At 67.8% G+C, this 54,997-nt stretch carries 58 protein-coding genes and 1 pseudogene (2 of these 59 cut by a window edge); 38 read left to right on the forward strand and 21 right to left on the reverse strand.

From position 1 onward, the window contains the following. From trmB to ACCD06_RS16570, 21 genes and pseudogenes are all read left to right on the forward strand, one after another. Positions 1-285, forward strand: the end of a protein-coding gene (gene trmB / locus ACCD06_RS16470; RefSeq protein ID WP_136704810.1) for a tRNA (guanine(46)-N(7))-methyltransferase TrmB. The gene continues 438 nt to the left of window position 1, outside the view; 285 of the gene's 723 nt are visible here — the last part of the coding sequence; its start codon lies off the left edge, out of view; its stop codon occupies positions 283-285. Between the two features lie 263 nt (positions 286-548). Further along, a complete protein-coding gene (gene rimP, locus ACCD06_RS16475; protein ID WP_085090529.1) occupies positions 549-1,049 on the forward strand; it encodes a ribosome maturation factor RimP in 501 nt (166 codons plus the stop codon). 125 nt (positions 1,050-1,174) lie between these two features. Next, positions 1,175-2,734 carry a transcription termination factor NusA gene (nusA, locus tag ACCD06_RS16480; protein ID WP_109074895.1) on the forward strand — a complete coding sequence of 520 codons (1,560 nt, stop codon included), beginning with the start codon at positions 1,175-1,177 and terminating at the stop codon, positions 2,732-2,734. Between the two features lie 74 nt (positions 2,735-2,808). After that, the gene (locus tag ACCD06_RS16485; RefSeq protein ID WP_413341868.1) at positions 2,809-3,609 is read left to right on the forward strand and encodes an RNA-binding protein; all 801 of its coding nucleotides are present in this window, start codon (positions 2,809-2,811) and stop codon (positions 3,607-3,609) included. Between the two features lie 21 nt (positions 3,610-3,630). Next, positions 3,631-6,486 carry a translation initiation factor IF-2 gene (gene infB / locus ACCD06_RS16490; RefSeq protein ID WP_109074897.1) on the forward strand — a complete coding sequence of 952 codons (2,856 nt, stop codon included), beginning with the start codon at positions 3,631-3,633 and terminating at the stop codon, positions 6,484-6,486. A gap of 238 nt (positions 6,487-6,724) precedes the next feature. Beyond that, positions 6,725-7,234 (forward strand): annotated as a pseudogene (rbfA, locus tag ACCD06_RS16495) (30S ribosome-binding factor RbfA); the annotation flags it as partial. A 103-nt stretch (positions 7,235-7,337) separates the two neighbouring features. Further along, on the forward strand, positions 7,338-8,279 hold the full coding sequence (truB, locus tag ACCD06_RS16500) for a tRNA pseudouridine(55) synthase TruB (RefSeq protein WP_109074899.1): 942 nt from the start codon (positions 7,338-7,340) through the stop codon (positions 8,277-8,279). Positions 8,280-8,293: 14 nt separating this feature from the next. Beyond that, on the forward strand, positions 8,294-8,563 hold the full coding sequence (rpsO, locus tag ACCD06_RS16505) for a 30S ribosomal protein S15 (protein ID WP_063635662.1): 270 nt from the start codon (positions 8,294-8,296) through the stop codon (positions 8,561-8,563). Between the two features lie 350 nt (positions 8,564-8,913). Next, complete coding sequence (gene pnp / locus ACCD06_RS16510; RefSeq protein WP_413341871.1) at positions 8,914-11,025, forward strand: polyribonucleotide nucleotidyltransferase; 2,112 nt, start codon at positions 8,914-8,916, stop codon at positions 11,023-11,025. Positions 11,026-11,148: 123 nt separating this feature from the next. After that, positions 11,149-11,835, forward strand: coding sequence for a helix-turn-helix transcriptional regulator (locus tag ACCD06_RS16515; RefSeq protein WP_413341873.1), 687 nt, complete (start codon positions 11,149-11,151; stop codon positions 11,833-11,835). Positions 11,836-11,976: 141 nt separating this feature from the next. Next, positions 11,977-12,423, forward strand: a complete 447-nt coding sequence (locus ACCD06_RS16520) for a VOC family protein (RefSeq protein ID WP_413341875.1) — start codon at positions 11,977-11,979, stop codon at positions 12,421-12,423. Continuing rightward, a complete protein-coding gene (locus ACCD06_RS16525; protein WP_413341877.1) occupies positions 12,420-12,878 on the forward strand; it encodes an EVE domain-containing protein in 459 nt (152 codons plus the stop codon). The genes ACCD06_RS16520 and ACCD06_RS16525 overlap by 4 nt, the downstream gene beginning before the upstream one ends. Before the next feature lie 233 nt (positions 12,879-13,111). Beyond that, complete coding sequence (locus ACCD06_RS16530; RefSeq protein ID WP_109074906.1) at positions 13,112-13,858, forward strand: heme ABC transporter permease; 747 nt, start codon at positions 13,112-13,114, stop codon at positions 13,856-13,858. A gap of 2 nt (positions 13,859-13,860) precedes the next feature. Next, the gene (gene ccmD / locus ACCD06_RS16535; RefSeq protein WP_246457618.1) at positions 13,861-14,097 is read left to right on the forward strand and encodes a heme exporter protein CcmD; all 237 of its coding nucleotides are present in this window, start codon (positions 13,861-13,863) and stop codon (positions 14,095-14,097) included. Further along, on the forward strand, positions 14,094-14,558 hold the full coding sequence (ccmE, locus tag ACCD06_RS16540) for a cytochrome c maturation protein CcmE (RefSeq protein WP_413341879.1): 465 nt from the start codon (positions 14,094-14,096) through the stop codon (positions 14,556-14,558). Before ccmD ends, ccmE begins: the two co-directional genes overlap by 4 nt. 7 nt (positions 14,559-14,565) lie before the next feature. After that, the gene (locus ACCD06_RS16545; RefSeq protein WP_413341881.1) at positions 14,566-16,560 is read left to right on the forward strand and encodes a heme lyase CcmF/NrfE family subunit; all 1,995 of its coding nucleotides are present in this window, start codon (positions 14,566-14,568) and stop codon (positions 16,558-16,560) included. 13 nt (positions 16,561-16,573) lie between these two features. Continuing rightward, complete coding sequence (locus ACCD06_RS16550; protein WP_136704815.1) at positions 16,574-17,128, forward strand: DsbE family thiol:disulfide interchange protein; 555 nt, start codon at positions 16,574-16,576, stop codon at positions 17,126-17,128. Next, positions 17,128-17,610: a cytochrome c-type biogenesis protein gene (locus tag ACCD06_RS16555; protein WP_109074910.1), complete on the forward strand. Its 483-nt coding sequence runs from the start codon at positions 17,128-17,130 to the stop codon at positions 17,608-17,610. Before ACCD06_RS16550 ends, ACCD06_RS16555 begins: the two co-directional genes overlap by 1 nt. After that, the gene (gene ccmI / locus ACCD06_RS16560) at positions 17,610-19,031 is read left to right on the forward strand and encodes a c-type cytochrome biogenesis protein CcmI (RefSeq protein WP_413341884.1); all 1,422 of its coding nucleotides are present in this window, start codon (positions 17,610-17,612) and stop codon (positions 19,029-19,031) included. Before ACCD06_RS16555 ends, ccmI begins: the two co-directional genes overlap by 1 nt. A 134-nt stretch (positions 19,032-19,165) precedes the next feature. After that, positions 19,166-19,741, forward strand: a complete 576-nt coding sequence (locus ACCD06_RS16565; RefSeq protein WP_413341886.1) for a Smr/MutS family protein — start codon at positions 19,166-19,168, stop codon at positions 19,739-19,741. A gap of 24 nt (positions 19,742-19,765) precedes the next feature. Further along, entirely contained in the window at positions 19,766-20,164 is a 399-nt protein-coding gene (locus ACCD06_RS16570) for a helix-turn-helix domain-containing protein (protein WP_136704818.1), read from the forward strand. Between the two features lie 212 nt (positions 20,165-20,376). On the opposite strand, the gene ACCD06_RS16575 is transcribed toward ACCD06_RS16570, so the two are convergent. From ACCD06_RS16575 to hisB, 7 genes are read right to left on the reverse strand one after another with little or no spacing between them, the layout of a single operon-like run. Continuing rightward, the gene (locus ACCD06_RS16575; RefSeq protein WP_413341888.1) at positions 20,377-20,745 is read right to left on the reverse strand and encodes a histidine triad nucleotide-binding protein; all 369 of its coding nucleotides are present in this window, start codon (positions 20,743-20,745) and stop codon (positions 20,377-20,379) included. 41 nt (positions 20,746-20,786) lie between these two features. Further along, the gene (locus ACCD06_RS16580) at positions 20,787-21,140 is read right to left on the reverse strand and encodes a phosphoribosyl-ATP diphosphatase (protein ID WP_413342511.1); all 354 of its coding nucleotides are present in this window, start codon (positions 21,138-21,140) and stop codon (positions 20,787-20,789) included. Positions 21,141-21,162: 22 nt separating this feature from the next. Further along, positions 21,163-21,963: an imidazole glycerol phosphate synthase subunit HisF gene (hisF, locus tag ACCD06_RS16585; protein WP_252138353.1), complete on the reverse strand. Its 801-nt coding sequence runs from the start codon at positions 21,961-21,963 to the stop codon at positions 21,163-21,165. Beyond that, on the reverse strand, positions 21,963-22,709 hold the full coding sequence (hisA, locus tag ACCD06_RS16590; protein WP_109074916.1) for a 1-(5-phosphoribosyl)-5-[(5-phosphoribosylamino)methylideneamino]imidazole-4-carboxamide isomerase: 747 nt from the start codon (positions 22,707-22,709) through the stop codon (positions 21,963-21,965). The genes hisF and hisA overlap by 1 nt, the downstream gene beginning before the upstream one ends. A 41-nt stretch (positions 22,710-22,750) precedes the next feature. Beyond that, positions 22,751-23,293: a GNAT family N-acetyltransferase gene (locus tag ACCD06_RS16595; RefSeq protein WP_109074917.1), complete on the reverse strand. Its 543-nt coding sequence runs from the start codon at positions 23,291-23,293 to the stop codon at positions 22,751-22,753. 4 nt (positions 23,294-23,297) lie between these two features. Further along, entirely contained in the window at positions 23,298-23,942 is a 645-nt protein-coding gene (hisH, locus tag ACCD06_RS16600; protein WP_136704820.1) for an imidazole glycerol phosphate synthase subunit HisH, read from the reverse strand. A gap of 54 nt (positions 23,943-23,996) precedes the next feature. Then, entirely contained in the window at positions 23,997-24,620 is a 624-nt protein-coding gene (gene hisB, locus ACCD06_RS16605; RefSeq protein WP_109075005.1) for an imidazoleglycerol-phosphate dehydratase HisB, read from the reverse strand. 210 nt (positions 24,621-24,830) lie between these two features. Here hisB and ACCD06_RS16610 point away from each other — a divergent pair, with 210 nt between their 5' ends. The 3 genes from ACCD06_RS16610 to hslU all read left to right on the forward strand — a co-directional run bounded on the left by ACCD06_RS16610 (position 24,831) and on the right by hslU (position 28,286). Then, on the forward strand, positions 24,831-26,270 hold the full coding sequence (locus tag ACCD06_RS16610; protein ID WP_413341892.1) for a serine protease: 1,440 nt from the start codon (positions 24,831-24,833) through the stop codon (positions 26,268-26,270). A gap of 103 nt (positions 26,271-26,373) precedes the next feature. Then, positions 26,374-26,937, forward strand: a complete 564-nt coding sequence (gene hslV / locus ACCD06_RS16615; RefSeq protein ID WP_413341893.1) for an ATP-dependent protease subunit HslV — start codon at positions 26,374-26,376, stop codon at positions 26,935-26,937. A 5-nt stretch (positions 26,938-26,942) separates the two neighbouring features. Beyond that, the gene (gene hslU / locus ACCD06_RS16620) at positions 26,943-28,286 is read left to right on the forward strand and encodes an ATP-dependent protease ATPase subunit HslU (RefSeq protein WP_109074920.1); all 1,344 of its coding nucleotides are present in this window, start codon (positions 26,943-26,945) and stop codon (positions 28,284-28,286) included. Between the two features lie 53 nt (positions 28,287-28,339). On the opposite strand, the gene ACCD06_RS16625 is transcribed toward hslU, so the two are convergent. Together ACCD06_RS16625 and ACCD06_RS16630 are read right to left on the reverse strand one after the other, a co-directional pair. Then, positions 28,340-29,542 carry a murein transglycosylase A gene (locus ACCD06_RS16625; protein ID WP_413341895.1) on the reverse strand — a complete coding sequence of 401 codons (1,203 nt, stop codon included), beginning with the start codon at positions 29,540-29,542 and terminating at the stop codon, positions 28,340-28,342. A gap of 16 nt (positions 29,543-29,558) precedes the next feature. Beyond that, positions 29,559-30,254, reverse strand: coding sequence for a Tim44/TimA family putative adaptor protein (locus ACCD06_RS16630; protein WP_136705812.1), 696 nt, complete (start codon positions 30,252-30,254; stop codon positions 29,559-29,561). Between the two features lie 209 nt (positions 30,255-30,463). On the opposite strand from ACCD06_RS16630, the gene ACCD06_RS16635 reads away from it, so the two are divergent. Together ACCD06_RS16635 and secB are read left to right on the forward strand one after the other, a co-directional pair. Further along, a complete protein-coding gene (locus tag ACCD06_RS16635) occupies positions 30,464-31,099 on the forward strand; it encodes an FxsA family protein (RefSeq protein WP_413341897.1) in 636 nt (211 codons plus the stop codon). A gap of 184 nt (positions 31,100-31,283) precedes the next feature. Beyond that, the gene (secB, locus tag ACCD06_RS16640) at positions 31,284-31,772 is read left to right on the forward strand and encodes a protein-export chaperone SecB (protein ID WP_109074923.1); all 489 of its coding nucleotides are present in this window, start codon (positions 31,284-31,286) and stop codon (positions 31,770-31,772) included. A 240-nt stretch (positions 31,773-32,012) separates the two neighbouring features. On the opposite strand, the gene rho is transcribed toward secB, so the two are convergent. The 4 genes from rho to hemE all read right to left on the reverse strand — a co-directional run bounded on the left by rho (position 32,013) and on the right by hemE (position 36,339). Further along, positions 32,013-33,269 (reverse strand): transcription termination factor Rho, encoded by a 1,257-nt coding sequence (gene rho, locus ACCD06_RS16645; protein ID WP_085086916.1) that lies wholly within the window; start codon positions 33,267-33,269, stop codon positions 32,013-32,015. Positions 33,270-33,648: 379 nt separating this feature from the next. After that, complete coding sequence (gene hemJ, locus ACCD06_RS16650; protein WP_136704824.1) at positions 33,649-34,077, reverse strand: protoporphyrinogen oxidase HemJ; 429 nt, start codon at positions 34,075-34,077, stop codon at positions 33,649-33,651. A 27-nt stretch (positions 34,078-34,104) separates the two neighbouring features. Then, positions 34,105-35,223, reverse strand: coding sequence for a ferrochelatase (gene hemH / locus ACCD06_RS16655; protein ID WP_413341900.1), 1,119 nt, complete (start codon positions 35,221-35,223; stop codon positions 34,105-34,107). Between the two features lie 90 nt (positions 35,224-35,313). Next, complete coding sequence (hemE, locus tag ACCD06_RS16660; RefSeq protein ID WP_413342513.1) at positions 35,314-36,339, reverse strand: uroporphyrinogen decarboxylase; 1,026 nt, start codon at positions 36,337-36,339, stop codon at positions 35,314-35,316. Between the two features lie 525 nt (positions 36,340-36,864). Between hemE and ACCD06_RS16665 the strand changes: the two genes are divergently transcribed. From ACCD06_RS16665 to dnaQ, 5 genes are read left to right on the forward strand one after another with little or no spacing between them, the layout of a single operon-like run. Beyond that, a complete protein-coding gene (locus tag ACCD06_RS16665) occupies positions 36,865-37,704 on the forward strand; it encodes a pyruvate, water dikinase regulatory protein (RefSeq protein WP_085086922.1) in 840 nt (279 codons plus the stop codon). After that, positions 37,701-38,306, forward strand: a complete 606-nt coding sequence (locus ACCD06_RS16670) for a Maf family protein (protein WP_109074926.1) — start codon at positions 37,701-37,703, stop codon at positions 38,304-38,306. Before ACCD06_RS16665 ends, ACCD06_RS16670 begins: the two co-directional genes overlap by 4 nt. Beyond that, positions 38,303-39,169 (forward strand): shikimate dehydrogenase, encoded by an 867-nt coding sequence (locus tag ACCD06_RS16675; RefSeq protein WP_413341902.1) that lies wholly within the window; start codon positions 38,303-38,305, stop codon positions 39,167-39,169. The genes ACCD06_RS16670 and ACCD06_RS16675 overlap by 4 nt, the downstream gene beginning before the upstream one ends. 10 nt (positions 39,170-39,179) lie before the next feature. Then, the gene (gene coaE, locus ACCD06_RS16680; protein ID WP_413341904.1) at positions 39,180-39,824 is read left to right on the forward strand and encodes a dephospho-CoA kinase; all 645 of its coding nucleotides are present in this window, start codon (positions 39,180-39,182) and stop codon (positions 39,822-39,824) included. Next, complete coding sequence (dnaQ, locus tag ACCD06_RS16685) at positions 39,817-40,500, forward strand: DNA polymerase III subunit epsilon (protein WP_413341906.1); 684 nt, start codon at positions 39,817-39,819, stop codon at positions 40,498-40,500. Before coaE ends, dnaQ begins: the two co-directional genes overlap by 8 nt. 143 nt (positions 40,501-40,643) lie before the next feature. Here the strand turns inward: dnaQ and ACCD06_RS16690 are convergent, their stop codons facing one another. From ACCD06_RS16690 to ACCD06_RS16700, 3 genes are read right to left on the reverse strand one after another with little or no spacing between them, the layout of a single operon-like run. Beyond that, positions 40,644-41,618 (reverse strand): quinone oxidoreductase family protein, encoded by a 975-nt coding sequence (locus ACCD06_RS16690; RefSeq protein ID WP_109074930.1) that lies wholly within the window; start codon positions 41,616-41,618, stop codon positions 40,644-40,646. 40 nt (positions 41,619-41,658) lie between these two features. Then, complete coding sequence (locus ACCD06_RS16695; protein ID WP_413341908.1) at positions 41,659-42,156, reverse strand: methylated-DNA--[protein]-cysteine S-methyltransferase; 498 nt, start codon at positions 42,154-42,156, stop codon at positions 41,659-41,661. A 17-nt stretch (positions 42,157-42,173) separates the two neighbouring features. Next, a complete protein-coding gene (locus tag ACCD06_RS16700; RefSeq protein WP_413341910.1) occupies positions 42,174-44,225 on the reverse strand; it encodes a thioredoxin domain-containing protein in 2,052 nt (683 codons plus the stop codon). A gap of 183 nt (positions 44,226-44,408) precedes the next feature. Between ACCD06_RS16700 and ACCD06_RS16705 the strand changes: the two genes are divergently transcribed. The 7 genes from ACCD06_RS16705 to ACCD06_RS16735 all read left to right on the forward strand — a co-directional run bounded on the left by ACCD06_RS16705 (position 44,409) and on the right by ACCD06_RS16735 (position 50,734). After that, the gene (locus ACCD06_RS16705; protein WP_063635627.1) at positions 44,409-44,660 is read left to right on the forward strand and encodes a DUF6489 family protein; all 252 of its coding nucleotides are present in this window, start codon (positions 44,409-44,411) and stop codon (positions 44,658-44,660) included. Beyond that, entirely contained in the window at positions 44,657-45,031 is a 375-nt protein-coding gene (locus ACCD06_RS16710; RefSeq protein ID WP_413341912.1) for a (2Fe-2S) ferredoxin domain-containing protein, read from the forward strand. Before ACCD06_RS16705 ends, ACCD06_RS16710 begins: the two co-directional genes overlap by 4 nt. 9 nt (positions 45,032-45,040) lie before the next feature. Next, positions 45,041-46,369 (forward strand): tRNA uridine-5-carboxymethylaminomethyl(34) synthesis GTPase MnmE, encoded by a 1,329-nt coding sequence (gene mnmE, locus ACCD06_RS16715; protein ID WP_413341914.1) that lies wholly within the window; start codon positions 45,041-45,043, stop codon positions 46,367-46,369. A 105-nt stretch (positions 46,370-46,474) separates the two neighbouring features. Next, entirely contained in the window at positions 46,475-48,355 is a 1,881-nt protein-coding gene (gene mnmG, locus ACCD06_RS16720; RefSeq protein ID WP_413341916.1) for a tRNA uridine-5-carboxymethylaminomethyl(34) synthesis enzyme MnmG, read from the forward strand. Further along, positions 48,352-48,966: a 16S rRNA (guanine(527)-N(7))-methyltransferase RsmG gene (gene rsmG, locus ACCD06_RS16725; RefSeq protein ID WP_413341918.1), complete on the forward strand. Its 615-nt coding sequence runs from the start codon at positions 48,352-48,354 to the stop codon at positions 48,964-48,966. Before mnmG ends, rsmG begins: the two co-directional genes overlap by 4 nt. Before the next feature lie 62 nt (positions 48,967-49,028). Beyond that, positions 49,029-49,826, forward strand: a complete 798-nt coding sequence (locus ACCD06_RS16730; protein ID WP_109074936.1) for a ParA family protein — start codon at positions 49,029-49,031, stop codon at positions 49,824-49,826. Further along, positions 49,823-50,734 (forward strand): ParB/RepB/Spo0J family partition protein, encoded by a 912-nt coding sequence (locus ACCD06_RS16735; RefSeq protein WP_109074937.1) that lies wholly within the window; start codon positions 49,823-49,825, stop codon positions 50,732-50,734. Before ACCD06_RS16730 ends, ACCD06_RS16735 begins: the two co-directional genes overlap by 4 nt. Positions 50,735-50,759: 25 nt before the next feature. Here the strand turns inward: ACCD06_RS16735 and ACCD06_RS16740 are convergent, their stop codons facing one another. The 5 genes in view from ACCD06_RS16740 to ACCD06_RS16760 are tightly spaced (at most 42 nt apart) and all read right to left on the reverse strand, a layout consistent with a single transcriptional unit that may run on beyond the window. Further along, the gene (locus ACCD06_RS16740; RefSeq protein ID WP_413341921.1) at positions 50,760-51,254 is read right to left on the reverse strand and encodes a dihydrofolate reductase; all 495 of its coding nucleotides are present in this window, start codon (positions 51,252-51,254) and stop codon (positions 50,760-50,762) included. A gap of 33 nt (positions 51,255-51,287) precedes the next feature. Then, complete coding sequence (gene hemW / locus ACCD06_RS16745) at positions 51,288-52,457, reverse strand: radical SAM family heme chaperone HemW (protein WP_413341923.1); 1,170 nt, start codon at positions 52,455-52,457, stop codon at positions 51,288-51,290. Continuing rightward, the gene (gene rdgB, locus ACCD06_RS16750) at positions 52,445-53,044 is read right to left on the reverse strand and encodes an RdgB/HAM1 family non-canonical purine NTP pyrophosphatase (protein ID WP_413341925.1); all 600 of its coding nucleotides are present in this window, start codon (positions 53,042-53,044) and stop codon (positions 52,445-52,447) included. Before rdgB ends, hemW begins: the two co-directional genes overlap by 13 nt. A gap of 42 nt (positions 53,045-53,086) precedes the next feature. Continuing rightward, positions 53,087-53,806, reverse strand: coding sequence for a ribonuclease PH (rph, locus tag ACCD06_RS16755; protein ID WP_109074941.1), 720 nt, complete (start codon positions 53,804-53,806; stop codon positions 53,087-53,089). Between the two features lie 39 nt (positions 53,807-53,845). Beyond that, positions 53,846-54,997 carry the 3' portion of an MFS transporter gene (locus ACCD06_RS16760; RefSeq protein WP_413341927.1) on the reverse strand. It continues 132 nt past the right edge of the window, so 1,152 of the gene's 1,284 nt are visible here — the last part of the coding sequence; its start codon lies off the right edge, out of view; its stop codon occupies positions 53,846-53,848.

Here is a 54,997-nt window from a genome sequence, read left to right on the forward strand (position 1 = left end):
AAGCGCCATGCCGACCGCCGCTTCATCGGGCCGGAGAACCTGCCGCGGCTCGCCCGCGTGCTGAAGGACGGCGCAGAGCTGCGTCTGGCCAGCGACGACATGGGTCTGGTGCGCTGGATGCTTGAACACACGGTCAATCATCCCGATTTCGAGTGGACGGCGCGCCGCCCGTCGGACTGGCGCATCCGCCCCGACGACTGGCCCGCCACCCGCTATGAGGAGAAGGCCATCGCCGCCGGCCGCAAGCCGGTCTTCATGCGGTTCGTCCGCCGCCCGCGGGGCTGACGCATACCCGTTCCGCTTGAGATTCCGGCCGAGCACGGCGATCGGACCGGAAAAGGCTTGCGGCATCGGACGGAATGACTATATTCACCGCTGAGAACCCATACGGATCGGCGGCCCGGGCAACCCGGCCGGCGAGACGCTTTGCGGGTGGGCTTTTGCCCACTTATTTTTTTATGAGCGTGTGGAAGCACGCGCTTGTTGAACCTTCTGTTGTGGAAACCTCGTCCGGTTCGATCCCGGCCGCAGGCTTTGGGTTGGGTGGAATGGACGCTACAGGTCGCATCGAACAGATCATCACGCCGTCGGTCGAAGCCATGGGCTATGAGGTCGTGCGCGTACAGATCTCCGGCGGCCAGCGGGCGATCCTCCAGATCATGGCGGAGCGCGCCGACGGCGCGCCCATGACCGTCGAGGATTGTGCCGACATCAGCCGTTCCGTTTCGGCCCTGCTGGACGTGGAAGACCCGATCCGCGAGGCTTACACGCTGGAAGTCAGCTCGCCCGGCATCGACCGGCCGCTGACCCGGCTCAAGGATTTCGAGCGCTTCGCCGGCTTCGAAGCCCGGCTGGAAAGCCGCATGGCCATCGACGGCCGCAAGCGCTTCAAAGGCATGCTGAAGGGCGTCGAGGACGGCCTCGTGTGCATCGACACCGAACAGGGAGCCGCCCGGCTGGAGTTCGACAATATCCTGCGCGCCAAGCTGGTGCTGACGGACGAGCTGATCCGCGCCAGCCAGGAGCAGCAGGAGGGCCTGCAGAACTGACGGACCCGTCCATCAGGACGCGCCATCGGACTGCCTAGCCTGGATTGCCTGCCCCCACCCCGCCGACCCGACCGGACATCACGCAAGACCGGCATCACACAAGACCGACTCAGGAAGTGTAACGGATGGAACTGCTGCAAGTCGCTGACGCGGTCGCCCGCGAAAAGAACATCGACCGGGACGAAGTCCTGGAGGCGATGGAGCAGGCGATTCAGAAGGCCGGCCGCTCCAAGTACGGCCACGAGCACGACATCCGCGCCCGCATCGATCGCAAGACCGGCGACATCCATCTGACCCGTCACCTGGAGGTGGTCGAGGCGGTGGAGAACGAGGCGACGCAGGTCACCCTGCCCTACGCCCAGCGCCGCAAGCCCGGCGCCAAGATCGGCGACTTCCTGGTCGACCCGCTGCCGCCGATCGATTTCGGCCGCATCGCCGCCCAGACCGCCAAGCAGGTGATCGTGCAGAAGGTGCGCGACGCCGAGCGCAAGCGCCAGTTCAACGAGTACAAGGACCGCAACGGCGAGATCGTCAACGGTCTGGTCAAGCGCGTCGAATACGGCAACGTCACCGTCGACCTGGGCCGCGCCGAAGCGATCCTGCGCCGCGACGAACTGCTGCCGCGCGAGCATTTCAAGAACGGCGACCGCGTCCGCGCCTATATCTTCGACGTCCGCGAGGAACCGCGCGGGCCGCAGATCTTCCTGTCGCGCACGCATCCCATGTTCATGGCGAAGCTGTTCGCCCAGGAAGTGCCGGAGATCTACGACGGCATCATCGAGATCCGGGCGGTCGCCCGTGATCCGGGGTCGCGCGCCAAGATCGCCGTGCACAGCAACGACAGCTCCATCGACCCGGTCGGCGCCTGCGTCGGCATGCGCGGCAGCCGCGTCCAGGCGGTCGTCGGCGAGTTGCAGGGCGAGAAGATCGACATCATCCCGTGGTCGGGCGAGGCGGCGACCTTCGTCGTCAACGCGCTCGCCCCGGCCGAGGTCGCCAAGGTCGTGCTCGACGACGACAACCGCCGCATCGAGGTGGTGGTGCCCGACGATCAGCTGTCGCTGGCCATCGGTCGCCGCGGCCAGAATGTGCGCCTCGCCTCGATGCTGACCGGCTGGGACATCGACATCCTGACCGAACAGGAAGAGTCGGAGCGCCGGTCGGAAGAAATCCACAACCGCTCCGCCCTGTTCATGCAGGCCCTGGACGTCGACGACGTGATTGCCCACCTTCTGGTCGCCGAAGGCTTCACCTCCGTCGAGGAGATCGCCTTCGTCGAGACCGAGGAACTGGCCGAGATCGAAGGCTTCGACGAGTCGGTCGCCGACGAGCTGAAGCAGCGCGCCCTCGCCTTCCTGGAAGTGCAGGACGAGCAGGCCAACGAGCGTCGCCTGGAACTGGGCGTCGAGGACATCGTCGCCGAGCTGACCGGCTTCACCGCCACGCAGCTGGTGAAGCTGGGCGAGAACGGCGTGAAGACGCTGGACGACCTGGCCGATCTGGCCGGCGACGAGCTGGTCGAGATCCTGAGCAAGGACGGCGCCAAGGACGCTCCCACCGAAGAGGAAGCGAACGCGATCATCATGGCCGCGCGCGCCCACTGGTTCGAGGGTGAGGAACAGGACGGCGCCGCCACGGCCCCTGCGGCAGATGGCAGCGCCGGTGGTCAGGGCGCGCAGGCCTGACCGGCAGCAATGCCGGTTGGAACTGCGCCCGACAGGAACGATTATTCGGGACCGCGCGAGCGGATGACGATCGGATGACCGAACGGAACGACGAACGGACACCGACCGCCGCCGCGGATGCGGTGCCGGATCAGGAATTGGCACCGGATGACGGTGCCGGGACGGACCGCCTGCCGGCCGACGACGAGAAGGGGCCTCTGCGCCGCTGCATCGCGTCGGGTACGGTCGGGCCGAAAGAGGGCATGATCCGCTTCGTGATCGGCCCCGACGGCGAGGTGGTGCCGGACCTGGAGGAACGTCTGCCCGGCCGCGGCCTTTGGGTCACGGCCGACAGGGATGCCCTGGCGAAAGCCATGGGGAAATCCGTTTTTGCCAAGGCGGCCCGCCGGGCGGTGAAAGTACCGCCCGATCTGGCCGAAAGGCTGGAACGGCTGCTGGAACGGCGTTGTCTGCACGCGTTGGGCCTTGCCCGCCGTGCCGGTCACGTCCTGGCAGGATACGAAAAGGTGCGCGAGGCGTTGAGGGCCAACCAGGTCGGCCGTGCGGGTCCCCCGCCGGCCCTGCTGGTCGAAGCCGCGGACGGCTCGCTGGACCAGCGCGGCAAGGTGACGGCGCTCGCGCCGTCGCTGCCGGTGATCGATCTGTTCGAGTCCTCGGCCTTGGCCGCGGCGCTGGGACGCGATCATGCGGTGCATGCCGTGGTGGCGCGAGGCAGGCTGGCCGCTGGGCTGGTCCGCGAAGCGGCACGCCTGAGGGGGCTGAAAGGTCCCCGGGGGCACCTGGACCTGAAAGGTCCCCAAGGGGACCGGGATGCGCACCAGGATTCTGATAAGGGCTTGGGAGTCGGCGATTCGGCCGGCCGGCCTGCGATGTAACGTCTGACCATTCGGGAACCGATGACCGACAGCAACGACCAGGACCAGAAGAAAGTCTTGCACCTAACCGGCGCCAGCAAAGGAAAGCTGGAGTCGAAGAAGCCGGTCGAGACCCAGGTCCGGCAGAGCTTCTCCCATGGCCGGTCAAAAGCGGTGACCGTAGAGGTCAAGCGCAAGCGTCATGTTGAAAAGGGCGCCGTGCCCGGCGTCGCCGACGGCGGCGCCGCCGCGCGTCAAGCTGCCCAGGGCCTGCCCATGCGCGGTGCGCAGGGCCAACGGCCCCGCGGCGGCGGTGCCCCTGCCGGGCGCCAGCTGACCCGCGAGGAGCTGGAATCGCGCTTGCGTGCGCTTCGTGGCGCCGCTGCGTTCGAAGAGCAGCGCCGGATCGAGGCCGAGGAAGAAGCGGTCCGCGCCGAAGCGCGCGCCGCCGAGGCCGCCGCCCGCGCCGCCGAAGAGCCTGAAGCCGCTCCGGCCGCCCCGTCCGAAGCCGCCGCTCCGGCCGCCGCGGAAGCCCCGGCCCAGGCTGCGCCGGAAATGCCGCCGATCATTCTGGATGCCGAGACCTTGCGCCAGCGCGAGCTGGACGAGATGCGCGCCATCCAGGAAGCGGACCGCAAGGTCGCCGAAGAGGCCGAACGCCGCCGCAAGGAGGAAGAGGCCAAGCGCAAGGAAGCCGAGGACGCCAAGCGTCGCGACGCCGAACCGGCGCCCCGCCGCGATGGCGCCCGCGACGGTGCGGGCCGTGACGGCGCGCGTCCGGCCGGTGCCCGTCCGGCCGGCGACCAGCGCCCCGGTGGTGCCGCCGGCCGTCCCGCCGCCGATGCTGCTCCCGGCCGCACGCTGCCCGGTGCCGGTGCTCCGGCCCCCCGCGCCGTCGAGGAAGAGGACGACAACCGCCGCAAGGGCGGTCGTGGCGGCGCTCCGGCCAAGGCCGCTCCCGCCCGTCCCGCCGCCAAGGCTCCCGCCGGCGCCGACCGCCGCAAGGGCACCAAGCTGACCGTCTCGCAGGCGCTCAGCGATGACGGCGGCGACCGCACCCGGTCTCTGGCCGCCGTCCGCCGTGCCCGCGAACGTGAGCGCCTGCGGCAGATGAGCCGTCAGGAGACCGCGAAGGTCACCCGCGACGTCGTCCTGCCGGAGGTCATCACCGTCCAGGAGCTGGCCAACCGCATGGCCGAGCGTGGCGCCGACGTCATCAAGGCGCTGATGCGCATGGGCGTGATGGCGACCATCAACCAGACCATCGACGCCGACACCGCCGAGCTGGTCATCACCGAGTTCGGCCACCGCGTCCGCCGCGTGTCGGAGTCCGACGTCGAAATCGGCCTGCGTGCCACCGAGGAAGAGGGCGCCATCCTGGTGCCGCGTCCGCCGGTCGTCACCATCATGGGCCACGTCGACCACGGTAAGACCTCGCTGCTCGACGCGCTGCGCCAGACCGACGTGGTGTCGGGCGAGGCCGGCGGCATCACCCAGCACATCGGTGCCTATCAGGTGCAGCTGGAGTCGGGTTCGCGCATCACCTTCATCGACACGCCGGGTCACGCCGCCTTCACCGAGATGCGTGCCCGCGGCGCCAACGTCACCGACGTGGTCGTGCTGGTGGTCGCCGCGAACGACGGCGTCATGCCGCAGACGATCGAGGCCATCCGCCACGCCAAGGCGGCCAAGGTTCCGATCATCGTCGCCATCAACAAGTGCGACCTGCCGGACGCCCGTCCGGAGCGTGTCCGCCAGGAACTGCTCCAGCACGAGCTGGTGGTCGAGGAGATGGGTGGCGACGTGCTCGACGTCGAGGTGTCGGCCAAGGCGAAGCTGAACCTGCACAAGCTGGAAGAGGCCATCCTCCTCCAGGCTGAAATCCTGGAACTGCGGGCTAACCCCGAGCGCGCCGCCGAAGGCGTCGTCATCGAGGCGAAGCTGGAGCGTGGCCGTGGTTCGGTCGCCACCGTGCTGGTCCAGCGTGGTACGCTGAAGGTCGGCGACGTGTTCGTGACCGGCGCCGAATGGGGCCGCGTCCGCGCCCTCATCAACGACCGCGGCCAGAACGTCAACGAGGCGGCCCCGGCCGTCCCGGTCGAGGTCCTGGGCCTGAACGGCACGCCGATGGCCGGCGACGACTTCACCGTCGTCGAGTCCGAAGCCCGTGCCCGCGAGATCGCCGAGTTCCGCCAGCGCAAGAAGCGCGAAGCGGTGGTTGCGGCCTCCGCCCGCGGTTCGCTGCAGGACATGTTCAGCCGCATCCAGGCCGGCGAGGCCAAGGAACTGCCGGTCGTCATCAAGGGCGACGTGCAGGGCTCGATCGAAGCCATCGCCAGCTCGCTGGAGAAGCTCACGGCCGAGAACACCGAGGTCAAGGTCCGCGTCCTGCACAACTCGGTCGGTGCGATCAACGAGTCCGACATCACGCTGGCGAATGCGTCCAACGCGATGATCATCGGCTTCAACGTCCGCGCCAACCCGCAGGCACGCGACCTCGCCAAGCGCGACGGCGTCGAAATCCGCTACTACTCGATCATCTACAACGTGATCGACGACGTGAAGGCGGCGCTGACCGGTCTCTTGTCTCCGACGCTGCGGGAACGCTTCATCGGCTACGCGACCATCCGCGAGGTGTTCAACATCACGAAGGTCGGCAAGGTCGCCGGTTGTATGGTCACGCAGGGCACCGTCAAGCGCGGCGCCGGCGTCCGCCTGCTGCGCGACAACGTCGTCATTCACGAAGGCACGCTCAAGACGCTCAAGCGCTTCAAGGACGAAGTCAAGGAAGTGCGCGAGGGTTACGAGTGCGGCATGGCCTTCGAGAACTACGACAACATCCAGGCCGGCGATCAGATCGAAGCCTTCGAGATCGAGGAAATCGCCCGCGAGCTGTAAGACCGACGGCCCGCCCGGCCCCTTCCGGTGTTTTCACCGGAGCGGGCCGGGCGACCTTCTTCGCTTTGAAGGGCGCGGGATCAGTCCTGCGCCCTGTTCCTATATTGGGGTGATCGCCAACGCCCTGCTTCCGCCCGGCGGAGATGGCTGGGGTGGGAAACTGACGACGCCCATATGTGTGTGATCGGCCGGTGAGCTGAAGCAGCCCGGCAAGAGACATCGACGAAAGACACGTACCATGGCCAGCAAGAAGCGCGGCGCGTTCATCGCCGGCAAGCCCCCGTCCCAACGGCAACTGCGCGTCGGCGAGGAGGTGCGCCACGCCCTCGCCGACCTGTTCCGCCGCGGGGACTTCCACGATCCGGAGCTGGCCTCGCTGAACGTCACGGTCACCGAGGTGCGGATCAGCCCCGACCTGTCGAACGCCACTGTCTTCTATTCGACGTTGGGCGGCGAGCGGATGGAGGAGGCCCAGGTCGCCCTGAAGCGGGCGGCCGCCTTCCTGCGCGGGCAGGTCGCGCGCATGGTCAACCTGCGCCATGCCCCGACGCTGAGCTTCGAAGGCGACACCTCCTTCGACTACGCCCACCGCATCGACAGCATCCTGCACAGCCCGGAGGTCGCCCGCGACCTGAGCGGCCATCCGCTGGGTCGCGTCAACGGCGACGACGACCATGACGAGGATGAGGACGAGGACGACTCCTGGGATGAGGACGGCGACGATCTCGGCCCGGACGAGACGGACGAGGACGACGACCTCGACGAAGACGACCACGCCATGCTCGACGATGAGGATAAAGGCGAGGATAAGGGCGAGGGCGAAGGCGGGGACGAGAGCCGGGGCGGCCGTCGTGGCTCGTAAGCGCAAGGGTACGCCGATCCATGGCTGGATCGTGCTGGACAAGCCGGAAGGCATGACCTCCACCCAGGCGCTTTCGAAGGTGCGCCGCCTGCTGAACGCCGAGAAGGCCGGGCATGGCGGCACGCTGGACCCGCTGGCGACCGGTATCCTGCCGATCGCGCTGGGCGAGGCGACCAAGACCGTCTCCTATGCCATGGACGGCGCCAAGACCTACCGCTTCTCCATCCGTTGGGGCGAGCGCACCACCACCGACGACCGCGAAGGCGCGGTGATCGACCGCTCCGACCACCGGCCGACGACCGAGCAGATCCGCGCCGCCCTGCCCGCCTTCCTGGGCGAGATCCAGCAGGTGCCGCCGCAGTTCTGCGCCATCAAGATCGACGGCGAGCGTGCCTATGACATCGCGCGCGAAGGCGACGCGGTCGATCTGGCCGCCCGCACCGTGCGCATCGACCGCTTCGAGCTGGTCGAGGAACCGGACGCCGACCATGCGGTGTTCGAGGTCGATTGCGGCAAGGGCACCTATGTCCGCTCGCTCGCCCGCGACCTGTCGGAAGCGCTTGGCACGGTCGGCCATGTCGGGCTTCTGCGCCGTTTGCGCGTCGGGTCCTTCACGCTGGACCGCGCGATTTCCCTGGACGAACTGGCCGCCATGGAGCAAGGTGCGGCCGTCGAACGACTTCTGTTGCCGATCGAGACCGCGCTGGACGACATCCCGGCGCTGGCCCTGACGGAAGCGGAAGCGCACCGACTGAGGCACGGCCAGACGGTCGCTCTCCTCACCCGGCAGGATCGTGAACGCCTGATGGCGGTTCAGGGTGCTGACGGTGGGGATGGCACCGTCATTGCGCTTTTCGGCGGAACGCCGGTTGCGTTGGCCCGTGTCGAGGGGGCGGAGGTCCGTCCGGTGCGCGTACTCAACCTCACGTGATTTAGGAGACCCCGATGTCGATTACGCCCGAGCGCAAGCAAGAGCTGATCAAGGAATTTTCCCGCGGCACCAACGACACCGGTTCGCCCGAGGTCCAGGTGTCGATCCTGACGGAGCGCATCAGCAACCTGACGGATCACCTGAAGGGCCACAAGAAGGACTTCCACTCCCGCCGTGGTCTGCTGGTGATGGTCGGTCAGCGCCGCCGTCTGCTCGACTACCTGAAGAAGAAGGATCAGTCGCGCTACGCCGCTCTGATCGAGCGTCTGGGCCTGCGCCGCTAATCAGGCGCGCTGTCCCGCTGACGGGTTCGGGTTCCCCTGGCCGGCCACCGGCCGGGGGTTTCCCGCCCAGTCCAGCGGACCATCGAAGCTGCCTTTTCCCTGTATCGTTCCGGAACACCTCATTGGTTATTGGCAATAGAAACTCGATCTTGAGCGTTTCGTGACGGACAGGCCGGCCCGATTATTCGGGGACCGGCCTTTTTTGCATCCACGACACTTCTATCTTGATTCGTTTAGTCCTGTTGTCGAACACCACCTCTCCAGTTTTCTCGCGGGGTCCTACGACCGATGGCCCCGGCCTTGGGCGGCAATCCGGCCGTTGCAGGGTGTCGGATGGAAGGAAAGAATCCATGTTCACTGTTCATCGCAAAGAAATCGAATGGGGCGGGCGCAAGCTGGTCCTGGAAACGGGCAAGATCGCCCGTCAGGCCAACGGCGCGGTTCTGGTCACCTATGGTGACACCACCGTCCTGTGCACCGCCGTCGCCGCCAAGGCGCCGAAGCCGGGCGTCGATTTCTTCCCGCTGACCGTCAATTACCAGGAAAAGGCGTTCGCGGCCGGCAAGATTCCCGGCGGCTTCTTCAAGCGCGAAGGCCGTCCGACCGAGAAGGAAACGCTGGTCAGCCGCCTGATCGACCGTCCGATCCGTCCGCTGTTCGCCGATGGCTTCCGCAATGAGACGCAGGTCGTCTGCACCGTGCTGAGCCATGATCTGGAGAATGATCCGGACATCGTGGCGATGGTCGGCGCCTCGGCCGCCCTGACGATCTCCGGCATCCCGTTCCTGGGTCCGATCGGCGCCGCTCGCGTCGGCTACAAGAACGGCCAGTACATCCTGAACCCGACCATGGACGAGGTCGAGGACAGCGACCTGGATCTGGTCGTCGCCGGCACCGTCGAAGGCGTGCTGATGGTCGAATCGGAAGCCAAGGAGCTGACCGAAGAGGTCATGCTGGGCGCCGTCATGTTCGGCCACACCAACTTCCAGCCGGTGATCAACATGATCATCGACCTGGCCGAGGAAGCCGCCAAGGACCCGTGGGACCTGCCGGAGCCGGCCTATGACCGCAAGGCCCTGAAGGCCCGCCTGCGCGAGACCGTCGGGCCGGACGTCGAGGCCGCCTACACCGAGACCGTGAAGCAGAGCCGTTATGAGAAGGTCGGCGCCGCCAAGGCGAAGGCGCTCGAGACGCTGGCCGAGGAATTCGACGCCCAGTCGATCGGTTTCGAGTTCAAGGAGCTTGAGGCCGACATCCTGCGCGGCGCCGTCCTGAAGACCGGCCGCCGCATCGACGGCCGCGACACCAAGACCGTGCGCCCGATCGTGTCGGAAGTCGGCATCCTGCCGCGCGCCCACGGTTCGGCCCTGTTCACCCGCGGCGAGACCCAGGCGCTGGTCGTCACCACGCTGGGCACCAGCCAGGACGAGCAGATCATCGACGCGCTCGAAGGCGAGTACCGCGAGCACTTCATGCTGCACTACAACTTCCCCCCGTACTCGGTGGGTGAAGCCGGGCGCATGGGCAGCCCGGGCCGCCGCGAGATCGGCCACGGCAAGCTGGCTTGGCGCGCGATCCACCCGCTGCTGCCGAAGAAGGAAGATTTCCCCTACACGCTGCGCGTCGTGTCGGAAGTCACGGAGTCCAACGGCTCCTCCTCGATGGCCACCGTCTGCGGCACCTCGCTGTCGCTGATGGACGCCGGCGCGCCGCTGGCCCGTCCGGTCGCCGGCATCGCCATGGGCCTGATCAAGGAAGACAGCGGCTTCGCCGTCCTGTCGGACATCCTGGGTGACGAAGATCACCTGGGCGACATGGACTTCAAGGTCGCCGGCACCGAGGTCGGTGTCACCGCGCTGCAGATGGACATCAAGATCACCTCGATCACCGAGGAGATCATGAAGATCGCGCTGGGCCAGGCCAAGGACGGCCGCCTGCACATCCTGGGCGAGATGGCCAAGGCGCTGACCGGCGCCCGCGAAGGCGTCAACGAGAACGCCCCGCGCATCACCGTCATCAACATCCCGAAGGAGAAGATCCGCGACGTGATCGGCTCCGGCGGCAAGGTGATCCGCGAAATCGTGGAGCAGACCGGCGCCAAGATCGACATCGACGACGACGGCACCGTCAAGGTTTCGGCCGTCGACCAGAAGAAGTCGGACGCCGCCATCGAGTGGATCAAGGGCATCGTCGCCGAGCCGGAGATGAACGTCGTCTACACCGGCAAGGTTGTGAAGGTCGTCGATTTCGGCGCCTTCGTGAACTTCCTGGGCTCGCGCGACGGTCTCGTCCACATCTCCGAACTGGCGCAGCAGCGCGTCGGCAAGGTGTCGGACGTCGTGTCGCAGGGTGACTCGGTGAAGGTCAAGGTCATCGGCTTCGACGACCGCGGCAAGGTCAAGCTGTCGATGAAGCAGGTCGACCAGACCACCGGCGAGGACCTGACCAAGAAGGCGGAGTGATCCGTCGATAGGGTCCGGAACGCCCGGCAACCGCCGGGCGAGACCTGCCATGAACAGGGGCGCTTCCCATCGGGGAGCGCCCCTTGTCATTATGAGCCCCCCTTCCTCTCTCCGCAGTTCTCCATGTCGCGCGCCGAACGTCTCCTCGATTTGATGCAGGTTCTGCGGCGGCATCGCCAGCCGGTCAGCGGCAAGTCGCTTGCCGGCGAACTGGGGGTCAGCCTGCGCACGCTCTATCGCGACATCGCCACCCTGCAGGCGCAGGGCGCGATGATCGAGGGGGAACCGGGTGTCGGCTATCTGCTGCGCGCCGGCTTCCTGCTGCCGCCGCTGATGTTTACCGAGGAGGAGGTCGAGGCGCTGGTGCTGGGCTCCCGCTGGGTGGTGGACCGCGGCGACAGCCGGCTGGGCGGGGCGGCGCGCAACGCGCTCGCCAAGATCGCCGCGGTGCTGCCGCCGGACAAACGGGAGGGGCTGGACGGCTCCGCCCTGCTGGTGGGTCCGGGCGAACCGATCCCAGCCGGCGATGCCGAACTGGCGACCATCCGCAGCGCCATCCGGGCGGAGCGCAAGCTGGAGATCGCCTATCGCGACCGCGACGGGTCGGAAAGCCGGCGCATCGTCTGGCCGTTCGCGTTGGGCTTCTTCGACCGGGTGCGGGTAATGGTGGCATGGTGCGAGCTGCGCCAGTCCTTCCGCCATTTCCGCACCGACCGCATCCTGGCGCTGACCACCAGCGAGACCCGCTATCCCCGCCGCCGACAGGCGATGCTGAAGGAGTGGCGCGCAGCGGAGGGCATCCCGCAATGATGGGTGGATGGGGCTGACGGGATGCTGACGGAAACTGTCAGCATGTTGGCTTAGTCTTGGCTTTGCCGGTGAGGGCGACGAACGGAACGGAACGAACCGAACCGACCGCCCCACCCCAATCCTTCAAGACCGGAGCCGACCATGACCGCGACCCAGACCGCCACCAACACCGCCGCCCTCGCCCTCGATTTCGTCCTGCTCTACGTCGACAGCCCGGCCGCCAGCGCCGCCTTCTATGCCGACCTGCTGGGCCGGCCGGCGGTGGAAGCCTCGCCCACCTTCGCCATGTTCAAGGCGGGTGATGGGCTGATGCTGGGCCTGTGGTCGCGCCACACGGTGGAGCCGGCTGCGACCACGCCCGGCGGTGGCGAGATCGCCTTCACCGTCGCCGACGAGGCTACGGTGCGCGAGCTGCACGCCGACTGGAGCACCCGTGGATTGACGATCCTTCAGCCGCCGACGGCGATGGATTTCGGTCATACCTTCGTTGCACAGGACCCCGACGGCCATCGCCTGCGCGTGTTCGCCCCCAACCAGGGTGAGGAAGCCAACCAGCACGAAGCCAAGGCCGAACAGGTGCGGTCGTGAGCAGCGGCAGCACGCGGACCGGTGCCTGGATCGCAGTCGCCAGCGCCGAGCACGTGCGGCGCGGCCGCGCCGGCGGGTTCATGCAGGTCTGCCACGGCAAGGCGGCCCCGCTGCGGCGGATCCGGCCGGGCGACCGGGTGGTCTACTACTCCCCCACCGACAAATTCGGCGCAGCGGACGGGCTGAAATCCTTCACCGCGATCGGCACCGTCCTGCCGGGCGAGCCCTACCAGTTCGACATGGGCGGCGGCTTCGTCCCCTTCCGGCGCGACGTGTCCTGGTGGCCGGCTGAGGAGGCGCCGATCCTGCCTCTGCTGGGCCAGCTTGAGCTGACCGCCGGGGTGCGGAACTGGGGCTATCCCTTCCGCTTTGGCCTGCTGCCGGTCAGCCTCGGCGATTTCGACCGGATCGCCGAGGCGATGCGGGCGGCGGTGCGGGAGGACATGGCGGCCTGATCGCATAAAAATCACCGGCCGACAGGGATGAAAATCCCTGCCGCCGACGTCTGACTGGGAGTGAAACAGGCGCCTGCAATGGCCTGAGGCGCCTGATACCTTGGTGTAAGAGTACGAATGAATGGCGAATCTTCCTGACCGAGATCAAGGCGAAACCCCTCGCAGTCCGCCATACATGCGCTTATATCGTCGGCAAGCCTGACCAAGGTCACCTGTACCGGGGCCATCGTTCTATGCATCGTTTCGCCAATCCCGCCCGCTTCCTGCGCCTTTCGGCCGTGCTGCTGCCATGGTGCGCCGGGGCGACCGTGATCCTGACGATCCTCGGGCTGTGGCTCAGCCTGTTCAGCTCGCCGCCCGACTATCAGCAGGGCGAGACGGTGCGGATCATGTACATCCATGTGCCCGCCGCCTGGATGAGCATGTTCATCTACACCAACATGGCCATCGCCGCCGGCGTGGGTCTGGTGTGGAAGCACCCGCTGGCCGACCTGTTCGCCAAGGCTGCCGCCCCCATCGGCGCCGGCTTCACCTTCGTCTGCCTGGTGACCGGGTCGCTGTGGGGCGCGCCGATGTGGGGCACCTGGTGGGTGTGGGACGCGCGGCTGACCAGCGTGCTGATCCTGTTCTTCCTCTATCTCGGCTACATGGCCCTGGTGAACGCCTTCGACGATCCGCAACGCGGCATGAAGGCCGGCAACGTCCTGCTGCTGGTCGGAATCGTCAATGTGCCGATCATCAAATTCTCGGTCGACTGGTGGAACACGCTTCACCAGCCCGCCAGCGTCGTACGCATGGGCGGTCCCAGCATCGACCCCAGCATGCTGACGCCGCTTCTGGTGATGGCCGGCGCCTTCACCGCCTATTTCCTGTCGGTCGTCATGCTGCGCGTGCGCACCGAGATCGCCCAGCGCAAAATCCAGACGCTGCGGCTTTCGGTCGCCGGTGACGGCGCCGTGGCGGACGGGATGCGGGGGTAAGGATGATGAGCGAATTCTTCCACATGGGCGGGTACGCCGCCTACGTCTGGCCGGCCTACGGCATCGCCACTCTGGTCCTGCTGGGCCTGCTGGCCGCCACCTGGAAGGGGCTGCGCAACGCCGAGGCGACGCTGAAGGCGCTCGAAAGCGCCCGCCCGGCCCGCCGCCGCACCCGCAATGCCGGCCGCAAAGCGGCCGATCAGAACGCCGGAACGCCGGCGGAAGCGAGCGAAGGATGACCCGCAAGAAACGCCGCCTCTACATGCTGGGCCTCGCCCTTCTCGGGCTGGGCACGGCGACCGCCCTGGCGCTGACCGCCTTCCAGGACAACATCGTCTTCTTCTACAGCCCCAGCCAGCTGCAGACGCAGCAGGTGGGCGACCGCAATTTCCGCCTGGGCGGGCTGGTCGAGGAAGGCAGCGTGCAGAAGCAGCCGGACGGCGTCACCACCGCCTTCCGCGTCACCGATACCGCCCACACGGTGGACGTCCGCTATCGCGGCCAGCTGCCCGACCTGTTCCGCGAGGGCCAGGGCGTGGTGGCGGAGGGCAGGATGACCGGCGGCGTCTTCGTCGCGCGCGAGGTGCTGGCCAAGCATGACGAGAACTACATGCCGCCGGAGGTGTCGGAGGCGTTGAAGCAGGCCGGCGTCTACAAGAACCCTGCCGAATCCGCGACGAAGACCGCGAAGAAGGAGTAGCGGGCCCGTGATCCCCGAACTCGGCCATTACGCGCTGGTGCTGGCGCTGTTCGTCGCGCTGGTGCAGTCGGTCCCGCCGCTGGTCGGCGCCGCCACCCGCAACGGCGCCTGGATGAACGTCGCGGTGCCCGCGGCCATCGCCCAGATGATGCTGGTGCTGATCGCCTATGGCGCCCTGACCTGGGCGCATGTGGTGTCCGATTTCAGCGTGCTGAACGTGGTGCAGAACAGCCACTCGGCCAAGCCGATGCTCTACAAGGTGTCGGGCGTCTGGGGCAACCACGAGGGCTCGATGATGCTGTGGATCGTCATGCTGACGATCTTCGGCGCCGCCGTGGCCGTGTTCGGGCGCAACCTGCCGCCGACGCTGAAGGCGCGGGTTCTGGCGGTCCAGGGTCTGATCGGGGTCGGTTTCCTGCTGTTCATCCTGATCACTTCCAACCCCTTCATCCGCGTGGTCCCGGCGCCGCTGGACGGCAACGATCTGAACCCGCTGCTGCAGGACCCCGGCCTCGCCTTCCACCCGCCCTTCCTCTATGCCGGCTATGTCGGATTCTCCATGGCCTTCTCGTTCGCGGTCGCCGCGTTGATCGAGGGGCGGGTCGATCCCGCCTGGGCGCGCTGGGTGCGGCCCTGGACGCTGGCGGCATGGTCGACCCTGACCATGGGCATCGCCATGGGCTCCTGGTGGGCCTATTACGAGCTGGGCTGGGGCGGCTGGTGGTATTGGGACCCGGTGGAGAACGCCTCCTTCATGCCCTGGCTGGCCGGCACCGCGCTCTTGCACTCCGCCATCGTGGTGGAGAAGCGTGACGCGCTGAAGAGCTGGACCATCCTGCTGTCCATCGTCACCTTCTCGCTGTCGCTGATGGGCACCTTCCTGGTGCGCTCCGGCATCCTGACCTCGGTCCATGCCTTCGCCGTCGATCCCAAGCGCGGCATCTTCATCCTGGTGCTGCTGGCGGTCGCCACCGGCGGCTCGCTTCTGCTCTACAGCCTGCGGGCGCCGTCGCTGAAGGCGGGCGGGCTGTTCGCACCGATCAGCCGCGAAGGCGCGCTGGTGCTGAACAACCTGCTGCTGTCCACCGCGACGGCGACGGTGTTCATCGGCACGCTCTATCCGCTGTTCCTCGACATCATGAAGCTGGGCAAGGTGTCGGTCGGCGCCCCCTTCTTCAACGCCACCTTCGTTCCGGTCGCCATTCCGGTGGTGATCGCCATGGTGGTCGGTCCCTACCTGTCGTGGAAGCGGGCGGATCTGGGGGCGGCGCTGACCCGGCTGTGGGTGGCCGGCGTCGCCGTGGTGATCGCCGTCGCCATCACCGCCTATGTCAAGGCGGGCGGCGGGCCGCTGATGGCGCTGGTCGGTATCGCGCTCGCCGCCTGGGCCTTCGTCGGCTCGCTGGTGGAGTTCGCCGACCGCATCGCCCTGTTCCGCACCTCGTTCCGCAACAGCTGGAACCGTGCGGTGCATCTGCCGCGCAGCGCCTGGGGCATGACCATCGCCCATGCCAGCATCGGCCTGTCGATCCTGGGCATGACCGGCACCTCCGCCTGGCAGACGGAATCAATCACGTCGATGAAGCCGGGCGACCAGACCAACGTCGCCGGCTACGAGTTCCACTTCGACAGCGTCGGGCTGGTGAACGGCCCGAACTTCAAGGCGGAGCGCGGCATCTTCACGGTGACGAAGGACGGCCGGCCCATCGCCACGCTGGAGCCGGAGCGCCGCAGCTACAGCACCACCCGCATGACCACCACGGAATCGGCCATCCACACCACGGTCTTCTCCGACCTGTACGTGGCGCTGGGCGACCCGACGCAGAACGGCACCGCCTGGATCGTCCGCATCTATCACCACCCGCTGGTGCCGTGGATCTGGATCGGCGGCGTCGGGATGATGCTGGGCGGGCTGGTGAGCCTGACCGACCGTCGCTTCCGCATCGGCGCGCCCGAACGCCGCCGGGTGGCCGGAAAATCGGCCCCGCTTCCGGCCGAATGAGGACCAAGACACGATGCGCCGCCTTCTGTACCTGCTGCCCTTCCTGCTGTTCATCGGGGTGGGCGTGGCCTTCTACCTGGGGTTCGAGCGTGACCCGCGCGACATCCCGTCGGCCCTGATCGACAAGCCGGCCCCGACCTTCGACCTGCCGGCGATCCCGGGCCAGATGGTCCAAGGTCAGCCCGCCACCGCCGGCCTGTCCTCGGCCAAGCTGAGCGGCGACGTGACGCTGGTGAACGTCTTCGCCTCCTGGTGCATCCCCTGCAAAGCGGAGCATCCCGTCATCACCCGCCTGTCGCGGGAGCAGGGGGTGACGGTCTACGGCATCAACTACAAGGACAAGCCGGAGGACGCGCTGACCTGGCTGTCGCGCAACGGCAACCCCTATGCCGCCATCGGCGCCGACCAGGACGGCCGGGTGTCGATCGACTGGGGCGTCTACGGCGTGCCGGAAAGCTACCTGATCGACCGCAAGGGCCGCATCCGCTACAAGCATGTCGGCCCGCTGACCCCGCAGGTGGTGGAGGAGCAGATCCTCCCCATGGTCAAGCATCTGAGGCAGGGCTGATGAAGCGCATCCTTCTCGCCGCCCTGCTGGCGCTGTCGGCCTTGTCCCCCGCCATCACGCCCGCCCTGGCCGTCCAGCCGGACGAGGTGCTGCAGGACCCGGCGCTGGAATCTCGCGCCCGCGCCATCAGCCAGGAGCTGCGCTGCCTCGTCTGCCAGAACCAGTCAATCGACGACAGCAACGCGCCGCTGGCCCGCGACCTGCGCGTCCTGGTGCGCGACCGGCTGAAGGCCGGCGACAGCGACGACAAGGTGATGGAGTTCGTCACCGACCGCTATGGCGACTATGTGCTGCTGCGTCCGCCCTTCAAGGCGACCACGCTGGTGCTGTGGATCGGCCCCTTCGCCGTGCTGCTGCTGGGTGCGGCCGGCACCTTCCTGTTCCTGCGCGGGCGGCGCGGTGTCGCCGCCGGCGCCGATACCGCTCCCCTGAGCGCGGATGAGCGGCGGCGGCTGGACGCCCTGCTGCGGAAAGACGACTGATGCTGTTCTGGATTTTCGCCGCCGTCCTGACCGCGGCCGTTCTGCTGCTGCTGGTGCCGCCGCTGCTGCGGTCTGCCGGATCCGGCCCCGACCGCGAGGAGTTCGACCGCGAGGTCTATCGCGACCAGCTGGACGAGCTGGAACGCGACCGGGCGCGCGGACTGATCAACGACGCCCAGGCCGAAGCGGCCAAGGCGGAGATCGCCCGGCGCATGCTGGCGACCGCCGAGAAGGGCGGCAATGCCGGTGCGCCGAAGACGGCGCGCAGCGGTCGCCTGCTGGCGGTGCTGCTGGCGCTGGTGCTGCCGGTCGGCGCGCTTGCGGTCTACGGCTCGGTCGGCCGCCCCGACCTGCCGGCCCAGCCGCTGGCCTCGCGCAATCTGGAGCAGGAGCGCGGCGGTCCGCCCAAGAGCGTGCTTGCCGCCATGGACAAGCTGAAGGCCCAGTTGGCCGAGAACCCCAATGATCTGCAGGGCTGGCTGATCCTGGGCCAGGCCTATGCCAAGATGGGCCGCAATGCCGACGCGGCCGACGCGCTGCGCCACGCCGTCGCCCTTAACAAGGACGATGTCGAGATCCAGGGCCTGTTCGGCGAGACGCTGGTCTCCGCCAACGACGGCATGGTCCCGGAAGAGGCGGTGGCCGCCTTCGACGCCGTGCTGGCCAAGGAGCCGAAGGACCCGCGCGCCCGCTTCTTCGCCGCCCTTGCCCGCTTCCAGGCCGGCGACCAGCAAGGGGCGCTGGACCGCTGGAGCGCGCTGATGGCGGAATCTCCCGCCGACGCGCCGTGGGTGCCGGTGGTCCGCGACCAGATCCGCGAGGCCGCGGTGGCGCTGAACCTCGACCCCGCCAAGGTGACGCCGCAGCCGCTTCCGCCGGAGCAGAAAGAGCAGGCGGCGCAAGGTCAGCCGGGTGGCCCGCAGGCCGCTCCCAACGCCGCTCCCAACGCTCCGCCCAACATGGCCGGCCAGGACGAGATGATCCGCGGCATGGTCGCCAACCTCGCCGCCCGGCTGGACGCCGATCCGTCCGACGTCGATGGCTGGCTGAAGCTCGCCCGCTCCTATGGCGTGCTGGGCGAGCCTGCCAAGGCGCTGGACGCCGCCCGCAAGGCGCGCGAGCGGGCGCCGGAGCGGGCCGACGTGCAGGTCGCCTACGCCAACGCCGTGCTGCAGACCCAGCCGCGCAACGAGACGCCGAAGCCGCTGCCGGAAGAGGCGACCTCCGCCCTGCGTCTGGCGCTGAAGGCTGAGCCGGACAACAAGGACGCGCTGTGGCTGCTCGGCCTCGACGCCATGATGTCGGGCCGCAAGGACGAGGCCGAGGCCCATTGGAGCAAGCTGATCACCCAGTTCAAGCCGAGCGACCCCGAATACACCCTGTTGAAGGGGCGTTTGGACGCGTTGAAGGCGGGCGGCTGACCGCCACCGGCGCCGCCATCCTTTCTTGGGACGTCTTTTCTTTCGCGTTGCGGCAACACACATTGACAGGGGCGGGCCGACGGGCTTTATCCGTCGGCACCGCCCTTTTCGTTTCCGCAGAAGGTTCCGCGCCGATGACCCGCAGACGACTGCCCACGCCCGACGAGCGGCGCCTGTGGCGGCTCGCCATGCGCGACGCCGAACCGATGCCCGGCCGCATGGTCGAGGCTGAGCCGGAACCAGTGGCGACCATGGCGGATCTGGTGGAGGAGCCGGTGGCGACCAGCCTCGCCCCGCCGCCGACCGCACGCCGCCACCCTTCCCCGCCCGGCCCGGCCCGGCCCGGCCATCCGCCGCTGACGCCGGGTTCGACCGCCAACATCGACCGCCGCACCGGCGACCGCTTCCGCCGCGGCGAACTGGAGATCGATGGCCGCATCGACCTGCACGGCATGACCCAGGCCCAGGCGCACAATGCGCTTGCCGCCTTCGTCCACCGCGCCTGGAACGAGGGGCGGCGCTGCGTTCTGGTCATCACCGGCAAGGGCAGTTTCGGCGGTCTGGGCGTACTGCGTCAGGCGACCCCCCGCTGGCTGGCGGATCCGGCCCTCCGCCCGATGGTGCTGGCGATCCAGCCGGCCCGGCCGAAGGATGGCGGCGACGGCGCGCTGTATGTCTTGATCAAACGGCGGCGCGACCGTAAGGACTGAGTCCCACACAGTCAGGGACTCCACATGACCCCGTTCGGCGAACGGGTCCGGTCGCTGCGCGACGCCAAAGGCGTGACGCTGAAGCAGATGGCGACCGACCTGTCCATCTCGTCCGCCTATCTGTCAGCCCTGGAACATGGCAAGCGCGGCCAGCCATCGCCGCAGCTGGTCCGGCAGATCTGCGCCTATTTCGGCATCATTTGGGACGAGGCGGAGGAGCTGGAACGGCTGGCGGATCTGTCGCATCCCCGCGTGACCGTCGACACCGCGGGGCTGAGCGCGAGAGCGACCGAGCTTGCCAACCGGCTGTCGGAACGCATCGGCGATCTGGACGAGGAGCGGATCGAGGCGATCCTGGCGATTTTGGATGCGGTCCCGCCGAAGAAGGGGACGCGGCGTCGGGTGGGGGCGCGGCGGCGGTAGGTCTTGTTTGAAGAGGCGTCGGCTTCAAATGCCCCCACCTAACCTCCCCCGCTTCGCAGGGGAGGGACTGCCGCCGCCTTCCCGAACAAGCACTTATCCCCTCCCCTGCCCAGCTCTCGCACAAAGCCCCGCTTTGTGCTGACGCGGCAGGCGGACCGAAGGTCCGCTGAGAGCGGGGGAGGGTTAGGGTGGGGGCAAAACGTTGAACGCCCTCAAGCCTTCCCGATCATCCGCCCCAGGTCGCGGCCGGCGAACAGGTGGATGTGCAGGTGGGGCACTTCCTGATGCGCGGCCTCGCCGCAATTGGACAGGATGCGGTAGCCGGGGCCGTCGGCGCCGACCATGCGGGCGACCTCGCCCACCGCGCGGAACAGGCAGGCAATCTCGGCGTCGGACGCCTTGGCGGTGAAGTCGTCCATGTCGACGTAGGCGCCCTTGGGGATCACCAGCACATGGGTCGGCGCCTGCGGGTCGATGTCGTGGAAGGCGAGCGCGTGTTCGGTCTCATGCACCTTCTTGCATGGGATTTCGCCTCGCAGGATGCGGGCGAACACGTTGTTGGCGTCATAGCTCTTGGCCATCGCATGCGTCCTCTTGTTGGGGAGTCCCGCCCAAGCCCCACTCAAGCCTTGCGGGACTTCTTCTCGTCGATGCCGCTGGTGCCCTCGCGCTGGGCGAGCTTGCTCCAGACCTCCGCCGGATCCAGTCCGAGGTCGGCCCACAGCACCAGCAGGTGATAGAGCAGGTCGGCGGATTCCGCGGCCAGCGCCGCCTTGTCGCCGCGCACGGCCTCAAGGATCGCCTCCACCGCCTCCTCGCCCACCTTCTGGGCGATCTTGGCCGTGCCGCGGCTGTAGAGCTTCGCGGTGTAGGAGGTCTCCGGATCCGCCCCCTTGCGGGCCAGTACGGTGGTGAACAGCCGGTCGAGCATCTCGGCCGACGGCAGGGCCGGCGCCTTTTCGGCAGCCTTCTCCATGGCTTTCTCGATGGCCTTCTTCTCACCCATTGGCTTTCTCCGCGGCGGCCGTCTCCACCGCCTTGGCCGGGCGCACCGGGATGCCGGCTGCACTCAGCGCCGCCTTGGCCTGACCGATGGTGTAGGTGCCGAAATGGAAGATCGAGGCGGCGAGCACGGCGGTGGCGTGGCCCTCGCGGATGCCCTCCACCAGATGGTCGAGCGTACCGACGCCGCCCGACGCGATCACCGGAATGCGGATCGAGTCCGCCACCGTGCGCGTCAGCTCCAGGTCGAAACCGCTCTTGGTGCCGTCGCGGTCCATCGAGGTCAGCAGGATTTCCCCTGCCCCCAGCGATTCCATCCGCTTGGCCCATTCCACCGCGTCGATGCCGGTGGCGTTGCGGCCGCCATGGGTGAAGACCTCCCACTTGCCGGGAGCGACCTTCTTGGCGTCGATGGCGACGACGATGCACTGGGCGCCGAACTTCTCGGCCCCCTCGCGCACGAACTCCGGACGATGGATCGCCGCCGTGTTGATCGACACCTTGTCGGCGCCGGCCAGCAGCAGCTTGCGGATGTCGTCCACCGTGCGCACGCCGCCGCCGACGGTCAGCGGCATGAAGACCTGTTCCGCCGTCCGCCGCACCACGTCGAATATGGTGTCGCGGTTCTCGTGGCTGGCGGTGATGTCGAGGAAGGTCAGCTCGTCGGCCCCCTCGCGATCATAGACGCGGGCCTGTTCCACCGGATCGCCGGCATCGACCAGATCGACGAAGTTAACCCCCTTGACCACCCGGCCGTCCTTGACGTCCAGGCAGGGGATGACGCGCATCTTCAGCATCAGTCGGCGTCCTCGACGGCGGGGGCGGAGAGCAGGGCCAGCGCCTCTTTCGGATCGATCCGGCCGTCATACAGCGCACGGCCGCAGATCACGCCCTCGATCCCGGTATCCTCCTCCAACTTCAGCGCCTTCAGGTCCTCGATGGAGGAGACGCCGCCCGACGCGATCACCGGGGTGGTCAGGTGGAAGGCGAGGTCGGAGGTGGACTCGACATTGACGCCACCCATGGCGCCGTCGCGGTTGATGTCGGTGTAGATGATGGCGGCGACGCCGCAATCCTCGAACTTCAGCGCCAGATCGAGCGCCTTGATGTCGGAGGTCTCGGCCCAGCCGGCCACGGCGACATAGCCTTCGCGCGCGTCGATGCCGACGGCGACCTTGCCGGGGAACTCGCGGCAGGCGGCCTTGACCAGCTCCGGATCGCGCAACGCCACCGTGCCCAGGATGACGCGGCTGATCCCCTTCTCCAGCCACATGCCGATGGTGTTCAGATCGCGGATGCCGCCGCCGAGCTGGACCGGGATGGTCACCGACTTCAGGATGCTTTCCACCGCGGCGCCGTTCACCGGCTTGCCTTCGAAGGCGCCGTTGAGGTCGACCAGATGCAGCCATTCGAAGCCCTGGCTCTGGAACAGGCGGGCCTGTTCGCCGGGATCGGTGTTGAAGACCGTGGCCTGGCTCATCTCGCCGCGCAGCAGGCGGACGCAGGCACCGTCCTTGAGGTCGATGGCGGGATAGATGATCATCGCGGGCGTCTTCCTATGGCGTGGCTGGCGGTTGTCGGGCGTTATTCGGCGGGCGGCTGGGAATCGGGCTGAAGGTCTTTGCAGTAGAAATGTCCGGCAAGCGGCTTGCCCTGCACCAGCGCATAGAAGGGATGGGTGCCCCAGCGCTTGAAGCCGAGCGATTCGTAGAGCGCGATGGCCGCCTCCTGCGTCACCCGCACGTCGAGGTTCAGCACCTGGAAGCCAACGGCGCGCGCCTCCTCCACCACCGCCAGCGTCAGGCGGCGGGCAAGGCCGTGGCCGCGCGCCCAGGGGGCGACGAAGCTTGTGGTCAGCTGGGCGGCGTGGGCCTGCGCCTCGTTGTTGCGCGGCGGTTTGACCAGCTGGGCGGATCCAGCCACCACCCCGTCGAGGCGGGCGACGAACAGCACCCGTTCCGGCACCACCAGCACGCCCTTCCAGAAGCGCTCCATCACGTCGCGCGGCGGCGGCTCGACCCAGCCGAAACCGCCGCCGGCGCGGATGGCATCGTCGGCCGCGTCGCACAGGTCATGCAGGTCGGCGGTCTTCAGCGCATCGACCTTGTCGATGGCGATCTCTGCCATCGCGTCAGACCTTCCAGCGCAGGAAATTGGCGATCAGCGCCAGACCGGTGGCCTGGCTCTTTTCCGGGTGGAACTGGGTGCCGACCAGATTGTCGCGCCCGACCACCGCGGCGAAGGGTCCGCCGTAATCGGCGGACGCGATCAGCGTGTCAGGGTCAGCCGGCTTGAACTGGTAGGAATGGACGAAATAGGCATGCGCGCCCTCCGGCAGCCCGGCAAGAACCGGGTGCGGGCGGCGGATGTTCAGCTCGTTCCAGCCCATATGCGGGATTTTCAAGGTGGGATCGGCCGGTTCCAGCTTCACCACCTCGCCGCGGATCCAGCCCAGCCCCTCGGTCACGCCATATTCGCGGCCGCGTTCGGCCATCAGCTGCATGCCGACGCAGATGCCCAGGAAGGGCCGGCCGCGGCGGTGCACCACCTCCTCCAGCGCGTCGAGCATGCCGGGGACCTCCGACAGGCCGCGCTTGCAGTCGGCGAAGGCGCCGACGCCGGGCAGCACCACGCGGTCGGCATGGCGGACCGCATCGGCATCGGAGGTGACGATGACATTGTAGGAGGATTCGGCTTCGCCGGCCGCGCGCTCGATCGCCTTGGCGGCGGAGCGCAGGTTGCCGGAGCCGTAATCGATCAGCGCGACCGTTTCCATGGACGTGACAAACCTTCCGATAGGACGGCGGAGGGAGACTTCAGGTCCCCGCCGTCAGAGCGATCCGCCGAGCGTGCCCTTGGTGGAGGGCACCGCATCGCGCTTGCGCGGGTCGATCTCCACCCCGGCGCGCAGCGCGCGGGCAAGCGCCTTGTAGCAGCTTTCCACGATGTGGTGGTTGTTCTCGCCATACAGGTTTTCGACGTGCAGCGTCACGCCGGCGGCCATGGCGAAGGCCTGGAACCATTCACGGAACAGCTCGGTGTCGAAATCGCCGATCTTGTCGCGGGTGAAGTTCACCTTCCAGATCAGGTAGGGCCGGTTGGAGAAGTCCAGCGCCACCCGCGTCAGCGTCTCGTCCATCGGGACATAGGAATGGCCATAGCGCTGGATGCCCTTGCGGTCGCCCAGCGCCTTCGCCACCGCCATGCCGATGGCGATGCCGGTGTCCTCGGTGGTGTGGTGATAGTCGATGTGCAGGTCGCCGTCGGCCAGGACCGTCAGGTCCATCAGGCTGTGGCGCGACAGCTGCTCCAGCATATGGTCGAGGAAGCCGACCCCCGTCTTGACGTCATAGACGCCGGTGCCGTCCAGGTTCAGCGCGACCCGGATCCGGGTCTCCGTGGTGTTCCGCTCGATCGAGGCGCGGCGGCCGCCGTTGGTGGGGGTCTGGTCCATGGCGGTTTTGTAGCAGGAAGCATCCGCACGCGCCAGCATCCGGCACGAATGATGCGCGCTCTGTCCATTCCGACGATTGTCCTACATGGGTGTGCGGGGTACAGTCTTTCACACTTACTGCGTGCATATCCGCTTATGACGACCCACCCGCGCCCATTCGCCGCAGCTTTGATTCTCCTTCTCGGCCTTTTGCCGGCCGGCTGCGGCGGCATGTCCCCGCCTCCGCCGGTCGGAAAGGCGGCGGCGCCGGTCGCTGCCGGTACCACCGCGCCCTTCCGCTTCGGCGAGCTGACCATCGGCTCGATGCGGCGCGGGATGCAGATCGGCCGCTATGTCTGGGGCATCGACTGCGCCCCGCCCTATGACGACGTCTATTGGACGAGCGGCGTCAACATGCGGCGCGGCTCCACCTTCGACGAGCGGTTTGCCGAGGTGATGACCGCCGCCGGCTTCGACGTGGTCGGCCGGCCCGGCGGTCCCGACAACCCCGACGGCAACCGCAGCCGCGCCCGCTTCACCGTGCAGGGCGACCTGCGCGACGTGCAGCTGGAGCTGTGCCACCGCACCAACTGGCTGACCGGCAGCAGCAAGGGCAGTTCCGGCACCGGCAGCGTCAAGGTGGAATGGACGGTCTACGACGCGCGCGGCGACGGGCTGGTCCATCGCCTCGTCACCACCGGAGCCACGGCACAGGAACGCGGGGTGCCCCAGGGCGAGACCCTGCTGGTCGAGGAGGCCTTCGCCGCGGCGGTGGAGGCGCTCGCCGCCGACGCCGGTTTCCGCGCCCTGCTGTCCGGTGGCGCCCTGCCCTCCCCGGCCGCACGGCCGTCGACGGCGTTTCCCGTGGCGGCACCGCCCGGATCCGGCCCCATTCCGCTGACGCCAAATGCCTCGCCAGCCGCGGCACCCTCCGCTCCGGTCGCAACCCCTGCACAGGCTGCCCCCAGCCGCCTGCTTCTGCGCGGCGGGGCCGGATCCGGCCGGATCGCGTCGGCGAGGATACCAGTCGGCCGGTCGCACGGGCTGGTGATCGGAGAAACCGATGTCGCCGGCGAGGTGCAGGCTGTGCTACTGGCTCCCCTCCCCGGAACCGACCTCACCGTCACGGTGCGGCCGGCCCGTGGCGTGGAGCTGACCGGCTGGGTGATCGGGCGCGACGCGGCCAGCGGCTTTGCCCTGGTCCGGGTGCCGGCGCGGCTGCCCGCCCTGTCCCTACGTACCGCGGCCCTGCGCGTCAGCGACCCGGTGCGGGCGGTCATCGGCGGACGCAGCAGGGAAATAGCCGGGATCGTCGGGGGCCTGCCGGCCGACGAGGCTCGTGGCGGCACACTGATCCAGGCGGATGTGGGCTCGGCCGACCTGTTCACCGCGGTGACGGAAGCCGGCGACCCGCTGCTCGACGGAAGCGGCGCACTGGCCGGCGTGGCACCGGCCGCCGGCCGCTCCTCCGTCACGCCGGCGGGGCTTGTGGAGTTCCTGGCGCTCGGCCCGCTGCTCGACCGGCTGGGGGTGGATGCGGTCGCCGCCGTTCAGCCTCCGGCTCCATCCAAGCCGGGCAAACCACGCCGCAACAGCCCGCCCGATCCGCTGTGGGAGGATGAGGCGCCAGACGGCGAACTGCTTGACGGCGACATCGCCCCTCCCACATAGACCGGATGTCCTGCCTCCACGATTCAAAGGGGTCCGCGCGCCGCATCGGCGCAGCACTCCAGGGGACGGCAGGCCGTTCCCCATTGTCCAGCGTGGTTTCCGCATGACCTATCCAGCGTCCAATCCACATGATCCCATCCAATGGCATGGCACCACCATCCTGTCGGTGCGCAAGAACGGTCAGGTGGTGATCGCCGGCGACGGGCAGGTCTCGGTCGGCCCGACGGTGATGAAGGCCAACGCGCGCAAGGTCCGCTGGCTGGCCGGCGGCACGGTGATGGCGGGCTTCGCCGGCGCCACCGCCGACGCGCTGACCCTGTTCGAGCGGCTGGAAGGCAAGCTGGAGCAGTATCCCGGCCAGCTGACCCGCGCCTGCGTCGAGATGGCCAAGGACTGGCGCACCGACCGCTACCTGCGCCGGTTGGAAGCGATGATGGCCGTCGCCGACAAGTCCGTCAGCCTGGTGCTGACCGGCAACGGCGACGTCCTGGAGCCGGAGGACGGGCTGATCGGCATCGGCTCCGGCGGGTCCTACGCCCTGTCGGCGGCCCGTGCGCTGATCGACATCGACGGGATGGATGCGGAAGCCGTGGCGCGCAAGGCGATGAGGATCGCCGCCGGCATCTGCGTCTACACCAACGAAAACGTCACCCTGGAAAAGCTGTGAGCGCCATGACGATTCAGACCGCATCCGTCTCCGCCGACAGCGCCGCCTTCAGCCCGCGCGAGATCGTCTCGGAACTCGACCGCTACATCGTCGGCCAGAACGACGCCAAGCGCGCGGTCGCCATCGCGCTGCGCAACCGCTGGCGCCGGCAGCAGCTGCCCGAAGGCTTGCGGGAAGAGGTGTTGCCGAAGAACATCCTGATGATCGGCCCGACCGGTGTCGGCAAGACCGAGATCGCCCGCCGCCTTGCCCGGCTGGCCCAGGCCCCCTTCCTGAAGGTGGAGGCCACCAAGTTCACCGAGGTCGGCTATGTCGGCCGCGACGTCGAGCAGATCGTCCGCGATCTGGTGGAGGCCGCCATCGGCCTGACCCGCGAGCGCCTGCGCAAGGAGGTTGCCGCCAAGGCCGAACTGCGCGCCGAGGAGCGCGTGCTCGACGCGCTGTGCGGCGACAGCGCCAGTGCGGAAACGCGTGCCAAGTTCCGCAAGATGCTGCGCGAAGGCACGCTGAACGACAAGGAGATCGAGGTCCAGGTCGCCGACACCGGGGCCGGCAACATGCCGACCTTCGACATCCCCGGCATGCCGGGCGCCCAGATGGGGATGCTGAACCTGAACGACATGTTCGGCAAGATGATGGGCGGCCGCACCAAGACCCGCCGCATGTCGGTGGCCGAAAGCCACGGCGTGCTGATGGCTGAGGAGTCCGACAAGCTGCTGGACCAGGAAAAGGTGGTGGCGGAGGCGATCCGCGCGGTCGAGCAGAACGGCATCGTCTTCCTGGACGAGATCGACAAGATCTCCGCCCGCTCCGACGCCCGCGGCGCCGATGTCAGCCGCGAGGGCGTTCAGCGCGACCTGCTGCCGCTGATCGAAGGCACGACGGTGTCGACCAAGCACGGCCCGGTGAAGACCGACCACATCCTGTTCATCGCGTCGGGCGCTTTCCACATCGCCAAGCCGTCCGACCTGCTGCCCGAACTTCAGGGCCGTCTGCCGATCCGGGTCGAGTTGAAGGCGCTGAGCCAGGACGACTTCAAGCGCATCCTCACCGAACCGGAAGCCAGCCTGATCCGTCAGTACAAGGCGCTGATGAAGACGGAGGAGGTCGATCTGGTCTTCACCGACGACAGCATCGACGAGCTGGCCCGTCTGGCGGCGGAGATCAACAGCTCGGTCGAGAACATCGGCGCCCGCCGCCTGCACACAGTGCTGGAGCGGCTGCTGGAGGAGATCAGCTTCGCCGCCAGCGACCGCGCCGGCGAGACCATCACCATCGATGCCGCCCTGGTCCGCGAGCGGGTTGGCGGTCTGGCGAAGAACGCCGATCTGTCGAAGTTCATTCTGTGAGAAGGCAGGGGGCACTCGCATCGGGTGCCCCCTGCTTCACGTGAAACATTCCCCTACCCGCCTGCCGCCACCTTCACGCTCTTGGGCAGCAGCAGCGTATAGCTTCCACGGCTCTTCATCACTCCGGCCCGCTGCTCCGCCTCCGGGCCATGGCCCCAGAAGACGTCGCCGCGCACCGGCCCGCGGATCGCTCCGCCCGTGTCTTGGGCGACCAGCAGCCGCTGCAGCCGCTGCCCGGTATCCAGCGGGTCCTCCGCATCCAGCCACACCGGCACGCCATAGGGCATGAATTTGGAATCCACCGCCAGACTGCGGCCGGGGGTCAGCGCCACGCCCTGGGCACCGTTGGGGCCGTCGCCGGACAGCGGCTGGAAGAAGACGTAGGACGGGTTGACGTTCATCACCGCCGGTGCCTGATCGGGATGGGCGAGCAGCCAAGCGCGGATGGTCTGCAGCGAGACCTCCTCCCGCTTCAGCGCGCCGCGCTCGATCAGTTCCTTGCCGATGGCGACGTATTTGTGGCCGTTCTGACCGGCGTAACCGACGCGCATCTCGCCGCCGTCGGCCAGCTGGATCCGCCCCGAGCCCTGGATTTGCAGGAAGAAGGCGCCGATCGGGTCCTTCACCCAGACCAGCTCCAGCCCCTTGCCCTTGAGCGACCCCGCGACGATGGCGGCGCGATCCTCGTAAGGCTTCAGCTTGCCGTCGATCACCCGGCCGGCGGTGCGCTCCCCCTTCCAGCGATCGGAGAAGTCGCCGAGATCGACCATCACCAGATCGGCCGGCCGGCGATAGAGCGGCACCGGATAGGCCGGATCCGGCTTCCGGCTGCCTTCCAGCTCGGCCTCGTAATAGCCGGTGAACAGTCCCTCGCGCGTGCCGTTGTTCCCGGCGGCGTAGGGGGTGAAGTTCGCCTCGAAGAAGGCGCGGGCGGCGGCATCGTCGCCGGGCGGCAGATCCGCCAGCTGCGCGCAAGGGACCTGCCAGTCGCCGATGGTCCCCGCTACCCCGTTCGGCCCGATCGGCCGGTCCGCCGGCTGGGTCTTGAACCGCGCACAGGAGCGGGCGAGCGCCGGAACCGCCTGGGCCACCGGGTCGGTGCGCCAGCCGGGCAAGTCGGCGAAGGACAGCGGCGCCAGGGTCAGGGCATCGGGCGGCGGCTTCGCCTCCTCCTTGGGGGCGCAGGCGGAAAACAGCAACGCCACCGCCCCGAAGAGGACGATGGCGCTGAAACCGGGACGATGGTGGAACGTCATTACCACTGGTCGTTCGTTACTGAACCGGACGCACCTCGACCAGCGCCCAGTTGGGATCGCGGGAGCGGAGGTTGCGGGCGAAGGTCCAGACGTCGGTGTTCTCCACCAGCGCCTTGGGATCGCCGTCGATCACGGCGCCCTCGCGGTCACGCACCACATTCACCTGATCGGAGACCAGACGCACGGTGACGCGGGCGGTGCGGCCGGCATCCAGCTTCGCTTCCACCACCTCGGCCTCGCGCACCAGTTCGATGCGGGCCTCGTGCTGCTCGCCGGCGGCCTGACGGTCGCGGATGACACGGGCGAAGCTGTCATAGACGTCGTCCGCCAGCAGTGGACGCAGCGTCGCGGTGTCGCCGCGGGCGAAGGCGTCGACGATCATGGCGAAGGCAGCCTTGGCGCCTTCCAGGAAATGCTTCTCGTCAAAATTCGGATCGGCGGCCCGGATCTGGTCGATGGAGGCGGCCAGCGACAGCGGCTCGTCCGGGGCGGTCACGTCCGCGCCGGGTGCGACATCAGGCCGCGGCCGGTTGCGCTCCGGCAGGGGCACGACATTGTCGGGCTTCGCCGGGTTCGGAGCGGCGGTGAAGGGGTTGGAGCGCTGACGCTCCTCCCCCGTCCGGCGGCCGAGGACACTGCGCAGCCGATAAACGAGGAAGGCCGCGATCATCGCGAAGATCACGATCTCGATGAACACGAACCCGTCTCCCATCATCTGTTCCTTCCAAAACGACTTGTCGTGAGCTTTGTGCCGCGGCGAAATCGCCGGCGGATCCGGCCCGCCTCTGGACCTTGCGGCCGGTCGGCATTACGTGTTGCTTGCCCGCCAGCAACGGCCAATTGGATGAGGCCGACGGTGTTTCGACCGGACGACCTATCCAAACCTAGATAGGGGCAGCGAGCCCGAAGAGCAAGGACACCATGAATCCCCTGTTGTTGATCCTTCTTCTGCCGATCCTGGAGATCGTCGGATTCATCCAGGTCGGCGATTGGATCGGCGCCGGGCCGACCATCGGGCTGCTGGTCCTGTCGGCGGTGGTGGGTGTGCTGCTGGTCCGCCACCAGGGTCTGGCCTCGCTGACCCGCGCCCAGGCCGCAGCCGCCCGCGGCGAGGCGCCGATCGGCACCGTTCTGGACGGCTTCTGCGCCGTGCTGGCCGGCATCCTGCTGATCATCCCCGGCTTCCTGACCGACATCCTGGGCATCGCCCTGCTGATCGGGCCGCTGCGCCGCGGCATCGGCCGTTGGCTGCTCGGCCGCATGGGGGCCGGGATACCGGTCTTCACCACCGCCGGCCGTCCCGGCTTCGGCGCCGGCAATTTCGGAGCCGGGGGTTTTGGCGGCCCCGGTTTCGGCGCGGACGGCCCCCGCCAGACCGATGATCCTTTCCGCCCCACCCCCGGTGTGCCCGGCGTGATCGACGGCGACTACCGCGACGTCACGCCAAACGAGCGCAAGATGGGCGAGGGCAAGATGGGCGAGGAAACCGACGACCGCGACGCGCCCCGGCTGACCGATTCCCAATGGGGGAAGCACCGCCCGGATGAGCGGCGCTGACCGGCCGGCGGGCCGGCGGTTTCCGTTGGCAGGACGACCGATCCGTGATAGCCAGCCCCTTGGGCGAAGGCACAACCGTCGCGAACCAACCCCTGTCACCTCACATCCGGGTCGGCCCACCGTCCCCGCCCCTTCCCGATGCGGAACGATGGCCGGGACGACAGCCGGCGATTAGGAGTCCGTTATGTCCGATCAGATGAGCAACGGCGCCGAGCAGCAGCAGACCTCTTCGCTGCCGATGCATGTCCTCGCGCAGTATGTGAAGGACTTCTCGTTCGAGAACCCCAACGCCCCGCAGAGCCTGCTGCCGAACCAGCCGCAGCCGCAGGTGAACATCGGTGTCGACGTCCAGGGCCAGAAGGTCGGCGACGACATCTATGAGCTGACGCTGAACCTGCGCTGCGAGGCCCGCCAGGGCGAATCCGTGGCCTTCCTGGTCGAGCTGGCCTATGGCGCGCTGTTCCAGTTCCCCGGCCTGCCGGAAGAGCATCACCGCCCGGTCCTGATGATCGAAGGCGCCCGGATGATCTTCCCGTTCGCCCGCGCCATCGTCTCCAGCGCCACCCGCGAAGGCGGCTTCCCGCCGCTGATGATCAACCCGATCGACTTCGCCGAGCTGTACCACCGCCAGTCGGGCCAGCAGGCCGAACAGCCGCAGCAGCCGCCCTTCTGATCCCAAGCGGGATCGGGCGGATCCGGAAAGAAAAAGGGCGGGTGGCCGAAAGGCCCCCGCCCTTTTTCTTGTGCTATCCGAACCGTCTGCCGCCCCATCCGGCCGTGATTCCCGCGAATGCGGGAATCCAGAACCTTTGGAAGCGACCGTCAGGGGAAGCATGGTTCCCCGCCTTCGCGGGAATGACGCTCCCTGAAGGTCCAGGCGAGGGGCCGGCAGATCCGGCCCCGGTTCCGGCCCCTACTGGTTCATGCTCTCGAAGAACTCGTTGTTCGACTTGGTGTGCTTCAGCTTGTCGACCAGGAAGTCGACCGCGTCGGTCACGCCCATCGGCATCAGGATGCGGCGCAGGATCCACATCTTCGACATGGTGCCCTTGTCGACCAGCAGTTCCTCCTTGCGGGTGCCCGACTTGGAGATGTCGATGGCCGGGAAGGTGCGCTTGTCGGAGAGCTTGCGGTCCAGCACGATTTCCGAGTTGCCGGTGCCCTTGAACTCTTCGAAGATCACCTCGTCCATGCGGCTGCCGGTGTCGATCAGCGCGGTGGCGATGATGGTCAGCGATCCACCCTCTTCCACGTTGCGGGCGGCACCGAAGAAGCGCTTGGGACGCTGCAGGGCGTTGGCGTCGACACCGCCGGTCAGCACCTTGCCCGACGACGGCACGACAGTGTTGTAGGCGCGGGCCAGACGGGTGATCGAGTCCAGCAGGATGACCACGTCGCGCTTGTGCTCGACCAGCCGCTTGGCCTTCTCGATCACCATTTCCGCGACCTGGACATGGCGGGTCGCCGGCTCGTCGAAGGTGGAGCTGATGACCTCGCCGCGGACCGAGCGGGCCATGTCCGTCACTTCTTCCGGACGCTCGTCGATCAAGAGGACGATCAGATAGGCTTCGGGGTGGTTGGTGGCGACCGAGTGGGCGATGTTCTGCAGCATCACCGTCTTGCCGGTGCGCGGCGGCGCCACGATCAGCCCGCGTTGTCCCTTGCCCAGCGGCGCCACCAAGTCGACGATGCGGCCGGTGAGGTTCTTCTTGGTCGGGTCCTCGACCTCCATCCGGATGCGTTCTTCCGGATAGAGCGGCGTCAGGTTGTCGAAGTTGATACGGTGACGGACCTTGTCCGGCGTATCGAAGTTGATGGTGTTGACCTTCAGCAGGGCGAAATAGCGCTCACCGTCCTTGGGCGAGCGGATCTGCCCTTCCACCGTGTCGCCGGTGCGCAGGCCGAAGCGGCGCACCTGGCTGGGACTGACATAGATGTCGTCGGGACCCGGCAGATAATTGGCTTCCGGCGAGCGCAGGAAGCCGAACCCGTCCTGCAGCACCTCCAACACGCCGTCGCCGAAGATCGGAATATCGTTTTCGGCCAGTTGCTTCAGGATCGCGAACATCATGTCCTGCTTGCGCAGCGTGCTCGCGTTCTCGATCTGAAGCTCCTCCGCGAACGCCAGCAGTTCAGCGGGGCTTTTGCACTTCAGCTCTTGGAGATGCATCGGATTGCCTGTGAAATCGTCATGCGGGGGAGTGGCCTTGGGGATGGGAGGTGCCAGAAGGTCCGGCCGACGGCGGTTGGCAGCGGGGGACGCCGCAACGCGGTCGCGTCGGGTGGGCAGCGGGTGGCGCATAGGCGGGTGCGCGCCAGGGCGTCCGGATCATGGTCGCACGGGAGCGGATCGCCAGCCACCAGGCCCGGCTCAAAGTCAGAGCGTCGGATCGGCAGATGTGGGCGTGGGAGGCCGCGGGGCGAAAACCCCGTGGTCCTGACATGGTTATCGGATCGGCGGGCGCAAGTCAAACGAAAGCGAAACCCGCACAGGTCGCGGATTCCGCTTTTTCCGGGAGGTGGAAGACGGCGCGTTCACCTGCCGGCGGTCAGAAGGGCTTCACGATGACGAAGATGACGATGCCGATCATCAGCAGCGTCGGCACCTCGTTGGCGATGCGGAAGAAGCGCTGCGGCCGGGTGTTGCGGTCCTCGGCGAAGTCCCGGCGCCAGCGGGCCATCATCATGTGGCTGACGGTCAGCAGCAGCACGAACAGGATCTTGGCGTGCAGCCAGCCCTGCTTCATCCATTCCGGCGTCAGCACGATCATGGTGATGCCGAACACGTAGGAGGCGATCATCGCCGGGTTCATGATGGCGCGCAGCAGGCGGCGCTCCATCACCTTGAAGGTTTCCGACGCCTCGGATCCGGCCGGCACTTGGCAGTGGTAGACGAACAGCCGCGGCAGGTAGAGCAACCCCGCCATCCAGGCGATGATGCTGATGACGTGCAGCGCCTTGATCCAATCGTACAGCACCGGGCGTGTCCCTTCTTTCTTTGCGGTTCAGGGCCGCGCCTGCGGGCAGCCGGAGAAGTTGGACGGGCAGATCCGGTCGCCTTTCTGGGAGCAGATCGCCGCCTTGCCCGCGACCGTCTGCCGCACCAGCGCCGCCAGCCCGTCGATGAAGCCGGGATGCACCCCGACGGTCGGCACGCGGGTGAAGTGCGGCACCCCTGCCTCCTTGGCGAGATGACGGTATTCGACCTCGATCTCCACCAGCGTCTCGGAATGCTCCGACACGAAGGCCATCGGCACCACCAGGATCGGCACGCCGTCCTGGCCGGCGCGGCGGATCTCGGCGTCGGTGCTGGGGCCGATCCACTCCATCGGGCCGACGCGGCTCTGGTAGCAGTTGATCCAGTCGAGATCGTCGATGCCCAGCGCCGCGGCGATGGACTCTGCCGTCCGTTCGCACTGCCACTGATAGGGGTCGCCGGAGGCCACCACCTTCTTCGGCAGCCCGTGGGCGGAGAACAGGACGCGCGGCTTGCCATGGGCTTTGGCCGCCTCGTACAGCGGACGGATCAGATCCGCCGTGCCGTCGATGAAACCGGGCTGGGTCGGATAGCAGCACAGCAGCTTCGTCGGCGCCGTCAGTCCGACGGTGTTCGCCGCCTCATGCCACGCCTTGGCGCTCGACGCCGTGGTGGTAGTGGAGAATTGCGGGTAGAGCGGCAGCAGCACGACCAGATCCGGGTCGTACGCCTTCACCCGGGCGGCCGTCTCGGCGCTCATCGGGTGCCAGTAGCGCATGGCGATGAAGACCTTGGTCTCCGCCCCCTCCCCGGCCGGATCTGCTGCCGGATCTGCCGCCAGCATTGCTTCCAGCGCCGCCGCCTGGGCTTCCGTGTTCTCCAGCAGCGGCGACTTGCCGCCGAGCTGGGCATAGATCGCGGTGGCCGGCTTGGCCCGCCGTCCGCTGATCAGGCTGGCGATCAGGAAGCGGAACGGGTTCGGCAGCCGGATGATGGCCGGATCGGCGAACAGGTTGAACAGGAAGGGCCGCACCGCCTCCGGCGCGTCCGGACCGCCGAGGTTGAACAGCACGACGGCGACACGCCGCGGCCGGCCGCCGGGCGTTGCAGTGGTCGAGGCGGAGGTCTGGGAAAATTGCTGGCTCATGGTGCCCGCTAAACTGGAGCGTCGCCGTCGCTCTGTCCAGACCCCCTCCGTCGCTTTTTCAGCCCCTTAGCGCCGGTCCGCCGGAAAGCCTCAGCCGCGCCCCGGCCATTCCCGCAGGATGCGGGTCAGATCGGCGACATGCTGCGGCGGGGTCGACTGGATGACGCCATGGCCCAGGTTGAAGACGAAGGGGCCGCCGGCCAACGCCTCCAGGATGTCGCGCGTCGCGGTCTCCAGCGCCTTGCCGCCCGCCGCCAGCATGATCGGGTCGAGGTTTCCCTGCACCGGCAGCCGCGTCTGGAGAGTCTGCGCCGCCCACACCGGCGGGACGGTGGTGTCGAGCCCCACGGCATCGACGCCGGACCCGGCGACATACTCCTCATAGGCATGGCCGGCGCCGCGCGGGAAGCCGATGACCGGCGTGTTCGGGTGCTTCTCCTTCACCAGTGCGACGATCCGCCGCGTCGGCTCGATCACCCAGCGGCGGAACTCCGCCACCGGCAGAACGCCGGCCCAGCTGTCGAACAGCTGCACCACTTCGGCCCCCGCCTCGATCTGGCGGCAGAGATAGTCGGCGGTCACCTCGACGATCAGGTCGATCAGCTGGCCGAATCCCGCCGGGTCGCCATAGGCCCAGCGCTTGACGTGCGCATACTCCTTGGAGCCCGCCCCTTCGACCATGTAGCAGGCGATGGTCCAGGGAGCCCCCGCAAAGCCGATCAGCGTCGTGCCCTCCGGAATCGCAGTGGAGAGCCGGCGCACCGTCTCGTAGACCGGTGCCAGCGTCTCGTGGAAGCGGTCGCGCGACAGGCGCTTCAGGTCCTCGACGTTGCGGACCGGATCCAGCTTCGGCCCCTCCCCCTCCAGATAGGCCAGCGGCTGCCCCAGGGCATGCGGCACCACCAGGATGTCGGAGAACAGAATCGCCGCGTCCATGCCGTAACGGCGCAGCGGCTGCAAGGTCACCTCGACCGCGAAATCGGGGTTGTAGCAGAGATCGAGAAAGCTGCCGGCCTTCGCCCGCAGCTCGCGATATTCCGGCAGATAGCGTCCGGCCTGACGCATCAGCCAGAAGGGCGGACGCGTCCGCACCTCTCCCGCCAGGGCGGCGAGCATCGGCTTCAGGGCAGGCTGGGAAGCCTGATTCTGGACGTCGGAGCTGGTGGCGGACAAGACGGTGCGTTCCTTGGCTTTGCGAATCTGGGACTTGCGAATCTGAATCCCTGCGATTCCAACGCCGATTCCGCGCCGGATTCCGGGACGGGTTTATCCCCTCTTCTTCACTATATTTTTTAATGGGAGAAAGGAAGAGGATGAGGTGGATGCCTGTGGATAACGGTGATCCCCGACTCAAGCGAATCTATCCACAGATCCGGGGGCTTGTGCGTCCATGTGTGCGGATCTGTGGACGATTCGGAGCACTACCGTCGGAAACGGCGGAAATGCTATAGCTGGACGAACGGGAGTCCCGTGGATAACAGGGCGGACGGGGCCGGATCTTCCCAGCTTCCGAAGCGGTCGGCGGAGTTGTTCCGCACTTGGCCGTATCGGGGAGGAGGAGTCCCCCGGTCGGGACGAAACGAAGGCGGATCCGGTTGTCCACAGATCTGGGCCGGGTTCTCCACAGAATGTTGGGGACGGATGAAAGAGTTCCACCTACATCTCGTGTCCGATGCGACGGGCGAGACCATCAACAGCGTGGCGCGCGCCTGCGTCATCCAGTTCGACGACGTTCGGCCGATCGAGCATTTCTGGAATCTGGTGCGGACCGACCGCCAGCTCGACCTCGTGCTGGAGGGGATCCGGGACAACCACGGGCTGGTGATGTTCACGCTGGTCGACGAGACGCTGCGTCGCCGCCTGCAGGATTTCTGCCGCGAGATGCAGGTGCCCTGCATCCCCGTGCTCGATCCGCTGATCAACGCGCTCGCCGCCTTCCTGGGCGTGGAATCGCAGCGCCAGCCCGGCCGCCAGCATGTGCTGGACGCCGAGTATTTCAGCCGGATCGACGCCGTCGACTTCGCCCTGTCCCACGACGACGGCCAGTCGAACTGGGACCTGCACGAGGCCGACGTGGTGCTGATCGGCGTGTCGCGCAGTTCCAAGACACCGACCTGCATCTATCTGGCCAACCGCGGCATCAAGGCGGCCAACATCCCCCTGGTGCCGGGCAGCCCGCTGCCGGCGGAACTGGACCTGCTGACCCGGCCGCTGATCGTCGGGCTGACCAAGGACCCCGACCGGCTGGTGCAGATTCGCCGCAACCGTCTGAAGCTGCTGAACCAGGGCGAGGGCTCCAGCTACGCCGACCCCGAGCTGGTCCGCGCCGAGGTCCAGGAGGCGCGCCGCCTGTTCAGCCGGCGCGGCTGGCCGGTGATCGACGTATCCCGCCGCTCCATCGAAGAGACCGCGGCCGAGATCATGATGCTGCTCGCCCGCCGCCAGAGCGCCAACTTCAGCCCGGAAGGAAAGAAGACGTGAGCACGGCTCCCAAGCTCGTCCTGGCGTCGGGCTCGCGCACGCGCGCGGCGATGCTGGAGCAGGCCGGCGTGACCGCGATCCTCGACAAGCCGCTGGTCGATGAGGACGAGGTGAAGGCCGCCGGCCGGGCGGAGGGCGTCTCCGCCGACATCGTCGCCGAAGCCCTGGCCGAGTTGAAGGCCCAGCGCATCACCCGCCGCCACCCCGGTGCGCTGGTGGTCGGTGCCGATCAGATGCTGGAATGCGAAGGGCGCTGGTTCGACAAGCCGGCCGATCGCGCCGCGGCCCGCGCCCAGCTTCTCGACCTGCGCGGCAAGACCCACCGGCTGGTCAGCTGTGCCGTGGTGGTGCGCAACGGCGAACGGATGTGGCACCAGATCGACAGTGCCCGGCTAACCATGCGCAATTTCAGCGAAGCCTTCCTCGACGACTATCTCGATCGCGTCGGCGACGACGTGCTGCACTCGGTCGGCGCCTACCAGCTGGAAGGGCTGGGGGCGCAGCTGTTCCATCGGGTCGAGGGCGATTTCTTCACCATCCTCGGGCTGCCGCTTCTGCCGCTGCTCGGCTTTCTGCGCGTGCATGGAGTGGGCAGGGAATGACGGTGGGTCACTTTATCAGCGGCAAGGCCAAGCTCGCCGGTGTGATGGGCTGGCCGATCAGCCATTCGCGGTCCCCCCGGCTGCACGGATTCTGGCTGCGCCAGTATGGAATCGACGGGGCCTATGTGCCGTTGGCGGTGGCGCCCGAGCGTGCCGAGCAGGCGATCCGTGCCCTGCCCGCTTTGGGCTTTCGCGGCTGCAACGTCACCGTCCCGCTGAAGGAGATCGCCTTCCGCACCGTCGACCGGCTCGACGAGACCGCGCGGCGCATGGGGGCGGTCAACACCATCGTGGTGGCCGAGGACGGCGCGCTGGAAGGCGGCAACACCGACGGCTTCGGCTTCATCGAGAATCTGCGTGCCGAACAGCCGGACTGGACGGCGGAGCGCGGTCCGGCGGTGGTGATCGGTGCCGGCGGTGCCGCCCGCGCCGTGGTGGTCGCCCTGCTCGATGCCGGTGCGCCGGAGGTCCGTCTGGTCAACCGCACCCGCGCCCGCGCCGAGGAGTTGGCGGCGGATCTGGCCGCGGTTGGCCTGAATGGCGGGGTGACGGTGGTCGATTGGGTTTCACGTGAAACCGCGCTCGACGGCGCCGCTCTGCTGGTCAACACCACCACCCAGGGCATGGCGGGACAGCCGGCGCTTGACCTGCCTTTACGCGCCCTGCCCGTCTCGGCCGTCGTCAACGACATCGTCTATGTGCCGCTGGAAACCCCGCTGCTGGCCGAGGCCAGGGCGCGCGGCAACCCGGTGGCCGGCGGCATCGGCATGCTGCTGCATCAGGCGCGTCCCGGCTTCAAGGCCTGGTTCGGCGTCGAGCCGCAGGTGACGCCGGACCTGACCCGCTTCGTCCTGGAAGGCTGAGGCTCGGGTCATGATCGTGCTGGGCCTGACCGGCTCCATCGGCATGGGCAAGAGCACCGCTGCCCGGATGCTGCAGGCGATGGGCGCCCCGGTCTGCGATTCCGACGCGGTGGTGCATGGGTTGCTCGGCCGCGGCGGCCGGGCGGTGTCGGCCATCGACGCCGCCTTCCCCGGCGTGGTGATCGACGGCGCGGTCAGCCGGCCGGCGCTGGGAGCGGCGGTGTTCCGCGATGCCGATGCGCTGAAGCGGCTGGAGGCGATCCTGCACCCGATGGTCCAGGCGGCGCAGCGCGACTTCCTTGCCCGTGCCGCGCGGCGTGGCGCGAAGATCGCCGTGCTGGACATCCCCTTGCTGTTCGAGACCCATGGCGAGCGGCGCGTCGACGCCACCATCGTTGTCTCCGCCCCCTTCGCCGTCCAGCGCGCCCGCGTTCTGGCCCGGCCGGGCATGACGGCGGAGAAGTTCGCCGGCATTCTCGCCCGCCAGATGCCGGATGCGGAGAAGCGGCAACGCGCCGACTATGTCGTGCCGACCGGGGCCGGTCGGCTGGTGACGCGGCGGGCGCTTCAGGGCATTGTGCGCGACGTGGAACGGCGGCCGGGCAGGCACTGGCCGCCGCGCGGCTATCAACCAGGGCAGATCCATCATGCGTGAAATCGTTCTCGACACCGAAACCACGGGCTTCAAGCCGGAGGAGGGTCACCGGCTGGTCGAGATCGGCTGCATCGAGCTGGTCAACCACCTCACCACCGGCGAACGCTTCCACGTTTATCTCAACCCCGAACGCGATATGCCGCCGGAGGCCTTCGCCGTCCATGGGCTGAGTTCGGAATTCCTGGCCGACAAGCCGCTGTTCAACGATGTGGCCGCCGACTTCGTTGCCTTCATCGGCGACGCCCCGCTGGTGATCCACAACGCCGCCTTCGATATGCACTTCCTGAATTGGGAGCTGAAGATCGCCGGCCATCCGGTGATGCCGAAGGACCGCGCCATCGACACGCTGCTGATGGCCCGGCAGAAGTTCCCCGGCTCGCCCGCCACCCTGGACGCGCTTTGTAAGCGTTTCGGCGTCGACAACTCGAACCGCACCCTGCACGGCGCGCTGCTCGACGCCCAGTTGCTGGCCGAAGTTTATCTGGAGCTGCTGGGTGGCCGGCAGACCGGCCTGTCCTTCGCCGGCGGTCCCGCATCGAAGAATGGTCCCACCGGCCCGGTCCGCATCGACCGCCCCTTCCGCGAAGCCCGCGCCTTCGCCGTCAGCGACGATGAGGCCGCGGCGCATGCGGAGATGCTGAAGAAGATCAAGAACCCGCTTTGGGCGGTGGAATAGTCCGCGTCGATTGCCCCCACCCCGCCCCCCCCCCGCTGGGCGGGAGAGGGAGTAAGTGCTTGTTCGGTAGAGTGGCGGCAGTCCCTCCCCCGCCCAGCGGGGGAGGATAGGTGGGGGTTTAACCTCGCACCTATTTAACCCCCTTACGGCACCAGCACCGTCGACCCCGTCGTCGCCCGCGCTTCGAGCGCCCGATGCGCCTCCGCCGTGTCCTTCAATGCAAAGCGCTGGTTGACCGTGAAGGTCACCCCGCCGTTCTTCACCGCGTCGAACAGATCCGCGGCGGACGCCATCAAATCCTCCCGCTTGGCGGTGTAGGTCGCCAGCGTCGGCCGCGTCACATAGAGCGACCCCTTCGTCGCCAGCAGCCCCAGATCCAGCGGCGCCGGCGCGCCAGACGCGGCGCCGAACAGCACCATCAGCCCACGCGGCCGCAGGCAGTCCAGCCCCTTCAAGAAGGTCGTCTTGCCGACGCCGTCATAGACCACCGGCACGCCCTGCCCGTCCGTCAGATCCTTCACCCGCTGGACGAAATCCTCGCGGGTGTAGTCGATGGTGTGGTGACAGCCATGGGCCTTCGCCAGTTCTGCCTTCTCCTCCGACCCGACGGTGCCGATCACCGTGACGCCGAGATGCCGCGCCCAGGAGCACAGCAGCAGCCCCACCCCGCCGGCGGCGGCCTGCACCAGGATGGTATCGCCGGGCTGGACCACATAGGTGCTGCGCAGCAGATACTGCGCGGTCAACCCCTGCAGCAGGGTGGCAGCCGTGGCCTGTTCGTCGAGCCAGCTCGGCAGCGGCACCAGCCGGTCGGCGGCGATCAGGCGGCTCTCGGCATAGGCGCCGATCGACATGGCGTAGCCGACGCGGTCGCCGATCTTCAGCGTGGTGACGTCCGGCCCCAGCGCTTCAACCACGCCGGTACCCGCCATGCCGATCACCGCCGGCAGATCCGGCAGCTTGTAGGCGCCGGAGCGGTGATAGGTGTCGATGTAGTTCAGTCCGACGGCGGTCTGGCGGATGCGCACCTGGCCGGGACCGGGCTCTCCCACCTCGATTTCGTCCCAGCGCAAAACCTCCGGCCCGCCGTGCTCGTGGATGCGGATTGCATGAACCATGGTGGTTTGGTTTCCCTTCTTTTTGGAGTTCTCAGACGTCTCAAAGCAACGCGAACTGCTCCGCCGCCGCACCGTTTCCTTTGCTTATGCCGGCATGCCGGCGTTCCAGCGCCAGCAGCCAAGCCTTGGTGTCCAGCCCGCCATGGCCGGAATAGCCGCCGGGCGCTCCGCCGCTGGCCAGCACCCGATGACAGGGAATGATGATCGGGATCGGGTTGGCGCCGCAGGCTCCGCCGACCGCGCGCGGCGCACTCCCCAGCATCTTCGCCATCCCGCCATAGGTCGCGGTGCCGCCATAGGGGATCGCCAGCATCGCGTCCCAGACGCTCCGCCGGAACGCGGTACCCGCCGGATTCAGCGGCAGGTCGAAGCGCTGGAGCCGGCCGGCGAAATAGGCCTCCAGCTGGCGTGCCGTCTCGGCCAGCACCCCATCGGGTTCGTCATGGTCGAAGCGGCCCCAGCCGACCGAGGTGAGAGCGGATCCGTCCCCGCTCAGCATCAGGGGCCCCAGCGGGCTGTCGATGGAAAGACGCGCCATGGTTTCCTCTCCGGAAGTCAGCTTTTCGTTGCCAGAAGCGCCGCCAGATCCGCCGACGCCGTCACCGGGGCCGAGCAGGTCATGCCGCAGCAGACATAGGCGGTGGCCGTCCCGTCGCGCATCCCCTTCCCCTGCGCCGGATGATTGGCGGGCAGATCCGCCTCCGGAGGGAGCACGGTCAGGATGCGGTTGGGCAGCGAGCGGTCCAGCACCGTCCGGCGCAGCGCCTCGGTCTCCGCCGCTTTGGGCGGGCCGACGATGACGATCTGCAGCGGTGCCGTCATCAGCTCCACCGCGTTCAGGAAGGTCGGCAGCGGGAAGAAGTTGCGCGTCAACTCCCCCGAGAAGGCGGCGGCGAGCGCCTCTGCCCGCTCGCGATAGGCATCCTCGCCGGTGCGCTGGAACAGGGTGGTCAGCACCGCCAGCATGGTGCCGTTGCCGCTGGGCGTGGCGTTGTCGTAGACGCTCTTGGTGCGGACGATCAGCCCTTCCGCATCGTCGGCGGTGAAGAAATAGCCGCCGTTGGCGCCGCCCCAGAAATGGGCGTCGAGCGTCGCCACCCAGGTCTTCGCCTGATCGAGCGCCGCCGGATCCCCGGTCGCCTCGTGCAGCGCCAGGGCCGCGCGCGCCATCTGGGCGTAATCGTCGAGCATCCCCGCATGCTTGCCCTGCCCGTGCCGCCAGCTGTGGCAGAGCCGCCCTTCCGTATCCATCCGGTCGCGGACGAAGGCGAAGGCGCGGCCGGCGGCATCCAGCCATTCCGGCTCGTCCAGCGCCAGGGCGGCATGGGTCAGCGCCGCGATCATCAGGCCGTTCCAGTCGGCCAGCACCTTGTCGTCCCAGCCCGGCCTCACCCGCTTGGCCCGCGCCCGCAACAGGATCTCCCGGCCCTTGGCGAGCGTCGCCTCGGTGGCGTCGTCGGCCAGTGCCAGACCGCCCAGCCGGTTCAGGATGGTGACGCCCTCCCAATTGCCCTGGGGCAGCACTTCGTAAACGCGCTTAAACGTCGCCAGACCGTTGTCGCCGAGGGCGGGACCGAGCAACCGGTCGACCTCATGGTCCTGCCATATATAGAAGAGTCCCTCTTCGCCCTCGCTGTCGGCGTCGAGCGTCGCGGCGAAGCCGCCACCATCGGCGATCATCTCGCGCAGCAGCCAGCCGACCGTCTCGCGGATGCGGGTTTCCAGCAGCGGATCGCGCGTCTCCTGCCAGACCAGCGTCATCAGGTCGAGCAGCTCCGCATTGTCGTAGAGCATCTTCTCGAAATGCGGCACCAGCCAGCGTTCATCGACCGAATAGCGGGCGAAGCCGCCGCCGAGATGATCGTAGATGCCGCCCTGCGCCATGTTGGCCAGCGTGTGGGTCACCGCCTCGCGGAACGGCTCGCGCCCGGTGCGCTGCCATGCCCGCCACAGCAGTTCGAACAGCGGCACCTGCGGGAATTTCGGCGCGCTGCCGATGCCGCCATGGATCGGATCGACCTCCCGCAGTAGCCGTTGCGCCACCTGATCCAGCACCCCGGCATCGACCGCGCCGGCCGACCGGTTCTCCCCCATCCCAGCGAGTGCCGATTTCAGCGCGTCGACATTCTTGCCGACCTTGTCCGACTCATTGGCATAGGTGCCGGCGATGCCGCGCAGCACGTCGGGGAAGCCGGCCCGGCCATAACGGGGCGCCGGCGGGAAGTATGTGCCGCCCCAGAAGGGCTCCGCATCCGGCGTCAGGAACATGGTCAGCGGCCAACCGCCCTGCTGTCCCAGCAGGGCCAGTGCCGACTGGTAGATGGTGTCGAGATCCGGCCGCTCTTCCCGGTCGACCTTGATGTTGATGAACAGCTCGTTCATCAGCCCGGCGATCTCGGGATTTTCGAAGCTCTCATGCGCCATCACGTGGCACCAGTGGCAGGCGGCATAGCCGACCGACAGCAGCACCGGCTTGTTCTCCGCCTTGGCACGGGCGAAGGCCTCCGGCCCCCAGGGCATCCAGTGCACCGGGTTGTCCTTGTGCTGCAGCAGATAGGGGCTCGTCTCCCGGCCTAGCAGGTTCGCGCCCAACGGAGTGGCGGGCATGGCGGTGTCCGATCTGTTGGTGTGTCGTGAATCAATAGGTGGCGCCGGGGTGGCGTTGCGCCAGTGCATCCTATCTGTATAGTGGGGCATGAGCCGCCGCGGCGCTCAACCCCAAAATCAACACGGCCAATGCCTGCAATGGTGCCGGATCCGGCACCCGATCCGGGTCTGGAGGGGGTTCCCATGAAAATCACCGTCGACATCGACTGTACCCCGGACGAGGCCCGGCACTTCCTGGGCCTGCCCGACGTGAAGCCGATGCAGGATGCCATGATGCAGGAGATCCAGGAACGCATGCGTGCGAACCTCCAGGCCATGGACCCGGAGACCATGCTGAAGACCTGGCTCCCCGCCGGCATCCAGGGCATGGAGCAGATGCAGAAGATGTTTTGGTCCCAGATGGCGTCTGCCCTGGGCCAGGAAGGAAGAAAGTGACCGACCATCCTATTGAAGCGCAAAAGCCCTATTTCGAAGCCCATGTCTTCTGCTGCACCAACCGTCGCCCCGATGGGCATCGCCGCGGATCCTGCGCCGCCCACGGGTCGGAGAAGCTGCGCGACTATATGAAGGCCCGAGCCCGTGAACTCGGCTTCGACGGCAAGGTGCGGATCAATTCCGCCGGTTGCCTCGACCGCTGCGAGCTGGGTCCGACGCTGGTGATCTATCCGGAAGGCGTCTGGTACACCTACCACAGCACCGGCGACGTCGATGAAATCCTGCAGACCCATCTGGTCGAAGGCCGCCATGTCGAGCGTCTGATGCTGACGCCGGAGCAGCGGGAGCTGCGGCCCGAGCAGCGCGGCTGATCCTATCCGATGTTCACCACCATCTACGCTCTCGCCACCGCCCCCGGCCGCTCCGGTGTGGCGGTGGTTCGCATTTCGGGGCCCGAGGCCGGATCCGCCCTCGCGGCGCTGACCGGCCGCCCCCTGCCAGCTCCCCGCCGCGCCGTGCTGACCAAGCTGCGCGATCCGCGCACCGACGATGCGCTGGACGACGCGCTGGTCCTGCGCTTCACCGCCCCCGCCAGCTTCACCGGCGAGGATGTGGTGGAGTTGCATCTGCATGGCGGACGCGCCGTCGTCACTGGCGTGATCGAGGCGCTTGCCACCCTGCCCGGCCTGCGACTGGCCGAACCGGGCGAGTTCACCCGCCGCGCCTTCGAGAACGGCAAGCTCGACCTGACGGAGGCGGAGGCGGTCGCCGACCTGATCGATGCCGAGACCACCGCCCAGCGCCGACAGGCCTTGCGGCAGATGGAGGGTGCGCTCGGCAAACTCTATGACGGCTGGCGGGAGCGGCTGACCCGCGCTCTTGCCCATATTGAAGCCGACATCGACTTCGCCGAGGACGATCTGCCCGGCGGTGTCGCCGATGCCGTGCGTCCGGTGATCGCCGGGCTGGCCGATGAGATCGCAGCGCATCTCGATGACGGCGGCCGGGGCGAGCGTCTGCGCGAAGGGCTGCACATCGCCATCGTCGGCGCGCCGAACGCCGGCAAGTCGAGCCTGCTGAATGCGATCGCCCGACGTGACGCTGCCATTGTCTCCGCCCGCGCCGGCACCACCCGCGACATCATCGAGGTGCATCTCGACCTCGGCGGCTATCCGGTCGTGCTGGCCGACACCGCAGGCTTGCGCGAGGCTGCTGCCGACGAGGTGGAGGAGGAAGGCATCCGCCGCGCCCGCGACCGGGCGGCGCGTGCCGATGTGAAGGTGGCGGTGTTCGATGCCACCACCCTGCCCGATCTCGACCCGGCGACGCTGGACCTGATCGACCGCGACACCGTGGTGGTGTTCAACAAGACTGACCTCGCGACGGCCACCGACCTGCGACCGGATCTGGCCCCGATCCTGGTCTCTGCCCACACCGGCACCGGTCTGAAGACGTTGGAGGAAACGCTGACGGCATTCAGCGCCGATCGGCTCGCCATCGGCAGCGCCCCGTCTCTGACCCGCGCCCGCCATCGTGCCGCGTTGATGGAATGCCGGGAGTCGCTGCTGCGCGCGCTGGACGCGCCGTTGCCGGAGCTGGCGGCGGAGGATGTGCGTCTCGCCAGCCGGGCGCTAGGACGCATCACCGGGCGGGTGGATGTGGAGGATCTGCTGGACGTGATCTTCCGCGACTTCTGCATTGGCAAGTGACAGCGGCAAGTGACGGCATGTTTCACGTGAAACAACGCTGATGTGTCCCACTTGTCCCCGCCCCGCCTCTTGGATCCCTGGCGTCGTTCGGTTATGGTCCCGCGCATGCGGAACTTTGATGTCATCGTTGTCGGCGGCGGTCACGCCGGCTGTGAGGCGGCTGCGGCGGCAGCGCGCATGGGTGCGCGTACGCTCCTGCTGACCCACAAGGTCGAAACCATCGGCGAGATGTCCTGCAACCCCGCCATTGGCGGTTTGGCCAAGGGCCATCTGGTGCGGGAGATCGATGCGCTGGACGGCGTGATGGCGAAGGCCATCGACCGCGGCGGCATCCAATTCCGCATCCTGAACCGTAGCAAGGGTCCCGCCGTTCGTGGTCCGCGCGCTCAGGCCGATCGCAAGCTCTATCGGCAGGCGATGCAGTCGCTGCTGGCCGAACAGGAGAACCTGTTCATCGAAGCCGGCGGCGCCGAGGATCTGATCGTCGATGCTGACCAGCGCATCACCGGCGTCGTTACCGGGGCCGGCGAGTCCATCCGCGCCGGCGCGGTGGTGCTGACCACCGGTACCTTCCTGCGCGGCCTGATCCACATCGGCGAGGAGCGCACCCCCGCCGGCCGCGTTGGCGAAGCGCCGTCCATCGGCTTGTCCGACACGCTGGCTCGTCTCGGCTTCCCGCTCGGCCGTCTGAAGACCGGCACGCCGCCGCGCCTCGACGGCCGCACCATCGATTGGGACGCGCTGGAGAAGCAGCCGGGCGACATGCCGCCCCCGCCCTTCTCTTATATGACGGAGCGGATCGACACGCCGCAGATCGACTGCGCGATCACCTGGACGACGCCGGAAGCTCATGCCCTGATCCGCGCCAACCTGCATCGCGCGCCGATGTATTCCGGCCAGATCACCGGCACCGGTCCGCGCTATTGTCCCTCCATCGAGGACAAGGTCGTCCGCTTCGCCGAGAAGGAGAAGCACCAGATCTTCCTCGAACCGGAAGGTCTGGACGACCCCACCGTCTACCCGAACGGCATCTCCACCTCCCTGCCGCGCGACGTGCAGCTCGGTATCCTTGCCAGCATGCCGGGGCTGGAGAAGGTCGTGATGATCCGCCCCGGCTACGCCATCGAATATGATTATGTCGATCCGCGTGAACTGAAGCCGACGCTGGAGACCCGCCGGGCGCCGCGCCTGTTCCTGGCCGGTCAGATCAACGGCACCACCGGCTATGAAGAGGCGGCGGCCCAGGGTCTGATGGCCGGCATCAACGCCGCGCTGGCGGCAAGCGGCAACCGCGAGGGCTTCGTCCTCGATCGCGCCGACGCTTACATCGGCGTGCTGATCGACGACCTGATCGGCCGGGGCACCAACGAGCCCTACCGCATGTTCACCTCGCGCGCCGAATACCGGTTGCTGCTGCGCGCCGACAACGCCGACCAGCGGCTGACCGACAAGGGTATCGCCATAGGCTGCGTCGGCTCCGAGCGTCGCGATGTCTTCGCCGCCAAGAGCGCTGCACTGTCGGCCGGTCGTGCGCTTGTCGCCTCGCTGCAGGCGACGCCGGCCGAACTCTCCCGCCAGGGTGTCGCGGTGAACCAGGACGGCGTGCGCCGCAGTGCTGCCGACCTGCTGCGCTATCCCGACATCGACCTCGCCGCCCTCGCCCGCCTATGGCCGGAGCTTGGCGAGATCGCGCCGGAGATTGCCGAGCAGTTGGAGATCGACGGCAAATATGCCGGCTATCTCGGCCGGCAGGAGGCCGACATCCGTGCCTTCCGCAAGGACGAGTCCCTTGCTCTGCCCGACGATCTGGATGTCGATGGCATCGGCAGCCTGTCCGCCGAAATACGGCAGAAGCTGCGCCAGTCGCGTCCGGCGACGCTGGGTGCGGCGGCCCGCATTCCCGGCATGACCCCGGCCGCGCTGGTTGCCCTGCTCCGCCATGTGAAGCGCCGCGACGTGGTCTCGTCCGGGGTGGCCGCCGAATGAGCGGGTTCGATGCGGTTGCATTTCAGGAGGCCACCGGTGTTTCACGTGAAACGCTCGACCGCCTGATCGCCTATGAAGGTCTGCTGCGCAAGTGGCAGCCGAAGATCAATCTGGTCGGACCCTCCACCCTGCCCGACGCCTGGAAGCGTCACTTCCTCGACTCCGCCCAGCTCTACCCGCTGCTGCCGGACGGCACGCGGGTGCTGGTCGATTTCGGCAGCGGGGCCGGCTTCCCCGGTCTGGTGCTCGCCGTCCTCGGTGTGCCGCAGGTGCATCTGATCGAGAGCGACGTGCGCAAATGCGCCTTCCTGCGCGAGGTCGCGCGGGTCTGCGAAGCGCCGGTCACCGTCCACACGAAGCGGATCGAAACCGTCACCGGCATCGAAGCCGATGTCGTCACCGCCCGCGCTTTGGCGCCGCTGACCGACCTGTTCGGCTGGGCCCACCCCTTCATCGGATCGCGCGGCAAGTGCCTGTTCCTGAAGGGCGCTGCGCTGGACGACGAATTGACCGCTGCCACGCAATATTGGAGACTGCGGACGGAGCGATTTGACAGCCGCACCGATCCGAGCGGAACCATCCTGCGTGTGAGTGACCTTGAGCGTGCGTGAAAACCGTGCCTGACACTCTCCCTCCGCCTTCTTCCCGCCAACCGGACTCCCGAGAGGCTGCCATGTCTGCCGTCACCCGTCCCCTTGCCCGCGTGGTTGCGATTGCCAACCAGAAGGGCGGCGTGGGCAAGACCACGACGACGATCAACCTCGCCACCGCGCTCGCCGTCATCGGCAAGCGGGTGCTGGTGATCGACCTCGACCCGCAGGGCAATGCGTCCACCGGTCTCGGCATCCCCCGCTCGGACCGCCGCGTCGGCATCTATGACGTGCTGTTCGACGACGTATCGCTGGAGCAGGCCGCGACCCCCTCCTCGGTGCCGAACCTGTCGATCATCACCTCCTCGGTCGATCTGTCGGGTGCCGAGATCGAGCTGGTCGGTGCCGAGCGCCGCGAGTTCCGACTGCGCGAGGCGGTCGCCAACAGCGCGCTCGAATACGACTATGTCCTGATCGACTGCCCGCCGGCGCTGGGCCTGCTGACGCTGAACGCTCTGGTCGCGTCCCATGCGGTGATGGTCCCCCTGCAATGCGAGTTCTACGCGCTGGAGGGTCTCAGCCATCTGGTCCGCACCATCGAACGCGTGAAGCGCGCCTTCAACCCGAACCTGGACATCCACGGCGTCGTGCTGACCATGTTCGACAAGCGCAACAACCTGTCGGACATGGTGGCGGCGGACGTCCGCGGCTTCTTCGGGGAGAAGGTGTACGACACCGTCATCCCGCGCAATGTCAAGGTGTCGGAGGCGCCGTCGCACGGTAAGCCGGTGCTGATCTACGACATGCGCTGCCCCGGATCCCAGGCCTACATCCATCTGGCGGGCGAGGTGCTGCGCCGTGAGAAGAGACTGACCGCATGATCGACGACACCAAGCAAGGGGGCGCCCGCCGCGCCAGCCTGGGCCGCGGCCTTTCCGCCCTGTTCGGCGAGGCGACCGAGGATTACTCGGCACTCGACAAGGTGCGGCAGTCCAAGCAGGTGCCGATCGAGTTCGTGCACCCCGGCAAATACCAGCCGCGCCGGAAGTTTGACGAGGAGGCCATCCAGGGCCTCGTCGACTCCATCCGCGACAAGGGCATCCTGCAGCCCCTTCTCGTCCGCCGAGATGGCGAGGATGCCAATTCCTATGAGCTGATCGCCGGCGAACGCCGCTGGCGCGCCGCGCAGATCGCCGGCCTGCATGAGGTTCCGGTCGTCATCCGCGATCTCAGCGACCGCGAGGCGCTGGAAATCGCGCTGATCGAGAACATCCAGCGCCAGGATCTGACTCCTCTGGAAGAGGCGGAGGGCTATCGCCGCCTGATGGAGGAGTTCGAGCACACGCAGGAGGATCTGGCCCGCGCCGTCGGCAAGAGCCGCAGCCATGTCGCCAACATGATGCGCCTGCTGGCCCTGCCCGATCCCGTCAAGTCGATGGTTCAGGACGGCGCGCTGACCGCCGGCCATGCCCGCGCCCTGCTGACCGCCCCGGATCCGGCCGCCGTAGCCCGCGAGGTGGTGACGCGCGGCCTGAACGTCCGCCAGACCGAAGACCTGATGCGCGGCGATCAGCCGAAGGCGAAGAAAGGCAAGGCCGCGAACGGCGGATCCGGCAACGCTCCGGCGATGAAGGACGTCGACCTGATCAATCTCGAGGAGGAAATCTCCGCCCGCATCGGTCTGAAGGTCGCGATCAATCCGCAGGGGCAACGCGGGACGATCACCATCCATTACCAGACGCTCGACCAGCTGGACGACGTTCTGCACCGGCTGGGCGGCGAAGAGTAACGGGATTATTGGGGGCGCTCGCCCCCTACCCGCGCACCTTTTCGAGATCGATGTAGCGATAGAACAGCCCATTCTCTTCCATGGGCGCGCTCGACCACACCTCTGCCCATTCCGCCCCGATGGGCGGCATCACCGTGTCGCCGTCCACGGTGCTTTCGATGCGGGTCAGGTGCAGGCGATCGGCGATCGGCAGCGTCTCGCGGAACAGGGCGGCACCGCCGATGACGCACAGTTCGGCCGCACCGGAGCCTTGTGCCCACGACACCGCCGCCCCGAGACCGGTGAACCAGCGGGCGCCGTCATGCTCGCCGACGAGGCCCCGATGGCTCACCACCAGATTGTCGCGGCCGGGCAGTGGGCGGCGCGGCAGGGAGTCCCAGGTCTTCCGACCCATCAGGATCGGCTTGCCCATCGTCAATTCCCTGAACCGGCGCAGGTCGCTGGGAAGATGCCAGGGAAGCCGGCCATCACGGCCGATCACGTCGTTCGTTGCGGCGGCGACGATCAGACTGATGAGCATCCCCTGCCCTTTCCCCATTGAAGACACGGGATCTTACGCCAGAATTGCCCCAAGCACCGCGTTCAGACGCTGTAGCCCCTCCGATGTCGCAACCAGACGGTCGGCATCGCGCGTCAGGAAACCGCCGTCGATCAGGCGGGACAGTGCCGACGGATCGACGAAATCGTCGAGAGTCCGGCCGGTTTCCTCCACCAGACGGGCAAGCCGCACCCCCTCGCTCAGGCGCAGGCCCATCATCAGAAGTTCGGTGCCGCGGGCATCACGGTCGATGGGATCGGGGGCGGCGGCACCATGCCCGTCGCGCTCCACCCGTTCCAGCCAGATCTCCGGGGCGCGGTGGGCGCGGGTGGCGGACTTCCCGCCATCCAGCGTCAGCCGGCCATGGGCGCCGGGGCCGATGCCGACATAATCGCCATAGCGCCAATAGGTCAGGTTGTGGCGGCTTTCCTCGCCGGGGCGGGCATGGTTGGAAATCTCGTAGGCCGGCAGCCCGGCCGCCGTCAGCTGGCTCTGCGTCGCCTCGTAGAGATCGCCGGCCACATCCTCGTCAGGCAGCACCAGATCGCCGCGGGCATGCAGCGGATAGAAGGCGGTGCCTTCCTCGATCGTCAGCTGATAGACCGACAGATGGCCGACCGCGTAATCCAGCGCCCGCGCCAGCTCCGCTTGCCAGGCCGCCACCGTCTGGCCGGGACGGGCATAGATCAGGTCGAAGGAAAAGCGGTCGAAGGTCCGCGCCGCCAGCTCGATGGCGCCGGTCGCCTCCGCCGCATTGTGCTGGCGGCCGAGGAATTTCAGGCTGGCGTCGTCCAGCGCCTGGATGCCCAGCGAAACGCGATTGATCCCGGCTGTGCGGAAGGCGCGGAACTTGTCGGCTTCGATGGAGGTCGGGTTGGCCTCCAGCGTAACCTCCAGCCCGTCGGCTACCGGCCAGCGTTGGGCGACACGGTCGATGACGGCACCGACGGTCGAGGGCTCCATCAGCGACGGGGTGCCGCCGCCGAAGAAGATCGAGGTGACCGTGCGGCCGGCGGTCAGGTCGGCGTAATGGTCCAGCTCGCGCAGCAGCCCTGCCCGCCAGCGGTCATGGTCCACCCGCTCGCGGACATGGCTGTTGAAATCGCAATAGGGGCACTTCGATTTGCAGAAGGGCCAATGGACGTAGACGGCAAAACCAGGATCAGACACGCTCACTGGAAACACCGCTCCACCAGCTGGCGGAAGGCGTCGGCGCGGTGGCTCATCTCGTGCTTCTTGGCCGGATCCATCTCGCCGAAAGACAGCTCATGGCCGTCCGGCAGGAACATCGGGTCATAGCCGAAGCCGTGGGGACCGCGCGGCGGCCACACCAGCGTGCCGTAGCAGCGGCCTTCAACCGTCTCGACATGGCCGTCCGGCCAGGCGAGCGACAGGGCGCAGACGAAATAGGCGCTACGGTCCGCCTTCCCTGTCAGCCCGTCCTCGACCTTCCGCATCGCCATGGCGAAGTCCTTGGACGGGCCGGCCCAGCGGGCGGAATAGATGCCGGGATCGCCGTTCAGCGCCGGCACCACCAGCCCGCTGTCGTCGGCGAGCGCGACATGGCCGGCGGCGGCGGCGGCCTTCGCCTTCAGTTCCGCATTGGCGATGAAGGTGGTCCCGGTCTCTTCCGGTTCGGGCAGGCCCAGCTCCCCGGCCGAGGTGAAGGTGGCGACATAGGGGCCGAGCAAATCGGCGATCTCGCGCACCTTGCCTTTGTTGTGGCTGGCGATGACGAGCGTGTCGCCGGTGAAGCGGCGGGGAGCGGACATGGTAACGGACCTCTGGATGATGGACCTCTGGCAGATGCCGGCTTACTTGATGCCGAGGACCTGCTTCTGCAACGCCACCAGCTCGTTGACGCCCTTGCGGGCGAGCGCCAGCAGCTCCATGAACTGCGGCTCGGAGAAGGGGGTTTCCTCGGCGGTGCCCTGGATTTCAACGATGCCGGCCTTGCCGGTCAGGACGAAGTTGGCGTCGGCCTGAGCCTTGGAGTCCTCGTCATAGTCGAGGTCGAGCACGGCATTGCCCTGATAGAGGCCGCAAGACACGGCGGCGACCTGATCGGTCAGCGGCATGGTCTTCAGCGCGCCGATCTGCATCAGGTGCTGGAAAGCGAGATGCAGGGCGACATAGCTGCCGGTGATGGCGGCGGTGCGGGTGCCGCCGTCGGCCTGGATGACGTCGCAGTCGATCTTGATCTGCTTCTCGCCCATGGCAGACCGGTCGGTGACGGCGCGCAGCGCACGGCCGATCAGGCGCTGGATTTCCTGGGTGCGGCCGGACTGCTTGCCCTTCGCCGCTTCACGGTCGGTGCGGCTGTGGGTGGAGCGCGGCAGCATGCCGTATTCGGCGGTGACCCAGCCGAGCCCGGTGTTCTTCAGGAAACGCGGCACCGTCTCGTCGACGCTGGCGGTGCACAGCACATGCGTGTTGCCGAAGCGCACCATGCAGGAGCCCTCGGCATAGCGGCTGAAGCCGGGCTCGAGGGAGACGGTGCGCAGTTGGTCGAAGGCGCGGCCGGAGGGGCGCATGGGCATCATTCCGAAGATCGTTTGCGGTTCGGCGGCAAGCTAACGGCTCTGCCCGCCCCCGTCCAGCACGGCGTCGGCGATCATTGGTGGCGGTGCCGGGCGCGTCGCCCGCTCCAGCCACAGGGTCAGCAGTGGCACGGCAAGCCCAATGGTGATGGAGATGGTCGCCATGGTCGTCACATGCTCCAGCCGGCCGTCGGCGCCGTTGGTCAGGATCTCCGCCGACAGGAAGGCGCCGAAGGCGGAGCTGAGATGCTGCACCGCCGACACCAGCGCCATGAATCCGGCGCGTTCCTGCGGGTCCGGCACGCGGGAGAAGGCGGCGCCGTTGGCGACCATGCGGATGCCGACGAAGGTCATGAAGAAGGGGAACAGCCCCAGCACGGGCATCCAGGGCCGGTAGCCGATGAAGGCGAAGAAGATCACCAGGCTCAGCCCCACCGTCGCGGCGAAGGTGACGGCGCTGGAGCCATGGCGGTCGACCAGCCGCCCGGCCCAGCGCGCGGCGAAGAAGCTCAGCATGCCGCCGGTCATATAGACCAGGCTCAGATGGTCGCGCGGGAAGCCCAGATTGCCCTGCACATAGGCGGCGATGTTGGGGACGATCATGAACTGCTGAACCTGCACCAGCGCCACGGTGGCATAGGCCAGCCAGACCTTGCGGCGCGACAGCAGCGCCGTCATCCGTACCCAGGCCCCCGTCTTCACCCCTGTTCCGGCGAGATGCGCGCGCTGCGGCGGCAGGATGGCGATGGCGGCCACGGCGACAATCAGGCCGGCGAAGGCCACCGCGAAGAAGGGCAGCCGCCAGCCGCCATAGAGCGCCAGCTCCAGCCCCACCGGCACCCCGGCGATGGCCGACAGCGAGAAGGCGGACATGACCGCACCCATCGCCTGCCCCCGCCGCTGCGGCGCCACCTGATCGGTCACCGTGGCGATCGCGACCGCGACGGCCGGGCCGCCGAACAGTCCGGCAAGCACGCGCGCCGCCAGCAGCGATGGAAAGTCCCAGGCCAGCCCGCCCAATGCCGTGGAGACGATCAGTCCGGCCATGGCGACGGCAAGCGCCCGGCGTCGGTCGAAGCGGTCGAGCAGCATCGAGCCGATCAGCCCGGCCAAGGCCGCAGCGGCGGTATAGCTGCCGCCGATATAGCCGATGTGCGCCGCCGGGATGTTCAGCGCCCGGGCGAA

It is taken from the genome of Azospirillum sp. CT11-132 (assembly GCF_047302835.1).
Lineage (GTDB): Bacteria > Pseudomonadota > Alphaproteobacteria > Azospirillales > Azospirillaceae > Azospirillum.

Excerpts from the sequence above, each read along its gene's own strand:
- rimP (WP_085090529.1), top strand. The coding sequence starts at position 549 with ATGGACGCTACAGGTCGCATCGAACAGATCATCACGCCGTCGGTCGAA.
- nusA (WP_109074895.1), top strand. The coding sequence starts at position 1,175 with ATGGAACTGCTGCAAGTCGCTGACGCGGTCGCCCGCGAAAAGAACATC.
- ACCD06_RS16485 (WP_413341868.1), top strand. The coding sequence starts at position 2,809 with ATGACCGAACGGAACGACGAACGGACACCGACCGCCGCCGCGGATGCG.
- infB (WP_109074897.1), top strand. The coding sequence starts at position 3,631 with ATGACCGACAGCAACGACCAGGACCAGAAGAAAGTCTTGCACCTAACC.
- rpsO (WP_063635662.1), top strand. The coding sequence starts at position 8,294 with ATGTCGATTACGCCCGAGCGCAAGCAAGAGCTGATCAAGGAATTTTCC.
- pnp (WP_413341871.1), top strand. The coding sequence starts at position 8,914 with ATGTTCACTGTTCATCGCAAAGAAATCGAATGGGGCGGGCGCAAGCTG.
- ACCD06_RS16515 (WP_413341873.1), top strand. The coding sequence starts at position 11,149 with ATGTCGCGCGCCGAACGTCTCCTCGATTTGATGCAGGTTCTGCGGCGG.
- ACCD06_RS16520 (WP_413341875.1), top strand. The coding sequence starts at position 11,977 with ATGACCGCGACCCAGACCGCCACCAACACCGCCGCCCTCGCCCTCGAT.
- ACCD06_RS16530 (WP_109074906.1), top strand. The coding sequence starts at position 13,112 with ATGCATCGTTTCGCCAATCCCGCCCGCTTCCTGCGCCTTTCGGCCGTG.
- ccmD (WP_246457618.1), top strand. The coding sequence starts at position 13,861 with ATGATGAGCGAATTCTTCCACATGGGCGGGTACGCCGCCTACGTCTGG.
- ccmE (WP_413341879.1), top strand. The coding sequence starts at position 14,094 with ATGACCCGCAAGAAACGCCGCCTCTACATGCTGGGCCTCGCCCTTCTC.
- ACCD06_RS16550 (WP_136704815.1), top strand. The coding sequence starts at position 16,574 with ATGCGCCGCCTTCTGTACCTGCTGCCCTTCCTGCTGTTCATCGGGGTG.
- ACCD06_RS16555 (WP_109074910.1), top strand. The coding sequence starts at position 17,128 with ATGAAGCGCATCCTTCTCGCCGCCCTGCTGGCGCTGTCGGCCTTGTCC.
- ccmI (WP_413341884.1), top strand. The coding sequence starts at position 17,610 with ATGCTGTTCTGGATTTTCGCCGCCGTCCTGACCGCGGCCGTTCTGCTG.
- ACCD06_RS16565 (WP_413341886.1), top strand. The coding sequence starts at position 19,166 with ATGACCCGCAGACGACTGCCCACGCCCGACGAGCGGCGCCTGTGGCGG.
- ACCD06_RS16570 (WP_136704818.1), top strand. The coding sequence starts at position 19,766 with ATGACCCCGTTCGGCGAACGGGTCCGGTCGCTGCGCGACGCCAAAGGC.
- ACCD06_RS16575 (WP_413341888.1), bottom strand. The coding sequence starts at position 20,745 with ATGGCCAAGAGCTATGACGCCAACAACGTGTTCGCCCGCATCCTGCGA.
- ACCD06_RS16580 (WP_413342511.1), bottom strand. The coding sequence starts at position 21,140 with ATGGAGAAGGCTGCCGAAAAGGCGCCGGCCCTGCCGTCGGCCGAGATG.
- hisF (WP_252138353.1), bottom strand. The coding sequence starts at position 21,963 with ATGCTGAAGATGCGCGTCATCCCCTGCCTGGACGTCAAGGACGGCCGG.
- hisA (WP_109074916.1), bottom strand. The coding sequence starts at position 22,709 with ATGATCATCTATCCCGCCATCGACCTCAAGGACGGTGCCTGCGTCCGC.
- ACCD06_RS16595 (WP_109074917.1), bottom strand. The coding sequence starts at position 23,293 with ATGGCAGAGATCGCCATCGACAAGGTCGATGCGCTGAAGACCGCCGAC.
- hisH (WP_136704820.1), bottom strand. The coding sequence starts at position 23,942 with ATGGAAACGGTCGCGCTGATCGATTACGGCTCCGGCAACCTGCGCTCC.
- hisB (WP_109075005.1), bottom strand. The coding sequence starts at position 24,620 with ATGGACCAGACCCCCACCAACGGCGGCCGCCGCGCCTCGATCGAGCGG.
- ACCD06_RS16610 (WP_413341892.1), top strand. The coding sequence starts at position 24,831 with ATGTCCCCGCCTCCGCCGGTCGGAAAGGCGGCGGCGCCGGTCGCTGCC.
- hslV (WP_413341893.1), top strand. The coding sequence starts at position 26,374 with ATGACCTATCCAGCGTCCAATCCACATGATCCCATCCAATGGCATGGC.
- hslU (WP_109074920.1), top strand. The coding sequence starts at position 26,943 with ATGACGATTCAGACCGCATCCGTCTCCGCCGACAGCGCCGCCTTCAGC.
- ACCD06_RS16625 (WP_413341895.1), bottom strand. The coding sequence starts at position 29,542 with ATGACGTTCCACCATCGTCCCGGTTTCAGCGCCATCGTCCTCTTCGGG.
- ACCD06_RS16630 (WP_136705812.1), bottom strand. The coding sequence starts at position 30,254 with ATGGGAGACGGGTTCGTGTTCATCGAGATCGTGATCTTCGCGATGATC.
- ACCD06_RS16635 (WP_413341897.1), top strand. The coding sequence starts at position 30,464 with ATGAATCCCCTGTTGTTGATCCTTCTTCTGCCGATCCTGGAGATCGTC.
- secB (WP_109074923.1), top strand. The coding sequence starts at position 31,284 with ATGTCCGATCAGATGAGCAACGGCGCCGAGCAGCAGCAGACCTCTTCG.
- rho (WP_085086916.1), bottom strand. The coding sequence starts at position 33,269 with ATGCATCTCCAAGAGCTGAAGTGCAAAAGCCCCGCTGAACTGCTGGCG.
- hemH (WP_413341900.1), bottom strand. The coding sequence starts at position 35,223 with ATGAGCCAGCAATTTTCCCAGACCTCCGCCTCGACCACTGCAACGCCC.
- hemE (WP_413342513.1), bottom strand. The coding sequence starts at position 36,339 with ATGCTCGCCGCCCTGGCGGGAGAGGTGCGGACGCGTCCGCCCTTCTGG.
- ACCD06_RS16665 (WP_085086922.1), top strand. The coding sequence starts at position 36,865 with ATGAAAGAGTTCCACCTACATCTCGTGTCCGATGCGACGGGCGAGACC.
- ACCD06_RS16675 (WP_413341902.1), top strand. The coding sequence starts at position 38,303 with ATGACGGTGGGTCACTTTATCAGCGGCAAGGCCAAGCTCGCCGGTGTG.
- coaE (WP_413341904.1), top strand. The coding sequence starts at position 39,180 with ATGATCGTGCTGGGCCTGACCGGCTCCATCGGCATGGGCAAGAGCACC.
- dnaQ (WP_413341906.1), top strand. The coding sequence starts at position 39,817 with ATGCGTGAAATCGTTCTCGACACCGAAACCACGGGCTTCAAGCCGGAG.
- ACCD06_RS16690 (WP_109074930.1), bottom strand. The coding sequence starts at position 41,618 with ATGGTTCATGCAATCCGCATCCACGAGCACGGCGGGCCGGAGGTTTTG.
- ACCD06_RS16695 (WP_413341908.1), bottom strand. The coding sequence starts at position 42,156 with ATGGCGCGTCTTTCCATCGACAGCCCGCTGGGGCCCCTGATGCTGAGC.
- ACCD06_RS16700 (WP_413341910.1), bottom strand. The coding sequence starts at position 44,225 with ATGCCCGCCACTCCGTTGGGCGCGAACCTGCTAGGCCGGGAGACGAGC.
- ACCD06_RS16705 (WP_063635627.1), top strand. The coding sequence starts at position 44,409 with ATGAAAATCACCGTCGACATCGACTGTACCCCGGACGAGGCCCGGCAC.
- mnmE (WP_413341914.1), top strand. The coding sequence starts at position 45,041 with ATGTTCACCACCATCTACGCTCTCGCCACCGCCCCCGGCCGCTCCGGT.
- mnmG (WP_413341916.1), top strand. The coding sequence starts at position 46,475 with ATGCGGAACTTTGATGTCATCGTTGTCGGCGGCGGTCACGCCGGCTGT.
- rsmG (WP_413341918.1), top strand. The coding sequence starts at position 48,352 with ATGAGCGGGTTCGATGCGGTTGCATTTCAGGAGGCCACCGGTGTTTCA.
- ACCD06_RS16730 (WP_109074936.1), top strand. The coding sequence starts at position 49,029 with ATGTCTGCCGTCACCCGTCCCCTTGCCCGCGTGGTTGCGATTGCCAAC.
- ACCD06_RS16735 (WP_109074937.1), top strand. The coding sequence starts at position 49,823 with ATGATCGACGACACCAAGCAAGGGGGCGCCCGCCGCGCCAGCCTGGGC.
- ACCD06_RS16740 (WP_413341921.1), bottom strand. The coding sequence starts at position 51,254 with ATGCTCATCAGTCTGATCGTCGCCGCCGCAACGAACGACGTGATCGGC.
- rdgB (WP_413341925.1), bottom strand. The coding sequence starts at position 53,044 with ATGTCCGCTCCCCGCCGCTTCACCGGCGACACGCTCGTCATCGCCAGC.
- rph (WP_109074941.1), bottom strand. The coding sequence starts at position 53,806 with ATGCGCCCCTCCGGCCGCGCCTTCGACCAACTGCGCACCGTCTCCCTC.